This is a genomic window from Actinoplanes oryzae (assembly GCF_030757795.1).
In the GTDB taxonomy this organism is placed as follows: Bacteria; Actinomycetota; Actinomycetes; order Mycobacteriales; family Micromonosporaceae; genus Actinoplanes.
This window is the reverse complement of sequence record NZ_JAUQWH010000026.1, coordinates 1-57,671: the sequence shown is the minus strand read 5'-3', so window position 1 is coordinate 57,671 and position 57,671 is coordinate 1. Positions and strand designations below refer to the sequence as shown.

General features: G+C 72.5%; 46 protein-coding genes and 1 pseudogene (1 of these 47 running past the window's edge). 23 read left to right on the top strand and 24 right to left on the bottom strand.

Translation table 11 applies throughout. The annotated features are described in order from the left end of the window. The 3 genes in view from RBH18_RS11950 to RBH18_RS11940 are tightly spaced (each overlapping or abutting the next) and all read left to right on the top strand, a layout consistent with a single transcriptional unit that may run on beyond the window. On the top strand, positions 1–322 hold the 3' portion of the coding sequence (locus RBH18_RS11950; RefSeq protein WP_306206910.1) for an amylo-alpha-1,6-glucosidase. It extends 1,619 nt beyond the left edge of the window; only the last 322 of its 1,941 coding nucleotides appear in the window; its start codon lies beyond the left edge, outside the window; it ends in the stop codon at positions 320–322. Beyond that, the gene (locus tag RBH18_RS11945; RefSeq protein ID WP_306206908.1) at positions 310–1,527 is read left to right on the top strand and encodes a glycosyltransferase family 4 protein; all 1,218 of its coding nucleotides are present in this window, start codon (positions 310–312) and stop codon (positions 1,525–1,527) included. Before RBH18_RS11950 ends, RBH18_RS11945 begins: the two co-directional genes overlap by 13 nt. Further along, positions 1,524–2,339 (top strand): patatin-like phospholipase family protein, encoded by an 816-nt coding sequence (locus RBH18_RS11940; RefSeq protein ID WP_306206906.1) that lies wholly within the window; start codon positions 1,524–1,526, stop codon positions 2,337–2,339. Before RBH18_RS11945 ends, RBH18_RS11940 begins: the two co-directional genes overlap by 4 nt. A gap of 164 nt (positions 2,340–2,503) precedes the next feature. Here the strand turns inward: RBH18_RS11940 and RBH18_RS11935 are convergent, their stop codons facing one another. The 4 genes from RBH18_RS11935 to RBH18_RS11920 all read right to left on the bottom strand — a co-directional run bounded on the left by RBH18_RS11935 (position 2,504) and on the right by RBH18_RS11920 (position 5,781). Further along, positions 2,504–2,770, bottom strand: coding sequence for a UBP-type zinc finger domain-containing protein (locus tag RBH18_RS11935; RefSeq protein WP_306206904.1), 267 nt, complete (start codon positions 2,768–2,770; stop codon positions 2,504–2,506). Next, on the bottom strand, positions 2,767–4,341 hold the full coding sequence (locus RBH18_RS11930; protein ID WP_306206902.1) for a Na+/H+ antiporter: 1,575 nt from the start codon (positions 4,339–4,341) through the stop codon (positions 2,767–2,769). Before RBH18_RS11930 ends, RBH18_RS11935 begins: the two co-directional genes overlap by 4 nt. A gap of 86 nt (positions 4,342–4,427) precedes the next feature. Beyond that, the gene (locus tag RBH18_RS11925; protein WP_306206900.1) at positions 4,428–5,069 is read right to left on the bottom strand and encodes a hypothetical protein; all 642 of its coding nucleotides are present in this window, start codon (positions 5,067–5,069) and stop codon (positions 4,428–4,430) included. A gap of 31 nt (positions 5,070–5,100) precedes the next feature. Beyond that, positions 5,101–5,781, bottom strand: a complete 681-nt coding sequence (locus RBH18_RS11920; RefSeq protein ID WP_306206898.1) for an EcsC family protein — start codon at positions 5,779–5,781, stop codon at positions 5,101–5,103. Positions 5,782–6,030: 249 nt separating this feature from the next. On the opposite strand from RBH18_RS11920, the gene RBH18_RS11915 reads away from it, so the two are divergent. Then, the gene (locus tag RBH18_RS11915) at positions 6,031–6,936 is read left to right on the top strand and encodes a proteasome assembly chaperone family protein (protein WP_306206896.1); all 906 of its coding nucleotides are present in this window, start codon (positions 6,031–6,033) and stop codon (positions 6,934–6,936) included. Positions 6,937–6,941: 5 nt separating this feature from the next. On the opposite strand, the gene RBH18_RS11910 is transcribed toward RBH18_RS11915, so the two are convergent. Then, on the bottom strand, positions 6,942–9,152 hold the full coding sequence (locus RBH18_RS11910; RefSeq protein WP_306206894.1) for an IPT/TIG domain-containing protein: 2,211 nt from the start codon (positions 9,150–9,152) through the stop codon (positions 6,942–6,944). A gap of 168 nt (positions 9,153–9,320) precedes the next feature. Between RBH18_RS11910 and RBH18_RS11905 the strand changes: the two genes are divergently transcribed. Further along, entirely contained in the window at positions 9,321–10,871 is a 1,551-nt protein-coding gene (locus RBH18_RS11905) for a GAF domain-containing protein (RefSeq protein ID WP_306206892.1), read from the top strand. Here RBH18_RS11905 and RBH18_RS11900 read toward each other — a convergent pair. Further along, a complete protein-coding gene (locus tag RBH18_RS11900; RefSeq protein WP_306206890.1) occupies positions 10,868–11,716 on the bottom strand; it encodes an alpha/beta hydrolase in 849 nt (282 codons plus the stop codon). The genes RBH18_RS11905 and RBH18_RS11900 overlap by 4 nt on opposite strands. Positions 11,717–11,853: 137 nt before the next feature. On the opposite strand from RBH18_RS11900, the gene RBH18_RS11895 reads away from it, so the two are divergent. The 7 genes from RBH18_RS11895 (at position 11,854) to RBH18_RS11865 (ending at position 18,593) form a co-directional block, all read left to right on the top strand. Then, positions 11,854–12,498, top strand: coding sequence for a hypothetical protein (locus RBH18_RS11895; RefSeq protein ID WP_306206928.1), 645 nt, complete (start codon positions 11,854–11,856; stop codon positions 12,496–12,498). Between the two features lie 850 nt (positions 12,499–13,348). After that, on the top strand, positions 13,349–14,374 hold the full coding sequence (locus RBH18_RS11890; protein ID WP_306206888.1) for a TolB family protein: 1,026 nt from the start codon (positions 13,349–13,351) through the stop codon (positions 14,372–14,374). 534 nt (positions 14,375–14,908) lie between these two features. Beyond that, entirely contained in the window at positions 14,909–16,666 is a 1,758-nt protein-coding gene (locus RBH18_RS11885; RefSeq protein WP_306206887.1) for a sensor histidine kinase, read from the top strand. A 14-nt stretch (positions 16,667–16,680) separates the two neighbouring features. Beyond that, a complete protein-coding gene (locus RBH18_RS11880; RefSeq protein ID WP_306206885.1) occupies positions 16,681–17,094 on the top strand; it encodes a roadblock/LC7 domain-containing protein in 414 nt (137 codons plus the stop codon). 5 nt (positions 17,095–17,099) lie between these two features. Beyond that, a complete protein-coding gene (locus RBH18_RS11875; protein ID WP_306206883.1) occupies positions 17,100–17,468 on the top strand; it encodes a DUF742 domain-containing protein in 369 nt (122 codons plus the stop codon). Beyond that, positions 17,446–18,057 (top strand): GTP-binding protein, encoded by a 612-nt coding sequence (locus tag RBH18_RS11870; protein ID WP_306206881.1) that lies wholly within the window; start codon positions 17,446–17,448, stop codon positions 18,055–18,057. Before RBH18_RS11875 ends, RBH18_RS11870 begins: the two co-directional genes overlap by 23 nt. Beyond that, positions 18,054–18,593 (top strand): GAF domain-containing protein, encoded by a 540-nt coding sequence (locus RBH18_RS11865; protein WP_306206878.1) that lies wholly within the window; start codon positions 18,054–18,056, stop codon positions 18,591–18,593. The genes RBH18_RS11870 and RBH18_RS11865 overlap by 4 nt, the downstream gene beginning before the upstream one ends. Before the next feature lie 38 nt (positions 18,594–18,631). Here RBH18_RS11865 and RBH18_RS11860 read toward each other — a convergent pair whose 3' ends face one another. The 6 genes from RBH18_RS11860 to trmB form a co-directional block, all read right to left on the bottom strand. After that, positions 18,632–19,831, bottom strand: coding sequence for an acyl-CoA dehydrogenase family protein (locus RBH18_RS11860; RefSeq protein WP_306206876.1), 1,200 nt, complete (start codon positions 19,829–19,831; stop codon positions 18,632–18,634). 411 nt (positions 19,832–20,242) lie between these two features. Further along, on the bottom strand, positions 20,243–21,238 hold the full coding sequence (locus RBH18_RS11855; protein WP_306206874.1) for an NAD(P)-dependent alcohol dehydrogenase: 996 nt from the start codon (positions 21,236–21,238) through the stop codon (positions 20,243–20,245). 92 nt (positions 21,239–21,330) lie between these two features. Continuing rightward, positions 21,331–21,819 (bottom strand): hypothetical protein, encoded by a 489-nt coding sequence (locus RBH18_RS11850; RefSeq protein WP_306206872.1) that lies wholly within the window; start codon positions 21,817–21,819, stop codon positions 21,331–21,333. Positions 21,820–21,883: 64 nt separating this feature from the next. Continuing rightward, positions 21,884–23,677: a gamma-glutamyltransferase gene (gene ggt / locus RBH18_RS11845; RefSeq protein ID WP_306206869.1), complete on the bottom strand. Its 1,794-nt coding sequence runs from the start codon at positions 23,675–23,677 to the stop codon at positions 21,884–21,886. A gap of 74 nt (positions 23,678–23,751) precedes the next feature. Continuing rightward, entirely contained in the window at positions 23,752–25,791 is a 2,040-nt protein-coding gene (locus RBH18_RS11840; RefSeq protein ID WP_306206867.1) for a sensor histidine kinase, read from the bottom strand. Positions 25,792–25,839: 48 nt separating this feature from the next. Next, entirely contained in the window at positions 25,840–26,523 is a 684-nt protein-coding gene (gene trmB, locus RBH18_RS11835; RefSeq protein WP_306206865.1) for a tRNA (guanosine(46)-N7)-methyltransferase TrmB, read from the bottom strand. Between the two features lie 347 nt (positions 26,524–26,870). Between trmB and RBH18_RS11830 the strand changes: the two genes are divergently transcribed. From RBH18_RS11830 to RBH18_RS11815, 4 genes are all read left to right on the top strand, one after another. Continuing rightward, positions 26,871–30,080 (top strand): BTAD domain-containing putative transcriptional regulator, encoded by a 3,210-nt coding sequence (locus tag RBH18_RS11830; protein WP_306206863.1) that lies wholly within the window; start codon positions 26,871–26,873, stop codon positions 30,078–30,080. Positions 30,081–30,236: 156 nt separating this feature from the next. Then, positions 30,237–31,418 (top strand): SGNH/GDSL hydrolase family protein, encoded by a 1,182-nt coding sequence (locus tag RBH18_RS11825; RefSeq protein WP_306206861.1) that lies wholly within the window; start codon positions 30,237–30,239, stop codon positions 31,416–31,418. Between the two features lie 26 nt (positions 31,419–31,444). Further along, the gene (locus RBH18_RS11820; protein WP_306206859.1) at positions 31,445–32,986 is read left to right on the top strand and encodes an FAD-dependent oxidoreductase; all 1,542 of its coding nucleotides are present in this window, start codon (positions 31,445–31,447) and stop codon (positions 32,984–32,986) included. Beyond that, positions 32,983–33,675, top strand: coding sequence for a DUF998 domain-containing protein (locus RBH18_RS11815; RefSeq protein WP_306206857.1), 693 nt, complete (start codon positions 32,983–32,985; stop codon positions 33,673–33,675). The genes RBH18_RS11820 and RBH18_RS11815 overlap by 4 nt, the downstream gene beginning before the upstream one ends. A 46-nt stretch (positions 33,676–33,721) precedes the next feature. Here the strand turns inward: RBH18_RS11815 and RBH18_RS11810 are convergent, their stop codons facing one another. The 4 genes from RBH18_RS11810 to RBH18_RS11795 form a co-directional block, all read right to left on the bottom strand. Next, positions 33,722–35,659 (bottom strand): ABC transporter ATP-binding protein, encoded by a 1,938-nt coding sequence (locus RBH18_RS11810; protein WP_306206855.1) that lies wholly within the window; start codon positions 35,657–35,659, stop codon positions 33,722–33,724. Beyond that, on the bottom strand, positions 35,656–37,419 hold the full coding sequence (locus RBH18_RS11805; protein ID WP_306206853.1) for an ABC transporter ATP-binding protein: 1,764 nt from the start codon (positions 37,417–37,419) through the stop codon (positions 35,656–35,658). The genes RBH18_RS11810 and RBH18_RS11805 overlap by 4 nt, the downstream gene beginning before the upstream one ends. A gap of 34 nt (positions 37,420–37,453) precedes the next feature. Next, positions 37,454–38,947: an alpha/beta hydrolase gene (locus RBH18_RS11800; protein WP_306206851.1), complete on the bottom strand. Its 1,494-nt coding sequence runs from the start codon at positions 38,945–38,947 to the stop codon at positions 37,454–37,456. A gap of 147 nt (positions 38,948–39,094) precedes the next feature. Beyond that, positions 39,095–42,139 carry a M14 family metallopeptidase gene (locus RBH18_RS11795; protein ID WP_306206850.1) on the bottom strand — a complete coding sequence of 1,015 codons (3,045 nt, stop codon included), beginning with the start codon at positions 42,137–42,139 and terminating at the stop codon, positions 39,095–39,097. Between the two features lie 120 nt (positions 42,140–42,259). Here RBH18_RS11795 and RBH18_RS11790 point away from each other — a divergent pair, with 120 nt between their 5' ends. Beyond that, the gene (locus RBH18_RS11790; RefSeq protein WP_372338904.1) at positions 42,260–43,372 is read left to right on the top strand and encodes a PQQ-dependent sugar dehydrogenase; all 1,113 of its coding nucleotides are present in this window, start codon (positions 42,260–42,262) and stop codon (positions 43,370–43,372) included. 30 nt (positions 43,373–43,402) lie between these two features. Here the strand turns inward: RBH18_RS11790 and RBH18_RS11785 are convergent, their stop codons facing one another. The 3 genes from RBH18_RS11785 to RBH18_RS11775 all read right to left on the bottom strand — a co-directional run bounded on the left by RBH18_RS11785 (position 43,403) and on the right by RBH18_RS11775 (position 45,754). After that, positions 43,403–43,654, bottom strand: coding sequence for a hypothetical protein (locus tag RBH18_RS11785; protein WP_305786886.1), 252 nt, complete (start codon positions 43,652–43,654; stop codon positions 43,403–43,405). Between the two features lie 114 nt (positions 43,655–43,768). Further along, positions 43,769–44,053 carry a hypothetical protein gene (locus RBH18_RS11780; protein ID WP_306206845.1) on the bottom strand — a complete coding sequence of 95 codons (285 nt, stop codon included), beginning with the start codon at positions 44,051–44,053 and terminating at the stop codon, positions 43,769–43,771. Positions 44,054–44,077: 24 nt separating this feature from the next. Continuing rightward, positions 44,078–45,754 carry a sodium:solute symporter family protein gene (locus RBH18_RS11775; protein ID WP_306206843.1) on the bottom strand — a complete coding sequence of 559 codons (1,677 nt, stop codon included), beginning with the start codon at positions 45,752–45,754 and terminating at the stop codon, positions 44,078–44,080. A 125-nt stretch (positions 45,755–45,879) separates the two neighbouring features. Between RBH18_RS11775 and RBH18_RS11770 the strand changes: the two genes are divergently transcribed. Next, a complete protein-coding gene (locus tag RBH18_RS11770; RefSeq protein WP_306206841.1) occupies positions 45,880–47,751 on the top strand; it encodes a Xaa-Pro dipeptidyl-peptidase in 1,872 nt (623 codons plus the stop codon). Positions 47,752–47,782: 31 nt separating this feature from the next. After that, positions 47,783–49,513: a glycoside hydrolase family 97 protein gene (locus RBH18_RS11765; protein WP_306206839.1), complete on the top strand. Its 1,731-nt coding sequence runs from the start codon at positions 47,783–47,785 to the stop codon at positions 49,511–49,513. A 61-nt stretch (positions 49,514–49,574) separates the two neighbouring features. Here RBH18_RS11765 and RBH18_RS11760 read toward each other — a convergent pair whose 3' ends face one another. Both RBH18_RS11760 and RBH18_RS11755 read right to left on the bottom strand, forming a co-directional pair. Further along, a complete protein-coding gene (locus tag RBH18_RS11760) occupies positions 49,575–49,769 on the bottom strand; it encodes a hypothetical protein (RefSeq protein WP_306206837.1) in 195 nt (64 codons plus the stop codon). Continuing rightward, on the bottom strand, positions 49,766–50,443 hold the full coding sequence (locus RBH18_RS11755) for an NADPH-dependent F420 reductase (RefSeq protein WP_306206835.1): 678 nt from the start codon (positions 50,441–50,443) through the stop codon (positions 49,766–49,768). Before RBH18_RS11755 ends, RBH18_RS11760 begins: the two co-directional genes overlap by 4 nt. 78 nt (positions 50,444–50,521) lie before the next feature. Here RBH18_RS11755 and RBH18_RS11750 point away from each other — a divergent pair, with 78 nt between their 5' ends. After that, on the top strand, positions 50,522–51,469 hold the full coding sequence (locus RBH18_RS11750) for an AraC family transcriptional regulator (protein ID WP_456237626.1): 948 nt from the start codon (positions 50,522–50,524) through the stop codon (positions 51,467–51,469). Here the strand turns inward: RBH18_RS11750 and RBH18_RS11745 are convergent. Further along, the gene (locus tag RBH18_RS11745; protein WP_306206831.1) at positions 51,436–52,152 is read right to left on the bottom strand and encodes a TetR/AcrR family transcriptional regulator; all 717 of its coding nucleotides are present in this window, start codon (positions 52,150–52,152) and stop codon (positions 51,436–51,438) included. The genes RBH18_RS11750 and RBH18_RS11745 overlap by 34 nt on opposite strands. 85 nt (positions 52,153–52,237) lie before the next feature. Here RBH18_RS11745 and RBH18_RS11740 point away from each other — a divergent pair, with 85 nt between their 5' ends. Next, positions 52,238–53,419 carry an FAD-dependent monooxygenase gene (locus RBH18_RS11740; protein ID WP_306206829.1) on the top strand — a complete coding sequence of 394 codons (1,182 nt, stop codon included), beginning with the start codon at positions 52,238–52,240 and terminating at the stop codon, positions 53,417–53,419. Between the two features lie 1,496 nt (positions 53,420–54,915). Further along, positions 54,916–55,223, top strand: a pseudogene (locus RBH18_RS44245) (transposase); the annotation flags it as partial. Between the two features lie 55 nt (positions 55,224–55,278). Here the strand turns inward: RBH18_RS44245 and RBH18_RS11730 are convergent. Then, positions 55,279–55,935, bottom strand: coding sequence for an HAD family hydrolase (locus RBH18_RS11730; RefSeq protein ID WP_306206827.1), 657 nt, complete (start codon positions 55,933–55,935; stop codon positions 55,279–55,281). Next, on the bottom strand, positions 55,932–56,804 hold the full coding sequence (locus RBH18_RS11725) for an LLM class F420-dependent oxidoreductase (RefSeq protein WP_306206826.1): 873 nt from the start codon (positions 56,802–56,804) through the stop codon (positions 55,932–55,934). The genes RBH18_RS11730 and RBH18_RS11725 overlap by 4 nt, the downstream gene beginning before the upstream one ends. A 256-nt stretch (positions 56,805–57,060) precedes the next feature. Here RBH18_RS11725 and RBH18_RS11720 point away from each other — a divergent pair. Then, positions 57,061–57,671: glycosyltransferase family 2 protein (locus RBH18_RS11720; RefSeq protein ID WP_306206824.1), on the top strand; the 611-nt coding region annotated here is incomplete at its 3' end.

Below are 57,671 nucleotides of genomic sequence, written 5' to 3'. Positions count from 1 at the left end.
CGGGCTGCGCACGCTCGCCCCGAACGAGTACGGCTACCAGGGCGAGCACCGCGGCGGGCGCGACGAGCGGGACATCGCCTACCACCAGGGCACGGTGTGGCCCTGGCTGATCGGCCCGTACGCGGACGCCCGCACCGCGGCCGGCCTGCGGGTGACAGGACTGCTGACCGGCCTGGACGCGCACCTGCGCGAGGCCGGCCTGGGGTCGCTGAGCGAGACGGCGGACGGCGACCCGCCGCACCGGCCGACGGGGAGCCCGTTCTCCGCCCGGTCCGTCGCCGAGGTGCTGCGAGTGAGGGGAAGTGCCGGATGCGAGTCCTGATGCTGAGCTGGGAGTACCCGCCGCTGCTGGTCGGCGGGCTGGGCCGGCACGTGCACGCGCTGGCGACCGCCCTGGTCGCGGGCGGGCACGAGGTCACGGTGGTCACCCGGCACGCGCCCGGGTCGCTGCGCGAGGAGTACGCGGAGGGCGTCCACATCGTCCGCGCCCCCGAGGACCCGGTGGACTACCCGCACCTCGTCGGCGAGGCGACCGCTTTCAACCACACCTTCACCCGGGCGGCGCTGCGGGCGGCGCGCACCGGCCGCTACGACGTGGTCCACGCCCACGACTGGCTGGTGGCCCACGCCGCGGTGACCCTGCGTGAACACCTCGACGTGCCGCTGGTCGCCACGATCCACGCGACCGAGGCGGGGCGGCACCAGGGCTATCTGCCCGAGGCGCACAACCGCACGATCGACGACGTCGAGCGCTGGCTGGCCTCCGAGGCGGCGCGCGTGATCGTCTGCTCCGACTACATGCGCCGGGAGGTGCAGCGCCAGTTCGCGGTCCCCGCCGCCCGGACGGCCGTGGTGCGCAACGGCGTCGACGTCCTGCGCTGGTACGCCCGCCCGCGCGCGATCGCCGCCGCCCGGTCCGCCTACGCCGGGGACGCCCCGCTGGTCTCCTTCGCGGGCCGGCTGGTCTACGAGAAGGGCGTGCAGCATCTGCTCGCCGCGGTGCCACGGCTGCAGTCGTCGATCCCCGACCTGCGCGTGGTGATCGCCGGCGACGGCCCGTACCGCGCCGAACTGGAGGCCATGGCCCCGCCCGGCGTGACGTTCGCCGGCTTCCTCACCGGGCACTCGCTGACCGCGCTGATGGGCGCCTCGGACTGCTACGTCGTGCCGAGCATCTACGAGCCGTTCGGCATGGTCGCCCTCGAGGCCGCCGCCGCGGGCACCCCGGTCGCCGTCGCCGCGACCGGCGGCCTGGCCGAGATCATCGACCCGGGCGTCACCGGCGTCACCTTCGCCCCGCGGGACCCGGACTCGCTGGCGGCGTCCGTCGCCTCGGTCCTCACCGACCGCGACTACGCCCGGACGCTGGCCCGCCGCGGCCGCCGCCGGGTCCGCGAGGACTTCGCGTGGCCCGCGATCGCCGCCCGCACGGTCGGCGTCTACGAGGCCGCGGCCCGGCAGACGGGCGCCGTCGCCCGCGAGGCCGAGATCGTGCTGGCCCGCCAGGACGGGCTGACCGCCGCATGAGAGCCCTCGTCCTCGGCGGAGGGGGCATCACCGGGATCGCGTGGGAGCTGGGGCTGCTCACCGGCCTCGGGCTCACCCTCGCCCCGGACGACCTGGTCGTCGGCACCTCCGCCGGCGCCTACGTGGGAGCGCTGCTCGCCACCGGCACGGACCTCGCCGCCGCGGCCCGCTCGGCCGCGGCCGTCGACATCGAGCTGTCGCCGCGCATCGACGCCGGCCTGCTCGCCCAGGGCTTCGCGCTGCTCGGGGACCGCTCGCTGTCCCCCGCCCAGCTGCGGGCCCGGCTCGGCGGGCTGGCACTGGCCGCCCCGGTCGGCCCCGCCGCCGCGCACGTCGACCGCTTCGCCGCCCAGCTGCCCGTGCACGAATGGCCCGCCGCCCCGCGCCTCGTCATCACGGCCGTCGACACCGGCACGGGCGAGCTCGCCGCCTGGGATGCCTCCGCCGGGGTGCCGCTGCCCGCGGCCGTCGCCGCGAGCTGTGCCCTGCCGGGCATCTTCCCGCCCGTCGCGATCGGCGACGGCCACTACATGGACGGCGGCGTCCACTCGGTGACCCACGCGGCGCTCGCGGCCGGCGCGTCGTCGGTGCTCGTGATCGCGCCCAGCGGCGGCGGGATGCTGCGCGCCTCGCCGGAGGCCGAACTCGCGGCCCTGGCCCCGCCCCGCAGCCTGCTGATCACCCCGGACGCGGCCGCCCGCGCGGCCATCGGCGGCAACATCCTCGACCCGGGCCGCCGCGGCCCCGCCCTGGCCGCGGGCGCCGCCCAGGCCCGTGAGGCGGCCGCCGCCGTCGCCTCGGTCTGGCAGTGAGCGCGCCCGCTCGCGCCGGGCGTGCTGAAGGGCGCGGGCCGCGGAACTAGCTGCCCTTCGGCCCGGGGGCTACGCAGGGATCGCCGGCGAGCGGCTCGTGCCGGGCAAGGCGCCGCGGGCGGTGTGCGGCCGGCCGGGCTCAGCGGCCCGGCCGGCGTGGCGGGTCAGGCGCCGAGCAGGTCGTCGACGTAGCACCACTTCCAGGTCTCGCCCGGCTCGTACGAGCGCATCACCGGGTGGCCGCTCTCCTCGTGGTGGGCGGACATGTGCCGCCGCGGCGAGGAGTCGCAGCAGCCCACGTATCCGCACTCCAGGCAGACACGCAGGTGCACCCAGTCGTGGTGGCCGTCGTGCACGCACTCGGGACAGCCGCCCTCGTACGGCGCCTGCGGGGTCGGCTCGGTGGCTTCCTTCAGGTGCTGGCAGGTCAATCGTCGCTCCGGTGTAGCTGGGACTCTTCCAGGTCGAGCTCGCGCTGCGCGCGGGTCAGCACCTCCTCGGAGATGCGCCCCTCGTTGCGGGCGATCTTGAAGACGTGCCGTTCCGCGGTAATCATCTCCCGCCGCAGTCTGCCGTACGCGGCGGACGGGGTCTCCTGCTGCTGATTGCCCAGCCGCTCCCAGGCGCCGTTGGCCCGGCTGTCGGTCAGCGCGCGCAGCCGCTCGACGACGGACGCGGGCGCCCCGTCGGCGTGCTCCTCGAGCCGCTCGCGGGCGGCCCGGCTGGCGGCGTGCTGCACGTTGGCCTCGGCGAGGGCGTCGGCGCTGCTGGTGTCCTCGCGGACGCCCAGCCGGCGGGCCATCCACGGCAGCGTCGTGCCCTGGATGAGCAGGGTCAGCACGATGGTCGCGAAGGCGACGAAGACGAACAGCTCGCGCGGGTAGTCGTTGCCCAGGAACGTGTCGTTGGGCGGCAGGGTCAGCGCGGCCGCGAGCGTGACCACGCCGCGCATGCCCGCCCAGGCGATGACCGTGGGCACCGCGGCCGGCGGGCGCTCCTCGCGGGCGCGGACCCGGGGCATGAGCCGGGCCAGGTAGGTCGCCGGGTACATCCACACGAACCGGACGACCACCAGCGTCAGGAACACCATGATCGTGATCCGGACCGTGGTGGCCAGGCCGACCTCGATGTTCTCGATGAGCTCGCGCAGCTGGAGGCCGACGAGCAGGAACACCACGCCCTCGAGCAGGAAGTTGACCAGCCGCCAGACGGCGTCCATCTGCAGGCGGGAGGTCGCCGACAACAGGTACGGGATCCGGTGGCCCAGATAGAGCCCGGTGACCACCACGGCGACGACGCTCGACGAGTGCAGCTCCTCGGCGACGATCACGACGACGAACGGGGTCAGCAGCGACACCGCGTCGTCGAGCAGCGGATCGGTGATCTTCCGGTGCAGCCACGCGGCGCCCACCGCGAAGAGCAGGCCGAGCAGCACGCCGCCGCCCGCCTTGAGCGCCACCTCGCCGGCGATCTCCCAGAAGCCGACCGCGGACCCGAGCAGGGCGGCCACGGCGATCCGCACGGTGACGAGGGCGGTGGCGTCGTTGAGCAGGCTCTCGCCCTCGAGAATGGTGACCACCCGCCGGGGCAGGCCGATGCGGCGGGCGATGGCGGTGGCGGACACCGCGTCGGGCGGGGCGACGACCGCGCCCAGCGCCACGCAGGCCGCCAGCGGCACGTCGGGCAGCAGCATGTGCACCACGAACCCGACGGCGAAGGCGGACAGCAGCACCAGCCCGACGGCCAGCAGCAGGATCGGGCGCAGCGCGCGGCGGAAGGCGACCAGGTTGGTGTTGAGGGCGGCGACGTAGAGCAGGGGCGGCAGGATGCCGATGAGGACGAGTTCGGGCTCGAGGTGGATCTCCGGCATGCCCGGCAGGTAGGACAGGGCGAGGCCGGCGACGAGCAGGACCAGGGGTGCGACGAATCCGAGGCGCCGGGCCAGCGCGGCGCCGAGCACCGAGATGGCCACGAGCACGACCGTCTCGACGATGCTTTCCATGCGCAGAGCTTAGAGAAAACCGGCCGCCCCGGCCTGTGGCGCCTCCCACGGTGCGGCCGGTCCGGCCCACCGCGACGAGGCAAGTCCTATTTTGTCCGTACGACCGCCGAGCGCAGGAGCGTCCCCGCCATCGTCCCGTCGCCGCTGCGCCGGGTGATGACCGCGTCGAGGGAGAAGATGTATCCGGTCGCCCGGTCGAGGCCGGAGATCGTCGCGCTCATCTGCCCGCACGCCGCCGCGGGCTTGATCGTGACCCAGCCGACGTCGCGCTGCTTGCCGAAGCGCAGGTCCTGGCTGATCGCGGTGAGCCGGTACTCGACGAGGTTGTAGCCGCCGACGTTGTACCAGCTGGCGACCGCGCTGGTGGTGCCCGGCACGACGTCGAGCGCGCGGATCTGCGAGAAGTGCACCGTGTTGGGCGAGCACGTGGGCGTGGGCGTCGCCCGGGTGGCCGCGGGCAGCGGCAGGAAGCCCGTCGTCGGTCCCGCGCTCGGATAGGGCGGGATCCCGCTGCTGTACGTGGGCGTGGGCGTGGCGCTGCCCCGGACCACGACCTGCCACGGCTGGGCGGCGTTGGTCTGGCCGTCCGCAGTCGCGGCGCCGCCCGCGGTCGTCGCCGAGGAGCCGGTCAGCACGCCGCAGCCGGCCAGCAGCACAGGCACGAGCAGCAGCAACGCCCAGCGCGCGCCGCGCATCGGGCCGGCGGTCCGGCTCGCAGTGATGGTCACGCGCTCCCGATCGCCCGGACCGGCCCCGACATTAGGCGGGTGAGTACTGCTCCCGGGTGCGTCTTGCGAGATCTTTGGTTGCCGCCGAGTTGGCCCAGGTGCCCAGCAGGACCGCCGCGCCCGGGACGACCTTGGCGAACATCCGCTTGGCGGCGCGCACGCCCGCCATCTGCGCGAGCTTGACGCCCAGCTTGACCATCACGCCGGTCAGCGGGCGGTCGGCGGCCCCGGCGAAGAGCCGGCTGGCCCGCTCGCGCCCGGCCGCGACGCCCAGGGCCAGGCGGGCCGACTCGGCGATCTTGTGCACCCGCTGCAGCACGAGCAGGTCGGTGGCGCGCTCCGGGTCGGTGGGGTCGAGCCCGTAGGCCGCGGCGACGTGCAGCACCATCCGCGCCTGCGTCCAGGCCAGGACGCCCACGTCGACGACGGCCCCGGGCAGGCCGGTCGCGCCGGAGACGGCCCCGGAGAGCCGGGCGTGGTTGGTGAAGCGGCGCACCGCCTGCTGGGCCAGCGCGTCCGGGGTGACGCCGGGCTGCTCCTCGCGGGCCCGCCCGGCCCACTCGCGGGCCTCGGGGCCCAGGCGGCGGACCGCCTCGAGGGCCAGGTGCTCGGGGGCATATTGCGGATCGGCCTTCATCCGGGCCCACAGGCTGCCCGGCGGGGTGGCTTCGTCGGACGTGGTCGGGGGCGGGGGCACGGCGGAATCACTCACCAGATCGCTCCGAGGGGACGAGGGGATCCTGATCCCATTGTGCCTTGCAGATGCACGTGCACGCCAAACCGAGACGGAAAACACTTTCCGCACGTACGCGGTGACGCACGGCGGCCCTCCGAGTCCCCGGCCGGGGGCGGCGGGCCGTACGGGATGATCATGCACGTAGCCGGAATGAATCCGCGCGCGCGGGCGTTGACGTCTCAATGCCCGCCGTGCCGCGGGCATCGTGATGAGGAGGTCCGCAGCGTGCTCGACCCACAGGGGCTCTACGAGTTGGCCGACGACCTGCCCGAGCTGGACGGCGTGGTGCTGATCCAGGCGCTGACGGGGTTCGTCGACGCGGGGAGCGCGATCCAGCTGTCCCGCGAACACCTGCTGGAGGAGTTCGAGAGCCGCGTGCTCGCGACCTTCGACCTCGACCAGCTGCTGGACTACCGGTCCCGGCGCCCGCCCATGATCTTCGTCGAGGACCACTGGGAGAGCTACGAGCGGCCCAGCCTCGCCCTGCACCTCGTCAAGGACCTCACCGGCACCCCCTTCCTGCTGCTCGCCGGCCCCGAGCCGGATCTGCAGTGGGAGCGCTTCATCGCCGCCGTCCGCGAGCTCATCGGCCGCTTCGGCGTGAGCGTCACCGTGGGCCTCAACGCGATCCCGATGGCCGTGCCGCACACCCGCCCGGTCAGCATGACCGCGCACGCCACCGAGCAGCGCCTCCTCGGCGAGCACGAGTCCTGGCTGCAGAAGGTGCAGGTGCCGGCCAGCGTCGGCAACCTCCTCGAGTTCCGCCTCGGCGAGGCCGGCCTGGACGCCATGGGCTACGCCGCCCACGTCCCGCACTACCTGGCGCAGACGTCCTACCCTGCCGCGGCCGAGCTGCTCATCGAGTCGGTCGCCAACAGCACCGGCCTGGTCCTGCCCACCCTGCAGCTGCACGAGGCCGCCGCCGAGGTGCGCGAGGAGGTCGACAAGCAGGTCGCCGACGACGAGCAGGCCGGGCGCCTGGTCACCTCGCTGGAGGCGCAGTACGACGCCTTCGTCCGCGGCCGCGAGGGCAACCTGCTCGCCGAGCCGGGGCGCAACCTGCCCAGCGCCGACGAGCTCGGCGCCGAGCTGGAGCGGTTCCTGGCCGAGCAGTCCCGCGACGGCGACTGAGGTCACTACTTGACGTAGGTGAAGGTCGCCTTGCCGCTGTAACCGGCCGCCGAGCGCAGCTGCACCGACACCTTGCCCGCGGCGTGGCGTACGAGGGTCAGCGTCAGCCGCGTGTCGCTGACCCGCTTGAAGCTGGCCCGCTTGCCGCCCGAGTACGCGAGCGTCACCTTGCTCAGGTACTTGCCGGTCACGGTCACCTTGGTCATCTTCGCGGTGCTGCCCTGCGCCGGGGCCAGCGAGCTGATGACCGGCGGGACCGTCGCGGAGTAGGTGAACGTCCGGCCGGCGCTGACGCCGCCCGGCCCGGTCACCACGACCGAGACCTTGCCGGCCCGGCGCGCCGGTGCCGTGAACTTGAGCTGCGAGTCGGACACCCGGGTGAACGAGACCGCCCGGCCGCCGATGGACACGCGGGTCGCCCCGGTGAAGCCGGCACCGTTGACGACCACCGCGGTGGCCTTGGTCGTCAGCCCGATCGCGGGGCTCAGCGACGTGATCGCCGGCTTGGCGGGCGCCTTCGCGGTGTAGGTGAGCGCGTTGCTCGTACCCCCGGCGGTCGTGACCACCAGCGACGCCGAGCCGGTGGCGCGCTTCTTGACGAAGACCTTCAGCGTGGTCGCGTTGACCACGGTGTAGCCCAGTGCCGTCGTGCCGAGCTTGACCGAGCGGATGTTGACGAGGTTGGTGCCCGTGACGACCACGGTCGTCTGGACGGTGCTGACGCCCGAGGCGGGCGTGAGCTTGCTGAGCGTCGGGACGCCCGACGCCACGTACAGCAGGTAGCGGTAGCCGCTCGTCCCGCCGCCCGTGGTGACCGTCACCGGCACGTTCCCGGTGGTGTGCGCGGGCGCCACGAACGTCACGGTCGTCGGCGAGACCGACGCCGGGGCGACGATCGAGGTGCCCACCTTCACCGAGGTCGTGCCGGCCAGGTCGGTGCCGGTCACGGTGACCGTCGTGCCGCCGTCGCGGCTCACGCTCGACGGGCTGATCGCCGTGAGCGCCGGGGGCGACTGGGTGAACGAGAAGTCGTCGGCCGTACCGCTGCCGTCGCTCGTGCCCGCCGCGTTGGTGACCGTCACGTCGGCCACGCCGAGCACGCCCGCCGGGGCGGACGCGACCAGACGCGTGACGCCGTTGGTGACCGACTTGCTGAAGGTCGCGCTCGTGCCGCCGAAGCGGACCGCGGTCGCCTTGGCCAGCCCGGCGCCGGTGACGGTGACCGACGTGCCCGCCGGCCCCTTCGTCGTCGAGAGGGCCGTCACCTGCGGCGGCACGGTGACCGAGGACGACGGCGTCGAGATGCCGCTGATGGTGTACGCCCCGGAGACCACCGTCTCGACGAAGCTCCACGACAGGTGCGCGTCGCCGTCGTTGCCCCAGCCCGTACCCCACTGGTTGCGCACGTAGATGCCGTCGGCGTCGTACCCGAAGGCGGTGATCATGTGGCCGCCGAGGCTGGTGCCGCTGGTGGTGGTGTAGAGGCTGTGCGGCCCGAGGTCCATGAAGTCCTGGAACACGTTGAAGCCGATCGCGACCGGCTGGTTGTTCGCGAGCGCCTGCTTGATCGCCGTCTCGGCGTTGTCGCCCTGGTTGGCGCCGCTCCACAGCCGGGTCCAGCCGGTGATCTTGTAGTTGGCGGCGTTCGCGATCTCGGCGGCCGTCGGCGCCACCTTGTAGTTGCTGGTGCCCTGGAAGTAGTCGTCCTGGCTGTCGACGCCGTTGTTCTGCACGTTGGCGAGCACGGTGTCGGGGTTGAGGCCCCGGCTCGGCGCACCGCCCGCGACGACGTTGCGCATGTAGAGGAAGAGCGGCGCGTACGGGGAGTCGACCCCGCCGGACTTGTTGGCGTACCAGCCCATGAGGTTGCGCGAGATCGTCCACGCCACGCACTGGCCGATCGAGCCCTGGTCGCCGACCGCGGGAGCGTACGGGCGCAGGTCCACGGCCGCGGGAATCCCGGTCGTCACCGCGCTCGGATTCGCCACGTACCGCTCGGTGTTCGCGACGTACCCGCCGACGTGCGGCTGGGTGCCCGCGATCGTCGCCGAGTCGTCCCACGGGTCGTAGTCGGGCGCTCCGGCCGTACCGTCGGCGGGAATGCCCGCTCCGGGCGGGGGCGGGACCGCGCTCCCGGTGGCGGCGAAGGCGGCCTCTGTCCCGGTCACCAGCGCGAGCGCGGTGACCAGAGAGACCACCAGGGCGGCGCGGGGCATCCTGCTCTCCGTTCGTCGGGCGTTCGCTGACATCGCGCTCCTGATCGGTACGCCGCCGGAGCGGATGAGGAACGGGAACCACCCCGCAACCGGGTTCTCCCGTTCAGCCGCCCGACCGGTCCGCCTTGTCCGATGATGAGGGGGTTCGCGAGTGACAGGAGTTCCGCGGTGGTCTCATTCCGGTCGCGCTCGGCGGAACGGCAGGGCCTGTCCTCGGCCATGCCGATCCCCCGGGACGTCGAGAGCCTCGAGAAGCTGATCGTCGACCTGACCGGCGCCAAGGACGAGGAGTCCACCTGGCGCATCACGGTCGACAGCACGGTGAGCTCGCACAACTTCAGCTACGGGGCCGTGTGGCTGCCGACCGGCTCCGGGCAGGTCGCCGTCGCGTACGAGACCGGGACGATCGTGCGCGAGATGCAGGCCGTGGTGCAGGGCCGTCCCGTGCCCGCCGACGCCGGCCTGGTCGGCAAGGCGATCCGGACAAAACAGCCCGTGTACGTCGGCCAGATGGAGCAGTGCGGCGACTGCCTGCGCTGCCAGGCCGCCGGGCGCACCGGCATGCACGCGGCGATCATCACCCCGGTGATCCGGGACAACCAGGTGATCGCGGCGCTGGAGTACTACTCGTCGGAGCCGCTCTACATCGACGGCCCGCGCAGCGAGAAGTGGGCGTCGATCGCGCGCATCGCCGAGCAGGCCCGGTTCAACGCCCTCGCCGCGGCCGAGCTGCGCCAGGTCGCCGACGACCGGCTCGCCGTCACGAACGTCGTCACCGCCCTCGGCGAGGCCACCGACCCGATGTCGACGCTGCGGATCGCACTCGACTCGGTGCGGTCGGCGTTCGGGTGGGCGTACGGGTCGTTCTGGGAGCTCGACGAGCAGCAGAACGTGCTCAAGTTCAAGATCGAATCGGGCTCGGCCGGCGACGAGTTCCGCAAGGTGACCCTCGCCGCGACGTTCGCCGAGGGCGTCGGCCTCTCCGGGCGCGCCTGGCGCGCCCGGGACCTGGTCTTCGTGCGGGACATCGGCGAGCTGACCGATTGCGTACGCGCCCCCGCGGCGCAGCGGGCCGGCGTGCGCTCGGGCGTGTGCTTCCCGATCCTGAGCCACGGCCGGATCATCGGCACGATGGACTTCTTCACGTCGGAGTACATCGAGCTGTCGGACTCCCGGGCCTCGGCGCTGCGCAACGTGCAGCAGCTGGTCTCGCAGCGGCTCGACATCGTGCGCGCCAACGAGACGTCGACCGAGAACTCGCGCAACCTGCTCGACACGATCTCCCGCCTGCGCGCGGCCAGCGACGACGCCACCCGGGTCGCCCAGGACGCCGTGGCCCGCGCCTCGGAGATGACCCAGGAGGTCGAGGCGCTGGGCCGGGCCTCGACCGCCATCGGCGACGTCATCAAGATCATTTCGGCGATCGCGGACCAGACCAACCTGCTGGCCCTCAACGCGACCATCGAGGCCGCCCGCGCGGGCGAGGTCGGCCGCGGCTTCGCCGTCGTCGCCGGCGAGGTCAAGGACCTGGCGCGCGAGACGGCGGAGGCGACCCAGCGCGTGTCCGAGCAGATCAACGGCATCCAGAACAGCGCGCGTACGGTCTCCAGCGGCATCCTCACGACCAGCGACACCATCGGCCAGATCAGCGCCGTGCAGGAGCGGATGAACGAGGTGCTCGAGGAGCAGGCGCGGATGGCCTCGGCCCTGCAGCTCTAACGCTCCAGCGGCAACCAGTCCAGCACCGCCTGCACGTGCTCGTCCCAGTAGTCCCAGTCGTGCCCGCCGGGGCCGAAGTCGACCTCCAGGCCGACACCCTCCTTGCGAGCCGCCTCGACGAACCGCTCGCTGTGCGGCAACAGGTGGTCGCCGGTGCCGCACCGCACCATCAGCCGCGGCAGCCGGTCGCCCGCCCTCGTCAGCAGGTGCAGCAGATCGTCGTCGGTGCCGGCCGGCGAGACGCCCCCGAACACGCGGCCGATCACCTCGGCGACGTGCGGCCGCTTGTCGTACTCGACCATGTAGGCGAGATCGAGGGCGCCGGAGAGGCTGGCCGCCGCGGCGAAGCGCTCGGGCCGGCGGAGCGCCCACTTCAGCGCGCCGTAGCCGCCCATCGACAGCCCGGCGACGAACGTGTCCTCGCGGCGGGTCGAGACGCGGAACATGCTCTCGACGATCGCGGGAAGCTCCTCGGACAGGAATGTCCAGTGCTTGAGGCCGTACTTCTCGTCGGCGTAGAAGCTGCGATGCACCTGGGGCATGACGACGGCGAGGCCCTGGGCGGCGGCGTAGCGCTCGATCGAGCTGTACCGCGTCCAGGCGGTGTCGTCGTCGGTGAGCCCGTGCAGAAGATAGAGCACCGGCGGCGCGGCCTGCTCTCCTCCCGCCCGGCCTTCCCGCCCTCCTCCCGCCCGGTCCTCGCCCGCCCTTACCTCGCCGGCCTCCTGGTCACCGGGCCGCTGGGGCAGGCCGATCTGCGCGGTGGACCGCTGCGGGAGCACGACGGTCATGGACGTGGCCAGCTCGAGCGCCTCGGACATGAAGTTGCACCGGATCAATGCCATGACCCGAGTGTTCAACAAGATCACGGAACGTGTCGAGCCCCTCACCTGCGCGTTGGGAAATGTCGTACCCGTCGATTAGAATGTATGTACGAAAACGGCCGCTGAGCTGCGGGGAGATCCACGTGACAACGCCTGTGATGCCCACCTCGATCCCGACGATTCCGCCCTACGCGACGATGCTCGCCTTCACCCGCTACGTCGCCCGGACCGGCCCGGCCAAGGCGACCTTCGTGGGTGGCCTGCGCCGCCAGCGCGAGCGCCGCAGCGGCTTCAACCCGCACGGTCAGCTGGTCAAGGCCCTCAAGGCCGACATCGCCTTCCGCACCGGCGGCAGCTACCTGGAGGGCGTCACCGAGCTGGTCAAGCCCCGGTGGAAGCCGCTCTACGAGGCCGTGAGCACCGGCGCCCTGACCTACCTGCGCTCGCTCGGCGACCCGGGTGAGGTCGGCCTGGCACAGACCCGCGAGGCGCTGACCTCGGTCGGCCCGCTCGCCGTGAAGATCAACCCGCACTTCGGCCTGCGCTACGAGGACGGGCGCCGCGAGGCCGTCCGCCTGCACTTCGACGAGCAGCCCCCGACCCCCGAGGCGGTGACGGCCACCCTCCACCTCATGGCCCGCCACATGGACCAGATCCTGCCCAACGCCGAGCCGGTCCTGGTCGACCTGCGCCGCGGCGTGACCCACCGCCCCGACCCGGCCACGAGGACGGCCGACGTGGAGCGCTGGCTGGCCGGCGAGGCCGCGGCCTTCACGGCGATGTGGAGCACCGACGCCGCCTGACACCCCGACGCGCGACCGCCGGGCGGCCGTGCCGCCGCGTGACAGGCGGGCGGCCATGACGCCGCGTGACAGCCGAGCGGCCATGACGCCGCCCGCCGCCACGCGACAGCGGGTGGTCGCAACGCCGCTCGGGGCACGCCCGCCGCCACGCCGCAGATGCGCCCACCGCCACGACCGCCGACGCGCACGGCCGGCGCGCACGGCCGACTACCCGGATGCCCGCCGCCTGGCGCGATGCCGTGCGGCGGGCATTCCGCGTCCGGGTCGCCCGGGTCCCGCGGGGCGCTCGGTCCTGCGAGTCGTCGTCCGGTTCCAGCGGGGCGCTCGGTCCTGCGGCTCGTCCGGTTCCCGCGGGGCGCCCGGTCGCTCGGGTCCCGCGGGGTGCCCGGTCGCGTGGGTGGCTCAGGTTCCGCAGAGCACTGGGCCCACCCGGGGGGGCTGCGGCGCGTGGCCGTGGTGATGTCCGTTCGGGCGATCGCTGCAGCCGGGCGGCCTTTCGCTTGCCGACTCGCGAGGTTCGGTTCTCGCCGGGGAGGCAGTCCCTGCCGGGCGTTGGGGCGGCGCGGGTCGGCCGAGCCGCCGTGCGATCCGGCCTTCGTCCGGGGCGGCACCGGTTCCGGTGTGGGGCGTCACCGGGCGGGGCAGGGCCGGCTTCGGTCGGCGGGGCGGGCGGCTCGTCCGGTTCGGGGGTTTTGTCCGGGCGGGGGAGCGTCCAGGAGCGGGCGGGCGGAGGTTGATCATCCGTTCGGTCCGGATTTGCTGGGGTTTCGGAGTGGGAACCGCTTAGGTGCGGGCCGGTTGCGACGATGACTGCGGTGTAGGCGGAAGACGACGTCGGGGGGCGTTGATCATGCAGGTCCGGATTGCGGCACGGGTGGCGGTGGCGGTGGCGGGCGTCGTCGGGGCGGGGCTGCTCGCCCCGGCGGCGGCCGGGGCAGCGGGGACCACGGCGGCCGCAGCCAAGGCGGGGACCACGGCGGCGGCCAAGGCTGCCCGGGCTTCGGTGCCGGCTTCGGTCGCCTACGTGCGGTCCGGCGACGTGTACGTCAGCCGGGGCGCGGCGGAGTCGCGGGTGACGACCGGCGGCGGCTGGTCGCGGCCGCGGTGGTCGCCCGACGGGCAGTCGATCGCCGTGCTCCGGGCCGGGCAGCTGTGGATCATGAGGGCCGACGGCACCGCGAAGCGCCGGGTCACCACCCGGGCGGCGGCCGGGCCGAGCTGGTCGCCGGACGGGCAGTCGATCGCGTTCGCCTCGCTCTCCTGCTCGGGCGGGCCCGGCGTCTACCGGATCTCGGCGACGACCGTGAACGCGACGCCCGAGGTCGTCTTCCCGGCGTACTGCCGCGGGGAGGAGCTGCCAGCCGAGCCCGCCGCCCAGGCCGCCGCGACCGGATCGCTCAGCGAGCGGCTGCGTACCGACGATGCCGTGGCCTGGTCCCCCGACGGCACGCGCGTCGCCTTCCGCGGCGGGGACTGCGAGTCGGTCTACGACGCCTGCCTGACCGTGGGCACGCTCGCCACGGGGGGCGAGAAGACGGTCGCGGCCTACGGGGGCGGCAGCCGGCAGAACTCGGGCTTCGCGGTCGTGCCCAGCTGGCGTGCCGACGGGGCGAAGCTGGCCTGGACCGCGTACGAGCAGGGGGAGACCCCGGCGGCGAGCCGGCCGGTGCACGTGGTCGAGTACGACACCGCCACCGGCGCCAAGCGCACGATCGGCGCCAGCCAGGACCGCGAGCTCGCGTACATCGACGCCGGCCGCGCCGTGGCGACGGGCACGTACAGGAACGGGTCCTGGGTCATGCTGGTGGACCTGGCGACCGGGGCGCGGACGCCGTTCCAGCAGGGATCGCAGCCGAGCGTCCAGCCCGTGCAGTGATCGTTCAGCCGTGACGCGCGGCGGCGGCCGCGCGTAGCCGGGGCCGGTCCGGAGATCCGGGCCGGCCTTTCCGCGTCTCCCGCACCACACCCCATGGCAGCGCGTCGCGGGCGGCGGGCAGGTGACCGGGCACGCCGGCTTTTCCCCGCGCATTGCCGGCGGACATGGACGGGCGGTCATCGAGAAGAATCTCCCATCCAGAAAAGATGCGTCGAGCAGGCGGCGGGAGTGACGGCGGCGGCCGGGACACCGCCGGAGCGGCCCGGATCACGCTTTCGGATCAGCGGAAGTGCCCGGAAATTTCGGGGCTGTGCCCTTTTGACGCAAGACCGTTACCGGTTCGTCCCAGCGCCCAGGTGAGGGCCCCGGCCTCGCATCCGGGCAGGTCGCGCGGGAGTGATCGGGCTCGATGCGCGGCCGGGTGATTCTTCGTCCCCGCTGGACAAGACGGCCGGGCGCACTAGAGTGGGCGTCGCTTCCACAGTGGATAACCACTGGTCATCCCCCGACGCCTCTCGCCGCTCGAGGATGCTCATGCCCGACAGAGTCATTACCGCCCCGTCCGCTTCGGACGATGCCGTGCTGCGGGGGCGCCTGGTGCGGCTCGGCGTCCTGCCCGCCGCCGCGGCCGCGGTCCTCTTCGCCGTCGCGATCGGCTACCTGTGGTCGGGCGGGGTGGACTCCGCCGACATCGCGCTGATCGCCGCGTTCGTGGCCGGCCTTCTCGTGATCGCGGTGACGGCGGCGCGGGCGGGGCGGGCGGCCCGGCAGGCCGACGAGCGCATCGTCGTGCTGCACGCCGAGGCCGCCGAGGCCCGGGCGTGGGCCGCTGATGCGCGTACCGAGGCGAACCGTGCCCAGAGCGAGGCCGCGCGGGCGCAGGCCGAGGCGAACAGGTCGCGCGCCGACGCCGGGGCCGGGCGCGCCGATCTGGAGGCCACGCGCGCCGAGCTGGCCAAGCAGATGGCCGAGGCGTCGGCGGCCCGGGCCGAGATCGCCACCGCCCGCGCCGTCGTCGCGCAGGCACAGGCCGTCGCCGCCGACGCGCAGACCGCCGCCGCGCATGCCCGGGTCACCCTTGATCTCGTACGCGAGGAGGCCGACCAGGCCCGCGCGGAGGCCGACCAGGCCAGAGCCGCGGCGGCCGAGGCCGTGGTGCTCAAGGAGCGGCTGCGGGAGGCCGAGTCGCGTCCGGTCGCCGTGCGCACGCAGGCCGGCCGGCAGGTGGAAGTCTTCGTGAACCTGTCGCGGCGGCTGCAGTCGCTGGTGCACCGCGAGATCATGCTGCTCGACGCGCTGGAGAACGAGGTCGAGGACCCCGACCTGCTCAAGGGCCTGTTCCAGGTCGATCACCTGGCGACCCGGATCCGGCGCCACGCCGAGAACCTCGCGGTGCTCGGCGGCACGGTCTCGCGCCGGCAGTGGAGCCGGCCGGTCGTGCTGACCGAGGTGCTGCGGTCGGCGATTGCCGAGGTGGAGCACTACTCGCGGGTCAAGCTGGTGCCGCCGATCGAGGGCACCGTGCCCGGCCACGCCGTCGCGAGCATCATCCACCTGGTCGCCGAGCTCATCGAGAACGCCACGATGTTCGCGCCGCCGCAGACGCAGGTGCTGCTGCGGGCGCAGGCGGTGGCCGCGGGCATGGTCGTCGAGGTGGAGGACCGCGGGCTGGGCATCCCCTCCCCCGACCGCGAGCGGGTCAACCGGCTGCTCGCCGACCCCGACGACGTGGACCTCGACGAGCTGCTGCAGGACGGCCGGATCGGCCTCTTCGTGGTGTCGATGATCGCCCGTCAGCACGGCATCACCGTGCAGCTGCAGAGCAACATCTACGGCGGGACGCAGGCCGTGGTCGTCCTGCCGCGCCAGCTTCTCGGCCCGGTCTCCGAGGAGGGCGGGACGGCGGTGGTCCAGGCCGCCGCGCCCGTCTCGCCGGCCCCGACGGTACGGGCGACAGCCCGCGCCCAGCTCACCGCACCACCGCCCGTGTGGCCCGCCCCGGCCGCTCCCACCCCCGAGGAAGGCAGTGCCCCCGGCAGCGGCGAGGAGTCCGACACCGACGTCATGCTCCTGGCCGGCGACGCCGAGACCGACCCCGCCGACTCCCCGCCCCCGCTCCCCCGCCGGCACAGCCAGACCCACCTGGCGCCGCAGCTGCAGGCGGGCCCCCCGGAGCGGGCCGCCGACCCCGACGAGGACACCGAGGTGCACGACCCCGGCCTGATGGCGTCCTTCCTGCGGGGTGTCTCGCGAGGCGAGGCAGGCGAGCCGGCCGGCACCGAGCCCCGCTGAGAAAGGTCCCCCCCATGCTCACCAACGATCAGGTCCGCCCCGCCCAGAACCTCGTCTGGCTGCTGTCCGGCCTCGCCGACCGCGTCCCGCACACCCGCAGCGTGCTGCTGCTCTCCTCGGACGGGCTGCGCAAGGCCGCGCACGGACTCGACGACGACAGCGCGGACCACCTCGCGGCGATCGCCTCCGGGCTGTTCTCCCTGGCGCGCAGCGCGGGCATCCGGTTCGACGGCGGCGACGACGTGCGCCAGGTGGTGGCCGAGCTGGACGGCTCGCTGCTCTTCGTGACCGCGGCGGGCTCCGGCGCGGTGCTCGCCGTCCTCGCCGGCAAGGCCGCCGACCCGGGCGTGCTCGGTTACGAGATGGCCCAGCTGGTCAAGAGCGTCAGGCCCTATCTGGGTACGCCCGCCCGGCCCCCGGTGCGGTGACGTCCGTGGGTGCTGAGCACGAGCAGTGGCTCGACGAGGCGGCGGGGCGGCTCGTCCGGCCGTACACGGTGAGCAACGGACGCACCGAGCCCAGCACCCGCATGGAACTGCTGTCCATGGTCATCGCGACCGGCCGGCAGCCGCACGGCCACCTCGAGCCGGATCACGCCCAGGCGCTCGGCCTCTGCCGCAGCCCGACAACCGTCGCCGAGGTGGCCGCGCGCCTGCGCCTGCCGGCCGTCGTCACCAAGATCCTGCTCTCGGACCTCGTCGACGCCGGCGCCGTGCACACCCGGTCGCCCGGCAAGCCCGACGAACCCACCACCACGGCGGTACTGGAGACCATTCTCGATGCGCTACAACGACGGCTCTGAGCCCTCGATCCCCCTTCCCACGGCGCTCAAGCTGCTCATCGCGGGCGGGTTCGGCGTCGGCAAGACCACCTTCGTGGGCGCGGTCAGCGAGATCGAGCCGCTGCGCACGGAGGAGCTCATCACGTCCGCCAGCATCGGCACGGACAACCTGGCCGGCGTGGAACAGAAGGCGACCACGACGGTGGCCCTCGACTTCGGCCGCATCACGGTCGACCGGGACCACATCCTCTACCTGTTCGGCACGCCCGGTCAGGAGCGCTTCTGGTTCATGTGGGACGAGCTGTCCGCGGGCGCGCTCGGCGCGGTGGTGCTCGCCGACACGCGCCGGCTGCAGGACTGCTTCGCCGCCGTGGACTTCTTCGAGTCGCGCGGCATCCGGTTCGTCGTCGCGGTCAACGAGTTCGACGGCGCGTACAAGTATCAGGCGCGGGATCTGCGCGCGGCGCTCGACCTGGACCCCGCGATCCCGATCGTCACCTGCGACGCCCGGGACACCCGCTCCGCCACGGGCGTACTGATCCGCCTCGTGCGGCACCTGCTCGGCAACGCCCCCACCCCCTTCCCGACGCCCGTAGGGAGCCCGGCATGATCTACGACTCCGTCCCGCACCAGCCGCTGACCCCGGTCGACCCCGAGGTGCCCCTGCGCATGCGCCGCCTCGCCGACCTGGGCCTGGGCGACCAGCCGGTGCCCGAGTTCGACGAGTTCGCGCGGCGGCTGACGGAGGTGACCGGCGCCCCGTACGCGATGGTCAACTTCATCAGCGCCGACCGCCAGTACTTCGCCGGCCTGCACACCGTCTCCCGCGGCGACGACAGCGCGACGCCCGGCCGGGTCATGGACCGCGACCACGGCTACTGCCCGCACGTGGTGGTCCGCCGCAAGGCGCTGGTCCTCGACGACGTGTGCGACTACCCGCGGTTCGCCGGCAATCCGGTGGTCGACGAGATCGGCATCCGCTCGTACCTGGGGGCGCCGCTCATCGACCGCACGGGCACGACGCTGGGCACGATCTGCGTGGTCGACGTGGAGCCGCGGCCGTGGGGCCGGCCGGGCCTGGAGACGATCAAGTCGATGGCCGCCGAGCTGATCGAGCAGATCCACCGCCGCGAGGACGGCCGCTGACACGCTGCGCACGACCCGCCAGCGACACCGGCGCGGGGTCAGCTGGTGACGGCCTCGGGCGACGGGTGGGCGGCGAGGCGCTCGGACCACTGGCCCTTCGCCGTGCCGAGGGCGAACTCGGCGAGGCGCAGCAGCTGGACGTCGGAGGTGCCGGCCGGGGCGTAGATGTGGTGGGCGTCGCGCAGGTAGCGTTCCACGGGGCGGTCGGGGAAGAGGCCGGCCGCCGCGTGGATCTCCATGGCGTTGCGGGCACTGTCCAGAGCGGACTCGACGTTGACGAACTTCGCGTTCATCAGCTCGGCGTCGCACGGCAGGCCCTGGTCCAGCGTGTGCACGGCGTGGTAGGCCGCCAGCCGGGCCGTCATGAGCCGGGACTGCATCTGGCCCAGCTTGAGCTTGATCGGCAGCAGGTCCCCGAGCGGCTTGCCGTAGCGGTGCCGGTCGGTGACGAAGGCGGTCGTCTCCTCCACGAGCGCCTGGTGGATGCCGAGGGCGACCGCGGTCAGGTTCGCCCGGCCGTACAGGATGCTGGAGGAGTAGGCCACCGGCAGGCCGTCGCCCTCGGCACCCAGCCGGTTGGCCGCCGGGATCCGGCAGTTGTCGAAGATGAGCTCGCCGAAGCTGAAGCCGTGCAGCCCCAGCGCGGGCCGGTGCTCGCCGAGCGAGAAGCCGGGCCGGTCCGCCTCGACGAGGAACGCCGACAGCCCCTTGGACCCCGGCCCGGTCCGGACGACCACGCCGTGCAGGTCGCCGACGTGGCTGTTGCCGACGTACACCTTGCCGCCGTTGAGGATGTAGTCGTCGCCGTCGCGTACGGCCGTCGTGGTCATGCCGAGCACGTGGCCGCCGGACTCCTCCTCGGTGACGGCGATCGTGGGCAGGCAGTCGCCGGCGGCGATGCGCGGCAGCCAGGTGGCCCGCTGCTCGTCGTCGCCGAAGTGCAGGATCTTCGCGACGCCGAGCTGGGACGCCTGGACCATCGCGCCCATCGCCCCGCTGACCCGGGCCAGCTCCTCGATGATGATTGTCTTGGCGAGGTGACCGAGGCCCATGCCGCCGTACTCCGGGCCGATGGTGACCCCGATCCAGCCCTGCCGGGCGATGAGGCGGGCGAGGTCGTGCTGGACGCCGCGTGCGGCCTCCATCTCACCGACGCGCAGGCGCACCTCGGTCTCGGCGAACGCCCGCACCTCCTTGCGCAGCCGATCATGGCGTTCGGTCAAGAAATAGGCGTCCACTGCAACTCCTCGGGGGGTCGGCAAGCGGCGGGGGAAGCCGGGAGGGGGAAGGGGCGCGTACACCGATGGGCACGCCACAGTTCTCGCCGCTGATCGTATCCAGACGAACACTCATAGTGATAGATCAAGGTTTCCGAAACGTCACACGAATCCCCGCGCGGCACGGGCGGACCCGGGCGAATCCGTCCACAATAGAGGCGCCGGGGCGCCTTCATCGGGAATCAGCATGATCGACTGATAATCGGCCGATTTGCGGCCATGATCCGCACCGGCCCGGCCGCCCGCGCCACGCCGCCCGGCCCCGCTAATCGAAGTCGGCCAGGGCCCGGGCGGCGCTCATCAAAGTCGACCAGGCCCGGGCGGCGCTCATCAAAGTCGGCCAAAGCCCGGGCGGCGCGGCGCCCGACCGGATCAGACGGGCTGCTCGTCGCGCTCGTCGACGGCGATGACGACCGCCCCGAGCCGCTGCTCGGTCTCGACCCGGCGATGCGCGACGGCGGCCTCCGCCATCGGGTAGATCCGGTCGACGATCGGCCGCACCACACCCGCCTCGATCAGCTTGGTCAGCGTGGCCAGGGCCTCGCTCGTCTCCGGGGCGAAGGCCACGGTGACGGTCTTGTCGGTGAACCGGGTGGCCGGCACCGAGCGGACGAGCACCGACAGGCGGGGATTGCCGTGCAGATAGCGCCCGCCCGGCCGCAGCATGCCGACGAGCCGCCGGTACGGGCTCGCGGCGACCATGTCGAAGATGACATCGAACGTCCGGCCCGTGGTCGTCACGTCGACTGTGGAGTAGTCGACGAAGTCGCCGGCCCCGAGACGCCGGACGAAGTCCTCTTTGGTCCCGTGGTCGACCGCGGTGACGTCCGCCCCCATCGAGCGCGCGATCTGGACGGCGTGGGCGCCGATGCTGCCACCGGCCCCGTTGATCAGCACCTGCTCCCCCGGCCTGATCCGCGCGCGACGCATGAAGTGCAGGGCGTTGAGGCCGCCCAGCGGGACGGCGGCCGCCTCGGCGAACGTCATCGTGCGGGGCTTGGGCGCGAGGGCGGCGCGGTCCGGCAGGACGACGAATTCGCCGTACGCACCCAGTCGCAGGCCGGTGCAGCCGTACACCTGATCGCCCGGGGCGAAGCGGGTGACCCGCCCGCCGGCCGACACCACCTCACCCGCGAAGTACATGCCCAGGACGGGACGCCGCGGCCGCGTGACCCCGAGCACGAGGCGCAGCGGGAGCCAGGTCGCCTTCACCGGGAACCGGAAGCTCCGGAACTCGCAGTCGGACTTGGTCGCCTCGGCCGCCCGTACCCTGATCAGGATCTCCCGATCGCCGGGGACCGGCGCGGGCACGTCGGCCAGGCGCAGGACGTCCGGCCCTCCATAGCGGGTGTACGTGACGGCCCTCACGCGGTCATCGGATCCGGTCGCGGGCCGGCTGTCAACCCCGCGACGGACAGCGTGCCGACATGCGGCAGAACCGGACGTCGCAATTCCCCGGGCTACGGCCGCCGGCTCAGGGCCCGGGTCAGCCGGTCGCGGAGGTCGCGGCTGAAGGGGCTCCCCTCGTCGGGGGTCACCATCGTGATCAGCGACAGGCCGGCGGTGACCAACACTGCCGGGTGCGGGGAGAAGCGGAAACCCCGGTCCTCGTACGGCTCCTCGTCGACGCGGATGGCCGTCGTGGACCGCGGCGACGGCCGGTACAGCACCGCGAACGGGCCCTCGCCGTCGTCCCTGAGGTCGTAGCCGTAGTCGTCCCAGTCCTTCTCCATGCCCTTGTCCCGGGCGACATACAGCTCGCCGGTCCCGGCCGGGACGTGGTCGCGCGTCCGGAGCCAGGGCAGGAACGGCCCGATCGCGGTCTCCTCCGCCTCGCTCCGCCCGACCAGCATGTGCGGCCATCGGTTGTGCAGGCCGTCCAGCATCGCCCGGACGGCGGGGCCGGCCGGCGACCGGGCGATCATGACGCTGTCGTAACCGGTGATCATCCCGCCGCCTTCGGTGGACATGGGCCCGGGACGGCTCGGGGGAGCCGTCCCGGGTTTCGGGCGGTCAGCGGGACGGCTTGACGACCGCTGCCGCCCCGCCGCCGCGCCGGGCGGGCTCGGCGGTGGCGATCAGGCCGCCGTGCCTGGTGAACTCGATCGCCGTCGCCGCGCCCAGCTCGGCGACGTCGGGGCCGAACGTGTGGCCGAGGGCTTCGAGCTGCGGGCCGTACCGGGCGTGGAAGGCGGGCTCGGCCTGGATGCCGGCGGTGTTGCGCTGCGACGCGCGCGGGGCGGCCATCGCCTGCGGCAGGGTCATGCCGAGGTCGACCCGGTTGAGCAGGATCTGCAGCACCGTCGTGATGATGGTGGCGCCGCCCGGCGAGCCGAGCGCGAGGAACGGCTTGCCGTCCTTCAGCACGACGGTCGGCGACATCGAGCTGCGGGGACGCTTGTTCGGGCCAGGCAGGTTCGGGTCGGGCGCGGTGCCCTGCGTGCCGGTGAAGTTGAAGTCGGTCAGCTCGTTGTTGAGCAGGAAGCCCCGGCCGGGCACGACCATCGCGTTGCCGCCGGTCTGCTCGATCGTGAGCGTGTACTCGACGACGTTGCCCCACTTGTCGCTGACGGTCAGGTTGGTGGTGCTCTGCCCCTGCTCGACGGGGCCACCGACGGCGGCGGGCGAGCAGCCGGTCGCGTTGATGTCGCCGGGGGCGACCGGCTTGGTCAGGGCGCGCGACGGGTTGATCTGGCAGGCGCGCTGACCGGCCCAGGAGTCGCTGACCAGCTTCTTCAGGATGCTGTCCGGCGTGTACGCGCCGACGTAGCGGTTGCGGTCGGCGAAGGACAGGGCGGAGGCTTCGGCGTACCAGTGCAGGGCTTTGATGGTGTCTGCCTGGGACAGCTTGGTCCGCTCCAGGATGTTGAGCGCCTCGCTGACGGCGACACCACCGCTGGACGGCGTCGACATGCCGTAGACGGTCAGCCCGCGGTAGTCCGACTTCGTGGGCGCCGGGTAGCGCACCTGGTAGTTCCTGAGGTCGGAGAGCCGCAGGTCGCCGGGGCGGATCGGGTAGGCCCACGGCTGCGCCGGGTCGGTGGCCACGGGCGGATTCTGCACCGTACGCACGATGTCCGCACCGACCGCGCCGCGGTAGAAGACGCCGGTGCCCTTGCGCGCGATCAGCCGGTAGGTGTCGGCCAGATCCGGATTGCGCTGGACGCTGCCGACCGCGGGCGGCGCGCCACCGGGCAGGTACAGGTCACGGGTCGAGCTGAACTGCGCGAACGCGGCCAGGTTGTCGGTGACCTGCTGGTTGAAGGTGGCGTCGACGGCGAAGCCCCGATCGGCCACGGCGGCGGCCGGCTGCAACAGGCTGCCCAGCGAGCGGCTGCCCCACTTGCGCGTCGCGGCCTCCCACGTGGCGAGCGTACCGGGCGTGCCGGCGGAAAGACCGCTGACCCGGGCCTCCGGGAAGTCGTACGGCAACCCGTCCGCCGGATCGATGAAGGTACGCTCGGTCATCGTCGCCGGCCCGGACTCCCGCCCGTCGATCGTGCTGACCGTCCGGCGCTTGGCGTCGTAGTAGACGAAGAAGCCGCCGCCGCCGATCCCCGCGGAGAACGGCTCGGTGACGCCGAGGGTGGCAGCCGCGGCCACGGCGGCGTCGACCGCGTTGCCGCCACGGCGCAGCACGTCGAGGCCGACAGCGGTGGCGGTCGCGTCCACGGTGGTGACGGCGCCTCCGTACCCGATCGCCGTGGGGGTTGCCTTCGTGCCGTGCGCGCTCGCCCCGGTGGGCACGAGCGCCGTCGTGGCGATCGCCACGACCGCCGTGATCGGCAGGGCCAAAGTGGATCTCATCGTGCCTCCGGAACGAGAAGGGACCCCTCCTCCCTACCGGCCCCGGCCCACCGGCACAACTCGGAGCGCCGATGTCAGCGGGCGTCGAGCGGCAGGCGGACGCGGATGGTGGTGCCCGGGCCGTCGTCGTCGATGAGCTCGATGCTGCCGTGGTGCCGCTGGACGACCGCGCGGCTCAGGGTGAGGCCCAGGCCCGTACCCGGAATGGCTCTGTCCCTTGCCCGGCTCGTCCGGTAGAGGCCGGTGAACATCTTCTCGCGCTCGTCCGGGGAGACGCCGATGCCGGTGTCCGAGACGGACAGTTCCGCCGCCCGGCCCTCCTCGCGCAGCGTGACGGTGACGCGGCCGCCGTCCGGGCTGTAGCGGACCGCGTTGCCGAGCAGGTTGTCGAGGACCTGGCGCAGGCGCTTGCGGTCCCCGGGCAACACCAGCTGCGGGGGCAGGTCGGCGTCGATGGTGAGCGGTTCCCCGTCGACTGCTTCCCGCGTACGGGCGACGGCCTCGCGCACCACCTCGGCCAGGTCGATGGGCGTGAGCTGCACCTCGGCGTGCCCGGTGTCGAGAGCGGACAGTTCCAGCAGCTCGCCGATGATGTGCCGCAGCTGCGTGGTGTTCCGGTCGACGACCTCCAGCATCGCCGGCCCGTCCTCGGTGAGCGTCTTCGCGTCGGCCTCGCGCAACAGCTCCGTGTACGCCGCGATGGACGTCAGCGGCGTCCGCAGCTCGTGCCCGATCAGCGCCAGGTACTCGTTCTTGGTCCGGATCAGCTGGCGTTGCAGGTCCTCCACCAGCCGCGCCTCGAGGAACTGCCCGATGTGCGCGGCGATGCCGGACATCAGGGCGACGAGCTCGTCCTCGTGGTTCTCCGCGCTGTCGGCGAAGACCGAGAGCACGCCCAGCGCCTCGAGCCCGTGCCGCACCGGGATGGCCAGCGCGGCGTGCAGCCGGGACTCGGCGGCGGTCTCCGGCGAGATGAGGCTCTGCGGGCGGCCGACGTCGCGGATCCACAGCGGCTTGCCGGCCTGCCACGCGCGGCCGGCGAGCCCGACGCCGTACGGCAGCTCGTCCGGGACCTCGATGCCCCCGTCCCAGGTCGGGGCGCTCCACTGCGCCGCCGAGCGGATCGTCTGCGCCGCGTCGTCGACCAGCCACAGCTCGGCGTGGGTCCAGCCCAGGGTCCGGACGATGGCCTCCAGCACGCGGGGCCCGGCCGCCTCGACGGTACGGGCCTCCGCCAGCGCCGTGATCACCTCGATCTCGCACGTCCGGAACCGCTCGGCCCGTTTGCGCCGGGTCACGTCCTGCATCGCCTGGACGGCGCCGATCGTGTCGCCGGCCGGCCCGGTGATCGGCTGCGCGTCCACGACGTAGTGGCGCGTGGGGCGCCCGCGGCCCTGCAGCTCGACCTCGTGGTTGCGGACGGGCTCCCCGCGCAGTGCCCGCAGGATCGCGATGTCCGCGCGCCGGACCGGCTCCCCTGTCCCGTCGGTGAAGCCGGCGATCACGTCGATGTCCGCCATCGTGCGCGGCAGCGGGCGGTCGCCCCAGAGCTGCTGCATCCGCTTGTTGAGCAGCACCACGTTGCCGTCGGCGTCGCAGGCCGTGACGCCGTCGTGCAGGCTGTCGAGCACGGCGTCGAGGAACCGGCGCTGCCGGTCGATCTCCTGCCGGGCCCGGTGCTCGGTGATGAGCAGCGTGCCGACCCGGGCGCCCTCGGCGACGGCGGCCACGTCGGCGTCCTCCCACTTCCGGGGCTCCGGCTCCACCACGCAGCACATGCCGAGGATGTCGCCGTGCTCGCCCCGGATCGGGAACGCCAGGAACGCCCCGGGCCGCCGTCCCGGCGCCTCGACGGGCCACTCCCCGGTGGTGAGGTCGTCGATGACCAGCTCCTTGCCGGTGGACACGACGATGCCCGCGAGGCCCTCGTCCATGGGCAGGTCACTGATCCGCTCGCGCGGGGTCTCCAGGCCGTAGCCGCCCCAGAGCCGCAGCCGGCCGTCCTCGGCGAAGTGCACGAGGGCGCACGGCGCGCGGGTCGCCCGGGCCACGAGCGCGGCGAGGTGATCCGCGGCGCCACTGTTCAGCGCGCCGGCGTCTTCGCTGAGTGGCATGCGCGACCTCCGCCTCTCAGCGTACGGTCCGCAGCCCCCCGAAACAGGTCAAATGCGGCGAAACACCAGGTCGACGATGGCCCGCCCGGCCCGGACCCCCCGCTGCTCGAACTTCGTCAGCGGCCGCTCCTCCGGCCGCGGGGCGAAGCCGTCGTACGCGTTGACCAGCCCCGGATCAGCGTCCAGCGTCTCCAGCATCGCCTCGCCGTAGTGCGCCCAGTCGGTGGCGCAGTGCAGGGTCCCGCCCGGCCTGAGCCGCTCCCGCAGCAGCGCCACGTTGGCCGGCTGGATGAGGCGCCGCTTGTGATGCCGCGCCTTCGGCCACGGGTCGGGAAAGAACGCGTGCACGGCGTCGAGACTCCCCGGCGACAGCCGCCGGACCAGCTCCATCGCGTCGCCATGGGCCACCCGGACGTTGCCGAGGCCCCGCTCCCCGACCAGCGCCAGCAGATTCGCGATGCCGGGCGTGTGCACCTCGATCCCCAGATAGCTCCGCCCGGGATCGGCCGCCGCCATCGCCGCGGTGCTGTCCCCCATGCCGAAGCCGATCTCGAGCAGGACCGGCGCCTCCCGCCCGAACAGCTCGGCGAGGTCCAGTGGGCTGCGGTCGCCGTCCTCGATCGTGATCCCGAACCGGGGCCACAACTCCGCGAAGGCCTCGGCATGCCGGTTGCCCATGCGCCCCCGGCGCGGGTGAAAGGTCCGGATCGGTCGCGCGTCGGTGTCGTCCATCAGACGCCAAGTCTAGGGAACGCCCCGTTCCGGCCCGGCGCCGCGGCGCCGCTTTCAGCCGGTGGCGTGCCCGCGCGGGCGGCGACGGGGGTACGGGTCGGCACCGCTGAGTGCCGCCAGGTGCGTCCTGGGCCCGCAGTACCGCCCCGACGATGCCCTTCGCTGCCTCGGCCACGGGCGGGACCCGATCGTCGTCATGGTCGAGGCGCCAGGCCGCAGGGCTCGGATCGACGGCTTCGACGTGGATCCCGTCCGGCCGGAGCTAGGGTGCGGGGACAACCGGAGTTGCGCCCGCGGGCACACGACGGCGTGGTTCGCGCCGTGATCATCAGAGGGAAGGGGGTGCGATGCTGCGCGTCACCCTGCTCGGCGCTTTCCGGACCGCTCGCGGCGAGGCAACCGTCGCGGTTCCGGGTGCCAGGTTACGGGCGCTGGTCGTACGGCTGGCGCTGGCCGGTGGCCGATCCGTCGAGCAGGACGTGCTGGTGGACGCGATCTGGGCCGACGACCCACCGGCCGGCCCCGCCCATGCGCTGCAGTCCCTCGTCTCCCGGCTGCGCCGCATTCTCGGCTCGCCCGGCAGCGTCGAGCAGGCCGCCGGTGGCTACCTCCTGGACATCGACGCGGACGACGTCGACGCGCTGCGCTTCGAGCAGCTCGCCACGGCCGGCCGCGATCGCTTGCGCGCCGGTGACCCGATCACGGCGGCGGCCCTGCTGACCGAGGCGGTGACGTTGTGGGGCGCGTATCCGGGCGCGGAGCCGGCCGTCGTCGCCGGGGTGGCGCCCACAACCGCGATGCGGCTGGCGCACCTGTCGGTCGAGACGGTCGTCGATCTGGCCGGCGCCGAACTGGCCCTGGGTCAGCCCGCAGCGGCCGAGGCTCGCCTGGCTGCTCTGCTCACCGGGCAGCCCGTTCACGAGCGAGCGACCGGACTGCTCATGGACGCCCTCGCCGCACAGGGCCGCCAAGCCGAGGCCCTGGGCCGGTACGAGCGGCTCCGCGAGGCCCTTGCCGAGGACCTTGGCGCCGATCCGGGCACCGCCCTGCGAGACCGGCATGTGGATCTGCTGCGGACCCCCGCCGCCGCGGAGAGACCGAAACCGGGCAATCTGCCGACCCCGTTGACGAGCCTCATCGGACGTGACGCCGACCTCGAACGCATCGGAACATTGCTCGCCGCCGGGCGGCTGGTCACCGTGGTGGGCCCGGGTGGCGCCGGCAAGACCCGGCTCGCGGTCGAGGCCGCCCGGTACCACCGCCACGAGTATCACGACGGCGCGTGGATGATCGATCTGGCTTCGGTGACCGAGCCGGCCAAGGTCGCCGCCGCGGTGCTCGCGGCGATCGGGCTGCGCGGCGGCGCGCTCTTCGACGCGCGGAAAGACGGACGTAAACCCGCGGACGGCGACGAACTGGAGGTCCTGGTCGAGCAACTCGACGGCCGAGAGTGCCTGCTGTTGCTCGACAACTGCGAGCACCTGATCGAAGCGGTGGCGCTGCTGTGCGCGGCGCTGCTGTCGCGTAGCCCGGGGCTGCACGTGCTGACCACCAGCCGCGAGCCCCTCGCCGTCCACGGCGAAGCACTGGTGCCGCTGGGGCCACTCGCCCTGCCCGGCCCGGACGACGGCATCGAGCAGATCCTGCGCGCACCGTCGGTGCGGCTGTTCCGGGAGCGCGCAGCCGCCGTGCGCCCCGGCCTCGACCTGGAGGCCGCGCTGCCGGAGGTGCTGCGCCTGGTCCGCGGACTGGACGGGCTCCCGCTGGCCCTCGAGCTGGCGGCAGCCCGGTTGCGGACCCTGTCACTACCCGAACTGGCCGACGGGCTGTCGGACCGGTTCCGGCTGCTCTCCACCGGAAACCGGACCTCGCTGTCACGACACCGCACACTACGGTCGGTCATCGCCTGGAGCTGGGACCTGCTCAGCGACGAGGAGCGCACGGTCGCCGAGCGCGTCTCGATCCTGCCCGGCGGTGTCACCTCCGCCTGTGCCGTGGCGGTCTGCGCGGGCACCACGGTGCCGCCCGGCGACGTCCCCGAGCTGCTCGCAGGGCTGGTCGACCGGTCGCTGCTGCAGCTCGCGGCCGAACCGGGCCGTTACCGGATGCTCGAGACGATCCGCGAGTTCGGCACCCAGCGCCTGGCCGAGACCGGCCGGCTCGAGACCACCCGTGACCTGGCCGCGGCGTACCTCGCCGGGTTGCTCGCCGAGCACGACCCCCAGCTGCGCGGACCGGCCCAGCTGCGCGCGATCCACGTCATCCGCGCCGAGTACGACAACGCCCTGGCCGCCCTGCGCTGGCGATGCGACGCCGGCGACGCTTCCGGCGCCGTCGCCCTCGCGCTGAGTCTGACCTGGTTCTGGCAGCTGTTCGGGCGCAACCCGGAAGCGGCCTACTGGCTCGGTGAGGCACTCGCGGTACCCGGGGGCGAGCCGACGCCCGAACGCGCCTGCGCCGAAGCCGTGCTCCTGCTCAATCGCGCCGACACCCACGTCGAGCACAGCGCCGAGCAGGTCGTGGACGATCGCACCCGCATGCGTGAGGTCGCCGACCGGCTGCTCAGCTCCGCGCGGCTGCCGAGCCCCTACGCGGTCTTCGCCCCGGTACTGCTGACCTTCCTGCAGGAGGATCATGCCGCGTTGCTCGGGTTCGCCGAGCTGACCGACTCCGGTGACGCGTGGCTGACCGGACTCGCCCACCTGTTTCAGGCGCAGATCGCGGAGGGCGCGGGCGAACTCGGCCGCGCGCGGACCGAGGTGCAGGCGGCCCTGACGTGCTTCCGGGGCGTCGGCGACCGGTGGGGGCAGGCCGCCGCGCTACCCCTGCGATCCCAGCTCCGGCAGTACGACGATCTCGACGGGGCGCTGGCCGACCTGCGGGAGGCCCGATCCCTGGCCCGCGAGTTCGGTGCGCTCAGCATCGGCGACCAGATCGACAGCGATCTGCGCTGGATCCACCTGCACCTCCGCAAGGGCGACACCGCCCCCGCCATCGCCATGATCGAATCGGTGCGGCAACGGGCACTGCACACGAACTCGGCCGACCTGCAACTGCTGGTCAACGCCCGGGAGGCCGAGTCGTGGCTGCGGCTGGGCGACCCGGGTCGCGCCGCCCGCCTGCTCGACGAGACCGAACAGCCGGTACGTAGCGGCGCGGCCCACCCCGGCGACCACCTCCGGGCGCTGCTCGCCGGCCTGCGTGCCGCGCTGCTCGTCCGGGCTGGTGATCTCGCCGGGGCGCGGCAGGCGCTGGACCAGGCGTACGCGGCGGCGTGCCGGACCCAGGACCTGCCGATTCTGGCGGTCGTGGCGGTACACGCCGCCGAGCTCGCCGCAGCGTGCGGAAAGCCGCTCGAATCGGCTGTCCTGCTCGGCGCCGCGTCCCGGTTGCGCGGCACCCACGACAACACCGATCCCTGGATACGTGAACTCGCCGACCGCGGGCGCGCGACGCTGGGCGACGAAGCCTACGGGCGGGCGTACCGCCGGGGCTGGGGACTCGAGGCAAGCCAAGCGGCGGCGGCCGCGGCCGGCCCCGCCACCTTGATGGCCTGACTCTCCCCGATCTGACCGTGTGAGCCGGCGATCGCCGGTGTGCCAGCGCCGTGAGAGCGCCGTGTGAGCGGCATCCGTCAGCTTTGACACGCCGCCGCGGACAGCCCCGGCATCGGGCGGCTCCGCACACGACCTGACGTATCACGGAGGCACAGGGTGACTCAGACCACCGCCGCAACCACCCACGGATGGGTCCGGACCTGGAGCGCTGCGCCGCAGGCGCCGGACGCCGGGCTCGGGTCCCTGGACGACGTACCACCGTTCGCCGATGTGACCCTGCGACAGGTGGTGCGCCTCAGCGGCGGCGGAGCCCGCGTCCGCGTCCGCCTGACCAACGAATACGGCACCACCCCGCTGGCCATCGGCGCGGCGGCGATCGGCCTCGCAGCCGTCAGCGGCGCGATCGAGGCCGGCACCGCCCGCGTGCTGACCTTCGCCGGCCGGCCGGACGTCACCGTCCCGGCCGGGGCGCCGATCCTCAGCGACCCGATCGACCTGCCGCTGCCCGCGCTCACCACGCTGTCGATCAGCCTCTACCTGCCGGAACTGGTGCAGACCCGCACCTACCACGACTCGTCGCTGGAACCCGGCTGGATCATCGCGGGCAACGCCGTCGAGGCAGCCACCGTGCCCGAGAAGGCCGAGTCACTGCCGGCGCGGGCCCTGATCTCCGCCGTCGAGGTCGTTCCCGAGGCCCCGGCCACGTCCATCGTCGTCCTCAGCGACTCTCTCGCCGACGGCTTCGGCTCGACCCCGGGGGCGTATCAGACCTGGCCGGAGCTGCTGGCCGAACGCGGCTTCTACGTCTGCAACCAGGGCATCAGCGGCAACCGGATGCTCAACGACGGCCTCGGCACCGCCGGCCTGGCCCGCTTCGATCGCGACGTGCTGGCCACGCCCGGCCTCGGCCACGTCATCGTGTCGCTGGGCCACAACGACATCAGCATCGCCAACGCGCCGCGCGAGGACGAGGACCTGGCCGGGTTCCTGGCCATGTTCCCCGGAGACCCGGTGACCTCCGACGACGTCATCGCCGGTTACCGGCAGCTGATCGCCCGGGCGCGCGACCGCGGCGTGAAGATCTACGCCACCACGGTCACCCCCGACGAAGGCTCCGAGACACACACACCGGCGGGCGAGTCCGCACGTCAGGCGGTCAACGACTGGATCCGCACCAGCGGCGCCTTCGACGGCGTCATCGACTTCGACGCCGCCTGGCGCGACCCGGCCCACCCCGGCCGCATCCGCGACGACCTGCACGCCGGCGATCACCTGCATGGCAACGATGCCGGCTACCGGCTCCTCGCCGACGCCATCGATCCGTCGCTGTTCCACTGATCCACCGCTGACCGAGGGAGATTCTGATGCGTGATGTAGTGATCGTCGGCGGTGGCCCGGTCGGGCTGTTCCTCGCGTGCGAGCTCGGCCTGGCGGGCTGCTCAGTGACGGTGCTGGAACGAGAGGCACAGCCGCACTCGCCGTGGCGGACGTTCCCGCTCGGGCTGCGGGGACTGAACGCCGCCTCGGTCGAGGCGTTCCACCGCCGCGGGATGCTGGCGCGGTTGCTGGCCGCATCGGGCGGCCGTGACGAGGTGGGCGCCGATCCCGACGCGCCGCGGACTCCGGCGCCGCGTTCGGTGAACCACTTCGCCGGCATCATGCTCGACCCGGCGAAGGTCAGCCCGGCCACCCTGTCGCTGCGGCTGCCCGGGCCGGCCATGGACGGCATGCTGACCAGCCTGGACGCAGTCGAGTCGGTGCTCGCCCAGCGGGCGGCCGAACTGGGTGTCGACATCCGGCGCGGCATCGAGGCCACCGGCCTGACCCAGCATGACGAGCACGTGGTGGTGCGGGCCGGCGGGCAGGAATACCCGGCGCGCTGGGTGGTCGGCTGTGACGGCGGGCGCAGCACCGTACGCGGGCTGGCCGGGTTCGACTTCGCCGGCACCGAACCGCAGCTGACCGGCTACCTGTTCACCGGTGGCGTCGAGGGGCGGGACAAGCTGAGCCCCGGCTTCAACGTGACACCGAACGGCATGTACCTGCGAATGCCCGCCGGCGGCTACATCGGCATGATGGACTTCGACGGCGGCGCGTTCGACCGTTCCCAGCCCTTGACGCCGGACCATCTGCAAACCGTCCTGCGTCGCGTGTCCGGCGTCGAGGTCACCGTCGACGAGGTCGAGTTGGCCTCCAGCTTCACCGACCGGGCCATGCAGACCACCACCTACCGGCAGCATCGGGTGCTGCTGGCCGGCGACGCCGCGCACATCCACTCCCCGCTCGGCGGCCAAGGACTCAACCTCGGCATCGGCGATGCCCTGAACCTGGGCTGGAAACTCGCCGCAACCGTGCGCGGCACCGCCCCCGACGGCCTGCTGGACACCTATGCCGAGGAGCGGCACCCGATCGGCGCCCGGGTGCTGGACTGGTCCCGCGCCCAGGTGGCGGTCATGCGGCCGGACCAGTACGCACCGGCCCTGCAAACGCTGATGCGCGACCTGCTCGCCACCGCGGACGCCACCACGTATGTGTGGGAACGGACCTCAGGTGTCGCCAACCGCTACGACGTGGGCGACGAACACCCACTGACCGGCCGCAACGCCCCGGACTTCCGGCTCGGCGACGGCACCATGCTCGGCGACCTGCTGAACGACGGGCGAGGCGTCGTGCTCGATTTCACCGCCGACCGGCACCGACACGATGCGCTCGCCGGCTGGACCGACCGGATCCGGTACGTGACCGGCCCGGCCCGCAACGACCTCGGCTACACCGCCGTACTCGTGCGCCCCGACGGCGTCGTCGCCTGGTCGAGCGACCGGAACGCCGAGCACGACGGCCTCGACCAGGCCGCCCGGCGCTGGTTCGGCAACCCGCAGTCCGCACACGCCCGGAGGGCACCATGAGCCACGACATCGCCATCGCAGCCGGCGAAACACCGCGGGAAACCCTCGCCTCCCCGCGTCGCCGCACGGCGGGAACGGCACTCGTCGCGAGCGGGATCGTCTTTTTCCTCGCCGAGTTCATCGCCGCCTCGGCCTGGACCGACCCGCCCTACAGCTACACCTACCACTTCATCAGCGACCTCGGGGTCCACGGTCCCTCGACGGCCTTCGACCAGTACATGTACTCACCACTCGCCTGGGTGATGAACACCGGCTTCGTCACGTTCGGGGTCGCCGCTCTCGTCGGCGTGCTCCTGTTGAAGGGCCTGCGCGGCGCCCGCCGCTGGACGCTCACCGCCATGGCCGTGCTGCTGGCCGCCGGCGGTGTGCTGGTCGGCCTGTTTCCCGGATCAGGCGAAGCCATCGAGAACGGCACCGCCACCTACCACGGGCTCGGCGCCTTCGGCCTGTTCATCGGCGGCAACGTCCTGGCCATACTGCTCGGCCGCCGGCACCAGGCACTCGGACTGTCCCCCGGGACAGGCCGGATCTGCGTGGTGCTCGGCGCCCTCGGCCTGGTCTCCCTGGTGGCCTTCGGCGGCATCCTCGCCGCCGGGATCAGCGTGCTCATCGGCTTCTTCGAACGCGGCGCCGTCTACCTGTTCCTCGCCGCCTTCATCACCGCCGGATCCGCACTACGCCGGCGATAGTTCTCCTCGGTCACCTGAACACTCTGCCCGCGCCAGTGAGGCGGGGTCAGGAGGTGGCGGTCGGGGTGCTGGTGCTCGCCCAGGTCTCGAACATCGTGGCGTAGCGGCCGCCCGCGGCCAGGAGCTCGGCGTGGGTGCCGGTCTCGACGATCCGGTGGTCGTCGACGACGACGATGCGGTCGGCTCGCATGGCCGTGGAGAGGCGGTGGGCGACCAGGATGGCCGTGCGGCCTTCGAGGAGGCGGTCCAGGGCGGCCTCGACCCTGAGCTCGCTGCGGAGGTCCAGGCTGGAGGTGGCCTCGTCGAGGACGACCACGCGCGGCTCGGCGAGGAAGGCGCGGGCCAGGGCGAGCAGTTGCCGTTCCCCCGACGAGACGGACTGGCCTCGTTCGTGGAGGGGGGTCTGGAGGCCTTCCGGGGTGCGTTCGACGAGGTCGCGCAGGCCGACCGCGTCGACGGCGGCCCAGACTTCGGCGTCGGTGGCGGTGGGGCGGGCGAAGGCGATGTTGTCGCGCAGCGTGCCGGCGAAGAGGAAGGGCTCCTGGGGGACGACGCCGATCTGGCGGCGCAGCGACTCGAGGGTCACGTCGCGCAGGTCGTGGCCGTCGATGCGGATGTGGCCGGCCGTGGGGTCGTAGAGCCTGGTGACCAGCTTGGCGAGGGTGGACTTGCCGGCGCCGGTCGGGCCGACGCAGGCGATGGTCTCCCCCGCGGCGATGGTGAGGCTGACGTGCGCCAGGACGGGCCGGTCGGGAAGGTAGCCGAAGCTCACGTCGTCGAAGACCAGCGAACCCTCGACGCGGGGCAAGGCGACCGCGTCCGGGGACTCGGCGACCGAGGGCGGGGTGGCGAGCAGGCCGTTGAGCTTGCCGACCGCCGCGCGGGCCTGCTGGTACTGGGTGTAGAGCTGGACGAGCTGCTGGACCGGCTGGAAGAAGGCGTTGAGGTAGAGCACGAAGGCGGTCAGCTCGCCGATGGTGAGCGTGCCGCGCAGGACCATGCGGCCGCCGAGGAGGAGCAGCGCCGCCATGCCGAGCATGCCGATGACCGAGGAGCCGGGGCCGTAGAGGGCGTTGATGCGGCCGGTGAAGTCGTTGGCGTCCCGGTAGTCGCCGACGACCTCGCGGTGGCCGACGATGTTGCGTTCCTGGCGGTTGTGGGCGGTGACGACCCGGGCGCCGTTCAGGCTCTCGGAGAGGTCGGCGAACATGGTGGCGATGGCGTCGCGCTGCCGGTTGTAGCCGCGGTCGGCCGCCTTGCGATACCACAGCGACATGGCGGTGAGCGGCGGCACGACCAGCAGCAGCGTGACGAGGGCGAGCCCGGCGTTGTAGTGGAACAGGACCGCCGTGACCACGACCATGGTGAGGGCCTGGATGCCGAACTGGGCGAAGCCGTCGCCGATCAGGGTCTGCAGGCTCTCCACGTCGGAGGTCATCCGGGTCATGGTGACGCCGGCCTTCTCCTTGGTGTAATAGTCCAGCGACATGCGCTGCAGGTGCGCGAAGACGCGGATGCGCAGGTCCCGGGTGGCGGAGGAGGCGAGCCGCCCGCTCTGGCGCATGCGGACCGCGGTGGCCACGCCGGTGAGCAGCACCGCCGCGACGAAGGCGACCGTCGCGCCGATCAGGACGGGCAGGTTCCGGCCCCCGATGCCATGATCGATTCCTATCTGGACGAGCAACGGGCCGGCCTGCAGCAGCAAGGTCTCCACGAGCACGGCCACCACCGCGGCGACCAGCATGCCGGGGCGCCCGGCGACGAGCCGGGTGAAGGACACCCGGCCGCCCCGGTCGGCGACGGGGTCGAAGGCGACGTGCGGGTCGCCGTCGCCGGGCTCGGCGCGTTCGAGGCGGGCGACGCCCTCGGCCAGGTCCGCCGGGATGCCCGCGAAGGGCAGCCCGTTGCCGCTGCGGCCCGCCGCGCCCACCGTCGGCCTGCCGCCGGCGTTGAAGCCGCCGAAGCCACCACCGAACATGCTCATGCGACGGTGTCCAAGGACGCCGCCAGCACCTTCGCATAGCGGGGCTCCGACGCCAGCAGACCCGCATGTGTCCCGTCCGCCACGATCCGGCCTCCTTCCATCAGGACCACCCGCTCGGCCAGCCCGATCGTCGACAGCCGGTGCGCGACGATCAGCGTCGTGCGGCCCGCCATGCGCTCGCGCAGCGACTCGTGGATGGCCTGCTCGACGGTGACGTCGATCGCGCTGGTCGCGTCGTCGAGGACGAGGATCGGCGGGTTGACCAGCAGGGCCCGGGCGATGGCGATGCGCTGCCGCTGGCCGCCCGAGAGGGTGTAGCCGCGCTCGCCCACCACGGTGTCGTAGCCGTCGGGCAGCTCACGGACGAAGCCGTCGGCCCCGGCGGCCCGGGCGGCGTCCTCGACCTCGGCGCGGGTGGCGGACGGCCGCCCGTACGCGATGTTGTCGTGGATCGACAGCGAGAAGAGGAACGGCTCGTCCGGCACGATGCCGACCTGCCGGCGCAGCGCGTCGAGGCGCAGCGAGCGCACGTCGTGCCCGTCGAGGGTGACCCGGCCCTCGGTGACGTCGTAGAACCGGCCGAGCAGGCGGCCGAGCGTGGACTTGCCGCTGCCGGTCGCGCCGACCACGGCGACCGTCTCGCCGGGGCGCAGATGCAGGTCGAGGCCGTCGAGCGCGGGCGTGCCGTTCGGGTAGGAGAAGCGGACGCCCTCGAAGCGCACGTCGCCGGCGAGCGCGACGTCCACGGCGTCCGGGGCGTCGACCACGTCGCTGGGGGTGTCGAGGATCTCGTAGATGCGGCGGGCCGAGGCCGAGGCGCGCTGACCCATCATGATCATCATGCCGAGGAGGCGGAACGGCGGCTGCAGCATCAGCACGTAGGAGTTGAACGCCACGATCGTGCCGACGGTCGTGTGGCCGTCGAGGACCATGAGCCCGCCGATGAGCAGGACCAGGGCGAGGCCAAGCCGGGGCAAGTTGTCGAGCACCGGGTTCCAGCGGCTGCGGATCCGCGCGTCCTGCACGTACGCCCACCGGATGCGGTCGGCGGCCTCGCCCAGCGAGCGCAGCTGACGGCCCTCGGCGGCGAAGGCCTTGACGATGCGGACGCCCTGGATGTTCTCGTCGACGATGGTGGCGAGCCGGGCCAGCCGGGACTGGATGAGCCAGGAGACGGGGAAGACGGCCTTGCGCATGCCGACGCCGAGCAGCCCGATCAGCGGCATGGTGGCCATGGCGACCAGGGCCAGCGGGACGTTGATCGAGAGCATCAGCCCGAAGGCGGCCACGGCGATGAGGCACTGCACGAGGATCGACGGGCCGAAGGACAGGTACATCTGCACGGCCCGGATGTCGGAGCTGGACCGCGACATCAGCTCGCCGGACTGGACCCGGTCGAAGAAGCCGAACGGCATGCGGACCAGGTGGGCGTAGACGATGTTCCGCAGGTCGTACTCGATCTCGTACGCCGTACGCAGCAGGTAGAGCCGCGCCAGATAGTTGATGAGGCCCTGGAGCAGGGCGAGGCCGACGATGCCCCAGACATAGACGGACAGCGGGGCGGCGCGCTCCACCACGGCCTTGTCGATGCCGATGCGCAGCAGGTTGGGGATCTGCACCTGCACGATCAGCCCGGCGAAGGACAGCACCAGCGAGGTGATCAGCATGACCCGGTGCGCCTTGACCAGCGGCATGGCCCGGCGCAGCCAGGTCTTGCGGGAGTCGGGATCGATGGACGCCCTGGGTGCACGGCGACTCAAGGGCGACTCCTTCGGAACCAGGTGCTTAGCCTGGCTAACGATACCCCCGCCGGGCGGCGCCGACACCGCCAGCCGACGGTTCGACGCCGGGGCAGGACGTGCCGGCGGCCGGGGACACCACGGTCAGCAGGTAGCGATCCACCACGCCTCGCACGCAGGGCGTCCGGCCGTACGCGGTGTGGCCCCACCCCTCGTATGTGACCAAGGTCGCCACCGGCCCGAGCTGATCGGCGACCGAGCGGGCCCACGCGTACGGCGTCGCCGGGTCGTGCCGCGAGTTGAGCACCAGGATCGGGCCGGTGCGCGCCGGGCCCAGCGGCCGCTGGGGATTGTCGGTGGTCAGCGGGTCGCCGACGCAGCTGGCGATCGACGTCATGCCCAGCGGCGACACCGGCATCTGCGGGTACGCGCGGCTCAGCCGGGCGAGCCGCAGCCGTAGCCCGGCCCACCCGTCGGCGGGCCCGGCCCAGTCGTCGCAGAAGACCGCCGGAAAGCTGAACTCGGCCACGGTGACCGGGGCGGGAGCCCTCCGGGCCAGGGCTGTCGCCTCCCGCAGATAGACGCCGAAGGAGTGCCACTGCGGGTCGTAGAACGAGCCGAGGGCGACGCCGAGCAGCTCCTGCACGCCGAGCTTCGACGCCGGGTCGAACGGGTCGCGCAGCGTGCCGCGGCGGGCCCGGGACAGCAGCGCCGCCCAGAGGGCACGCACGTCCCGGCCGTGCACCGCGCACTGCGTACTCCGGTCGCACCAGGCCACGAACTCGTCGAAGGAGTCCTGCGCGGCCGCGGTCTCGTCGGCGAGGAAGGCGCCCGCGTTCCGGCTGTGGTCCATCACGCCGTCGAGGACCAGCGCGCGGACCCGCCGGGGATAGCGCTCCGCGTACTGGGCGCCGAGCAGGGTGCCGTAGGAGGCGCCGTAGAAGCTGACGGTCTGCTCGCCGAGCGCGGCGCGGAGGGCGTCCATGTCCTGGGCGACGCTCAGCGAGTCGGTGTGCCCGTAGAGCGGCCCGGTGCGCTTGGCGCAGTCCGCGGCGAGCCGGCGGTTGAACGCGACGTTGGTGGCGTACGACCGGGCGTTGGAGATCATCACGGACGGCCCGGCGGCGAGCAGCGCGGACGAGCAGACGACCGGGTTGCTGCGCGCCACCCCGCGCGGGTCGAAGCCGACGATGTCGAAGCGGCGGCGCACGGCGGCGCCGAACACGTAGGTGCTGTCCAGCGCGAAGTCGACGCCCGAGCCGCCCGGGCCGCCCGGATTGACGAGCAGCGCGCCGATGCGCGCCTTCGGGTCGGCCGCGGGACGCCGGGCCACGGCGACGCCGACCGCCGGGCCGTAGGGGTCCGACCAGTCCACGGGTACGCGCAGCGTGGCGCACTGTGCCGTCCTGTCCTCCGCGCACGGCTGCCACGTGAGCGACGAAGCGGGACGGGCCGCCGCGGCGGACCCCGGGGCGAGCGCCGTGGCCAGCGTGGTCACGACAGCCAGGAACGCGGCCCCCAGCGGCCGGCGGTGTGCTCGCACGCGCATGTCTCCGCCCCTCGAGGCACCCCCGGCCCCCGGAGGCCGGAGGTCCCGCACGCGACCGCGCCGCGCGCTCATGTCTCGGACGCATTGTCGTCGACGGAACGCGCGGCGCGGGGCACTCTTCGGCGGATTGGCGCCGAAAGAGCGGAATTACCGGAGCAGGTGTTTCAGGGAGCGGCGGACCAGATCGTCCCGGGCCGCCGGGGTGAGCGTCTCCAGGCCGAACCCGAGGTACACGGTGTCGGTGGTGGAGATGGCCGCGCCCATGTCGAACGCCGACTGGCTGCGCGCCCAGTCGGACGTGTTGCCCTGGGAGCCGGCGGGCGCCCCGGCGACGGTCCAGCCGCCGAGGTCGGTCTCGAAGCCGGTCTGCGCGGCCGTGGCCCCGCCCACCTCGACGCGCACGTCGTCGAGGAAGACGCCGAGGCCCTGCGTGCCCCAGTCGGACATGTACGTGATGGAGACCTCGACCTGCTTGCCCGCGTACGCGGACAGGTCGGCGTCGAACTGCTTCCAGCCGCCGCTGTTGCCGCTCGCCGCGTTCCAGGTGCCGGTCGTGCCGGTCGGCGAGCAGTCCGCGCCCTGGTAGTGGGCGAGGAACGGGTGCAGCTCGACCACCCCGCCGGCGCAGCTGTCACCGGTCGCCGTGGTGGTCAGGCCGCCGGCGTCGGGCAGCGTCGTCCAGGTGTCCGTGCCGGCCTCGTGCGCCTCGACGAACAGGTAGTCCCAGTTCGCCTCGGTGTCGAAGGACGTCGCGAACTTCAGGTGCCCGGCGGTCGCGCCGGTCAGGTCGACCGTGCGGGTGAGCCGCTTGTACGACGCGTCGGCCTGGCCGCTCCACAGGTACCAGCTGCCTTCGAACGGGTCGTACGGCTGCGCGCCCGGCAGCTGCCAGTCCAGTGCGCCCTTCGAGCTCGCGAACTGCGGGAACCGCGCCGGCGGCAGCGAGCTGGACGTGGCCAGGAACGCGGCCGTGTGCCCGGCGCCCGGTTGGGCCGTGAAGCCCTGGAACTTTCCGGCCGTACCAGTGACGGGGTAGGGGCTGCCGTCGGGTCCGGCGCCGCCGCCGTCGATGTACGAGTACGCCCCGAGGTAGTACTGCTCGAAGTCGTTCACCATCGGCAGGCACGCCGCGTCCGCCCGGTCGAGGCACTCCCCCGGGCCCTCGGGCTTGTAGGAGAACGTCCCGGCCGCGCCGCTCGCGGCCAGCCCGGCGTTCTTGCCGGCGTAGAGCAGCTTGCCGCCCTCGTTGAGGTAGTCGCGCACGGCGAGCTCGGTCTGGACAGCCACCCGGGCGGCCGTGCCGGCGGGCTGGCCGGTGACGCGCGGGATGACGTCGTCGCCGGTCTCCCAGACGACCGCCCGGTAGTGCGACAGCACGCCGAGCGGGTGCGGGGCCACGCCGCCGCGGGCGTCGATGTCGTACACGTCGGCGCGGTAGCCGGCCTTGCGCAGCGAGGCGACGTGCTCGTCGGCGTAGCGGGCGGTGACGGCGCCGTCGGTCGCGGCCGGGGAGACGCCGGTGACGTCCTCGGCGGCCAGCACCAGCACGTCGCCGCCGATCTTCGACGCCACGGTGTACGTGAAGGACGCGGAGGTCTTGCGGCCCGCGGTGAACCACACCTTCACCTTGTCGCCGGAGCGTTGCCTGGGCACGGTGCCCCGGACCTCGGCGAAGTACTTGTCCAGCTCACCGCCGTAGCGCTCGCCGCCCTTCCACTCCCGGGCCCGGACGGTCCGCGCGCGGGACCCGTTCACGGAGTAGTGCAGCGTCACCGGCCCCAGCTCCCGCTTCGCGGTGACTGCCACCTGCTGGCTGGTCCCGTACGAGAGGGTGAAGGGGTCGGTCCTGAGGTCCGGCGTCGTGCGCCCGACCGTGGAGACGGGGTCGGCGGGGTCCTTGGCCGACTGCGCGACCGAGAGCGCGAACGGGACGTTCTTGGCGAACTCCTGCTGGATGAGCTTCTCGTCGTCCGGGAACGTGAAGATGCTCTCGCACGCCGCGGGGTCCCACTGGTCGGCGGGGTCGAGCGCGGACGCCGTCTGGCAGGTGCTCATCTCGGGCGTGAAGCCGATGGTGCCGTACCGGACCTGGGCGTGGCCGTCGGTCTCGCCGTTGGTCGGGTAGAGCTCGGCGGACAGGTCGGGGTCGTAGCCGGGGACCGCGGGCTTCGCGTCGTCACCGGCCAGGGCCACGGCGATCTCGTCGTCGGGGCTCGGGGTGTCCACCTGCCAGCCGACGCCGTAGAGCAGCAGCTCGGCCGCCGAGTGATAGTTGATCATGAACTCGAAGCCGACCTTGCGGAACAGCCCGTCGAGCGCCTTGGTCTCCGGCTCGGAGGCGGGCTTGGGGCCGCGGTAGGTCTCGCTCGCCGGGTCGGACGACGAGCCCTCGTCGTCGTAGCCCCAGCGCTCGGGGAAGTTGCGGTTGATGTCCACGCCGTCGCCCGCGGTGATCTGGCCGTCGCCGTTGTTGTCCCGCAGGTTCTTGCGCCACTGCCGGTGGCCCTCGGTGAACGTGTAGTCGTAGCCGTCGACGTTGATGACCGGCAGGAACCACAGCTCGGTCGTGTCGACGAGCCGGGTGACCGTGGCGTCCTTGCCGTAGTTGTCGAGGAAGTAGTGCATCAGCCGGCGGGTCATCTCCGGCGTGATCCACTCGCGCGCGTGCTGCGTGCCGAGGTAGAGGACGGCCGGGCGGCGGCCGTCGGCGAGGCTGCGCGCGCCCTTGGTCACCTTGACGGCCTGGATCGGGACGCCGCGGGTGGACTTGCCGACGGTCTCCAGCTCGGCGATGCGCGGGTGGGCCGCGGCGGCCTGCGCGAGCTCGTCGCGGATGCCGCCGGCGGTGTTGTACGGACGGAAGACGGCCGGTGCGGCGGCCGCGCGCTTCCTCGCCGTGGCGGGCTTGGCGGCGAGGGGCACCCCGGCCGCGATCAACGACTCGGCCTGACGCGGGCCGAGGATGGTTTCGACGCTCAGCTTGCCGCCCCCGGCGTCGGTGACCGCCGCCTCGGCGGGGTCGATGCCGGCGGCGCGGAGTTTCTCGAACTGGGCCGCGTCCAGCGTGCCGGTGTACACGCCGAGCGTGTCGTCGGCAGGGGCCGCGGCGGCCGGCGCGATCCCGGGCAGGACGGCAGCGGCTGCCGTCACCAGGGAGAGCGCGCAGGCGGTCGCCCAGCGGGCTGGTCTCATCAGGGATCCTCCAGGTAGGGAAGGTCGTGTGTGGACCTTCCGGCAGTGACGGAGGAGTGTCAAGATCTTACGCGCTGTAACCTTCAGTTTTCTTTCAGCCGACCCGGGCACCGTGGAGCGATGACCTCGACCACACGCTGGGCACTGGCTGCGGCGACGGCGGGCGCGGCCCTGCTCACCGCGTGTTCCGACTCTTCCGCCCCAACCGCACCGGCTGCCGCATCCAGCACGCCCGTGGCATCACCGGCAAATCCGGCTTCCTCGCCCGCGACAACCCTCGATCTGGGCCACCCGGAGACGGTGGCGACGGGTCTGGAGACGCCGTGGGGACTGGCCTTTCTGCCGGACGGCAGCGCGCTGGTCGCCGAGCGGGACTCCGGCGAGGTGCTGCAGGTCCGGCCGGGGACAGATCAACCCCGGCGGGTGTACGAGGTCCCGGGCGTGAGCGCGCAGGGCGAGGGCGGCCTGCTCGGGCTCGCCGTGGCGCGCGACTTCGCCGCGACGCGGTTCGTGTACGCGTACTTGACGGCGCAGTCGGACAACCGGATCGTGCGCTGGGAGCTGGGCAGCGACGCCGGGCCGGAAGTGATCTTCGACGGCATCGGCAAGGCGGGCATCCACAACGGCGGGCGCATCGCGTTCGGGCCGGACGGCATGCTCTACGCGGGCACCGGCGACGCGGGCGAGGGAGGCGCCGCCCAGGACGCCGGCGACAGCAACGGCAAGATCCTGCGGCTGACCCCGGAGGGCGACCCGGCGCCGGGCAACCCGCGGGAGGGCTCGCCGGTGTGGAGCCTGGGCCACCGCAACGTGCAGGGGCTGGCGTGGGCCGCCGACGGCACGATGTACGCGGCGGAGTTCGGGCAGAACCGCTTCGACGAGATCAACAAGATCACGCCCGGCGGCAATTACGGCTGGCCCGAGGTCGAGGGCACCGCCGACGACAGCCGGTACGTGAACCCGATCGCCACGTGGGGCACCGACGAGGCCTCCCCGAGCGGGGCGGCGATCGCCGGCGACACGCTCTATGTCGCGGCGCTGCGGGGCGAGCGGCTGTGGACCGTCCCGCTGTCCGGTGGTGAGCCGCAGGCCGAGCTGTCCGGACGCTACGGGCGGCTACGAACCGTAGCCGTCGCGCCGGACGGGGCGCTGTGGCTCACCACCTCGAACACCGACGGTCGCGGCGACGCGAGGGACGGCGACGACCGGATTCTGCGGTTCCCGGCCGGCTGAGCGGCGTTGCTCGCCGGACGGCCCGTTGAGTCACCCGTTGTTGGGCGGCAGCAGTGGGAGCTGACTGATCGCGGTGGCGTACTGGGAGATCTGCCGGCCGTTCGGCACGACGCCGAAGCTCCGGAGCTGATCCTGAATGGCCTGCTTGACAGCATCCTCGGACTGCCCGCGATGTGTCTGCATGACCCTGTTGACGACATAGTCAACACGTAGCTGCATCTGCCAGCCCGGGGAGCGCTGCGAGGCTCCCGTGGCGAGGCTCACTGAGGCGAGGGGTTCCATGCCCCAAAGTATCGGAACCCCGCTTCCGCACTGGAAGGTTCGGGGAGGGGGTGCAACCGACCTGCACCCGGCTCGCACCGTCTTCTCCATCAAACGGGCGAGCCGGGTTGCCGTTCAGTTCTCGCGCTGCCCCTCGGTGGGCACCTTCGTGGGCCGCCACCAGGTCCAGAGCAGGAAGAGCAGCCCGAGGCCGAGCATCACCAGGCCCATCCACAGGTTGATGCGCACCCCCTGCGCCTTGTCGATCTCGGCCGGCGAGTCGAACGCGCCGAGCAGCGCCACGATCACCCCGTAGATCACGAAGAGGCCGCCGATCACCACCCGCACGTCGAAGAGCCGCGCGGCGGAGGACTTGCCCTCGAGCTTCTCGGTCTTGTCGATCAGTTCGTCGTCAGCCATGACAACTCCTTCCCGGTTCCCCGGTCACCAGACCGGGATGTAGAGCACGAAGGCGAGCACGACGGCGATGCCGCCGAGCAGGGCGGGGTTGCGCCACCAGACCTTGTCCGCGGCGAGGATCACGTCGCCGGAGGTGGAGCTGCCGGCCAGGCCGTAGACCAGGCCGCGCAGGTCGTTCTCGGGCTTCGGCTTGGTCACGAGGGTGACCAGCACGGCGACCACGACGGCGGTGACGAAGGCGAGGCCCGCGCCCCAGAAGCTCTCCTCCAGGTCGGAGTTGAACGTCACGACGTCGCCCAGGTAGAGCAGGTAGAGCGTCAGGGACGACAGCGTGCCGAGCAGCAGGGACCAGAAGCCCGCCGGGGCGGTCATCCGCTTCCAGAACATGCCGACGATGAAGGTCGCGAACAACGGTGCGTTGATCAGCGAGAACAGCGCCTGGATGTAGTTCATGATGTTGTCGTAGCCGGAGGCGATGAACGCCGTGCCGATGCTGATGATGATGCCGGCGATGGTCGCGATCCGGCCGACGCGCAGGTAGTACTCGTCCGAGCGGTCCTTGCGGACGTAGGTCTGCCACAGGTCGTAGGTGAAGACGGTGTTGAAGCCGCTGACGTTCGCCGCCATGCCGGCCATGAACGAGGCGACCAGGCCGGTGACCGCGACGCCCAGCACGCCGTTCGGGAGCAGGTCGCGCATCAGCAGCGGGATCGAGTTGTTGTACGTCAGATCGCCGGACGCGGCACCGAGACCCTTGACGGTCACGATGGCGATCAGGCCGGGGATGACGGTGACGATCGGGATGAGCAGCTTCGGGAAGGCGCCGATGATGGGCGTACGCCGGGCGGCGTTCATGTCCTTCGCGGAGAGCGCGCGCTGCACCTCGGCGAAGTTCGTCGTCCAGTAGCCGAAGGACAGCACGAAGCCGAGGCCGAACACGATGCCGATCCAGTTGGCGCCCAGCGGGTTGCCGGAGTTCGCGGTGCCCTGCCACGTGTGCAGCGCCGCGTCGCCCAGGTCGCTGTTGCGGACCGCGTCGAACAGGCCGTCGATGCCGCCGACCTTGACCAGGCCGACGATGGTCACCGGGAGCAGGCCCGCGAGGATCACGAAGAACTGCAGCACCTCGTTGTAGATCGCCGAGGAGAGCCCGCCGATGGTGATGTAGGAGAGCACGATCGCGGCGCCGACGACGATCGACACCCACAGCGGCCAGCCGAGCAGCGCGTCCAGGATCAGGGCGAGGGCGTAGAGGTTGACGCCCGCGATGAGGACCTGGGCGACGGCGAAGATGATCGCGTTGAGCAGGTGCGTCGGGGTGTTGAACCGGCGGCGCAGGAACTCGGGGACCGAGCGGACCTTCGAGCCGTAGTAGAACGGCATCATCACGATGCCCAGGAAGACCATCGCCGGGACGGCGCCGATCCAGTAGTAGTGCAGGGTCATGAGGCCGTACTGGGCGCCGTTGGCCGCCATGCCGATGATCTCGAGCGCGCCCAGGTTGGCCGACACGAACGCCAGGCCGGTGACCCAGGCCGGCATCGCCCGCCCCGACAGGAAGAAGTCGGCGCTGGTGCTGATGGCTCTTCGGGCGGCGAGGCCGATGCCCAGGACCGTCGCGAAGTAGATCGCGAGGATCAGGTAGTCGAAGACATCGAGGTCGAGTCGTAGCCCGGGGCCCTCGGCGGCGAGCAGGTTCATGGGCACCTCCTGTGCGAGTCGGCCGCGGTCTACCCGACCCGAAGCTTTCTCACACCTGTGAGCCCGGCCTCAGCCATCATCCGATTGAATGGCATGGATCCATCATCCGACCGGAAGGTGAGTTCATGCCCCGTATCACGCCCCTCGTCGCGGCCGGCGCGCTTGTCGCGGCCCTGGCCTGGGCGGCGCCCGCGCACGCCGCCCCCGCCACCCCTCCGCACATCCGCGGCCTGGAGACAGTGCCCGTCTACGACTACGGCACCGCGATCCGCGAGAGCGTCTGGGTGCAGACCCGCGACGACGCCGACCTCGACGGCGTGCCCGACCGCGTCGCCGTCGACCTGGTCCGGCCGCGCACGGCCCCCGGCGTGAAGGTGCCGGTGGTGATGGACGCCTCGCCCTACTACGCCTGCTGCGGCCGCGGCAACGAGAGCGAGCTCAAGGAGTACGACGCGAACGGCGTCATCACCAAGGCACCGCTCTTCTACGACAACTACTTCGTCCCGCGCGGCTACGCGTTCGCCGCCGTGGACCTGCCCGGGACCAACCGGTCCACCGGCTGCGAGGACGTGGGCGGGCCGCACGAGGTCGCCGGGGCCAAGGCGGTCATCGACTGGCTCAACGGGCGCGGAGTCGCCTTCGCCGCCGACGGCAGCCGGGTGTCCGCCCGGGCGTGGACCACGGGCAAGGTCGGCATGATCGGCAAGTCGTGGGACGGCTCGATCGCCAACGGCGTGGCGGCGACCGGGGTCGAGGGCCTGGCGACGATCGTGCCCATCGCGGCGATCTCCAGCTGGTACGACTACATGCGCTACAACGGCGTGCTCCGCTCCACGGACTACCCCGAGTACCTGCAGGGCGTGGTCAGCGACCGGCTCGCCGAGTGCCAGGCCGTGACGGCCGGCCTCGACACGAACAGCGCCGAGGAGACCGGGGACTACAACGGCTTCTGGCGCGTACGGGACTATCGCCCCGCCGCGCGGAAGGTGCGCGCGAGCGTGCTCGTCGTCCACGGGGTCAACGACCTCAACGTCGGCACGCCGCAGTTCGCGAAGTGGTGGGACGCGCTGGCCGAGGCGGGCGTCCCGCGCAAGATCTGGCTGCACCAGACCGGACACGTCGACCCGTTCGACCTCGATCGGGACGCCTGGGTCGAGACGTTGCACCAGTGGTTCGACCGGTGGCTGCAGGGCCTGCCCAACGGCATCGACCGGGAACCGCGGGCGACGATCGAGACCAGCCCGGGCGTGCTGACTCCGTTCGCCGACTGGCCCGTGCCCGGTGCGCGGCCGACGACCGTACGGCTGGGGCAGGGCATCGCGAGCACGACCGACCTGGGTCTGTCCGAGGCGGCGGCGACCGCCGATCCGGCCGCCACGGTGCCCGGGCGCCTGGCGTTCCAGTGGGGTCCGCTCACCGAGCCGCTGCGCCTGTCGGGCACGCCGTCGGTGACCCTGCGCGTCCGGGTCGACCGGCCGACCACGCAACTGACCGCGAAGCTGGTCGACTACGGCACCGCGGCCCGGGTCGACTACGGGCGTGGCGAGGGTGTCACGACGCTGGCGACGGAGTCGTGCTTCGGGGAGTCCACCTCCTTCGACGACGCCTGCTACCGGGACGTGGCCGAGCGCGTGGTGACCAGTGACTACGCCGTGCTCACCCGGGGCTGGCAGGACGCTGCGCACCACGTGTCGCTGCGGTTCACCACGCCGCTGACGCCGGGGCGGTGGTACTCGATCGAGGTGCCGCTGGCGGCGTACGACACGACGGTGGCGGCGGGGCACACGCTCGGCCTGGTGCTGACCCAGAGCGACGCGCGCTTCACCGAGGCGCCGAACACCGGTGCGACGATCGACGTGGATCTCGCCCGCAGCACGCTGACACTGCCGGTCGCCGGTCGCGTGACCCTCACGCCGGCCACCTCCGCCGCCGCCAGGACGGTGCCGGGCACGGGCATCACGGCAGGGGATCGCCCGGAGTACGAGCTGCCGCGCTGATTCACAAGAAGCCGTGTCAGAGTGGGCCCCCATGCGGAGGCGCACCCTGCTCGGACTGACAGCGGCGACCGCCACGCTCGCCGCCGACTCGCCCGCACCCGCGCGGGCGACGGCGGCGAGCTGGCCGGTCACCGGGCCGGACGGGCGCCTGACCGCCCGGCTCGCCCTCGACGCGGACGGCCGGCTCCGCTTCGGCATCGACGGGGTGCTGCCGCCCGCGCCGATCGGCGTCAACGTGCTGAGCGGGCACTCGTACGTGTCGCACAGCAGGCGTACGGTCCGGGAGCGCTACACCCGCACGACCGGCAAGCAGCGGGCGCGGGACGTCACACTCGCCGAGCTGACGGTCCGGTTCGCCGGGCTCGACGTCGTCGTGCGGGTCTCGGCCGAGGGGGCCGCCTACCGCTATGTGCTGCCGGACGGCGGGCCTGTCACGGGCGAGTTCTCGTCGTGGACGCTGCCGCCCGGCTCCCCCGCGTGGCTGCTGCCCTACACCGTCAACTACGAGGCGACCCGCGTGACGACGACCTCGGACGCCGCGGCCACCGGCGAGTACGGGTTCCCGGCCCTGTTCCGGGTCGGGCCGGCCTATGTCCTGCTGACCGAGTCGGATGTGGACGGACGGTACGACGGGGCGCGGCTGACGCATCGGGCGGGCTCGGGGACGTACGGGATCAGGCTGGCCGACCCGGCGATCAGCGCGACCGGCCCGCTGCGCACACCGTGGCGCGTGGCCGTCGTCGGCGACCTGGCGACCGTGACCGGGTCCGGGCTCGTGGACGACCTCGCCCCGCCCTCCCGCGTCGCCGACACCTCGTGGATCCGGCCGGGCATCGTCGCCTGGTCGTGGCTGACCGAACCGGACAGCCCCGCCGACCCGGCCCGCCAGCGGCAGTACGTCGACTTCGCCGCGCGCCACGGCTGGCCGTACGTGCTGGTCGATGCCGGCTGGTCCGCGGACTGGGTGCCCGCCCTGGTGCGCCACGCCCGGGACCGCGGCGTCGGGATCGTGCTGTGGGTGCCGTGGACGGAGCTCGACCCGGCACGGCTGCCACAGTTCCGGGAGTGGGGCGTCGCGGGGCTGAAGATTGACTTCCTGGACTCGGACAGCCAGGCGCGGTTCCGGTTCTACGACGAGATCCTGCCGGCGGCCGCGGCGCACCGGCTGATGGTCAACTTCCACGGGGCGACGGTGCCGCGCGGCATGCAGCGGACGTGGCCGCACGTGATGACGTCCGAGGCCGTCCGCGGCGCCGAGTGGCCGCCGTTGCGGGCCGCGGCGACGACCGTGCTGCCGTACACGCGAAACGTCGTCGGCAGCATGGACTACACGCCGGTGACGTGGAGCGTCGCCGGCCGGGACACCAGCGACGCGCACGAGCTCGCGCTGGCCGTCGTCTTCGAGTCGGGCTGGCAGCATCTCGCCGACGAGCCGGCGGCCTACGAGGCACGGCCCGAGGCCCTGCGGCTGCTCAGCTCGCTGCCGGCGGCGTGGGACGAGACCCGCCTGCTCGGCGGTACGCCCGGCGAGTCCGCGGTGATCGCGCGGCGCACCGGGACGCGGTGGTGTGTGGGCGGCATCGTCGCCGGACAGGCGCGGGCCGTCCGGGTGCCGCTGGACATGCTCGGACCCGGCCGGTTCACCGCCGGGATCTACGCGGAAAACCTGCACCGCGAGCAGCGGATCGTCCGGCGCGGTGACGTCCTGGCGATCCCGGTCGTGCGGAACGGCGGCTTCGTTCTGGACATCGACAAACCCTGATCCACCCGCATGCGAGCCCACCCGGCGGATCCGCGCACCACCTGCCATCCATCCATGTTGGTCAGTGGATGACGATGCGCTTGCTGCTGTCGGCCGGCCGCGACCACGCATGCTCGACGTCGCGCAGCGGGCGCGGTCCGGCCGTCTCGCCCAGGTTCACCCAGGTGAGGGGGCGGGTCGGATCGGGTCGGCGCGACACCGTCGCGGCCATCGTCTCGGCCGCTGCGTCGTACGCAGTGACGACCGCCGCCTTCACCGCCGGTCCGCCCGTTCCAGAAGCGCGGCCAGATCGGCGGCGGAGGCGGGGCGGCCGGGGGCGGCGAACATGCCGTCCGGATCGAGATAGGCCAGGTGCGCGGGGGTGCCCGGCGCGAACCGGCGGCTCTCGGCGAGCGGTCCCACGTCGAAGGCGTCGAAGCCGAGCGAGTCGATCAGGGTGGCGACTGCCGCCTTGGCCACTGTGGAGTCGCCCGCGATGGGCACGGCGCTGCGGTCGGGGGCGCCGGCCGGGCGGGCGAGTTGCGGCAGGTGCCGGAAGAACACGGTGCTGAACGCCTTGACCACGTGAGCGTCCGCCAGGTGCGCCTGCAACAGCAGGTGCGGCGGGATGTCGCCGGCTTCGATCTCGGGAACAGCGCCCTGGCGTACCGGATCGTAGTTGAGGGTGTCGATGACGACCCGGCCGTGCAGCGCCTCGGCCGGCACCTGCCGGTATGCGCGTACCGGGATGGCCACGACGACCAGGTCACCGGCCGCCGCAGCCTCGGTGGTGGTCGCCGCGCGTGCCTGGGAGCCCAGCCGGGCCGCCGTTTCCCGCAGGCTCTGCGGTCCACGGCTGTTGCTCAGCACGATGTCGTGTCCGGCGGCGACGGCCAGCTGCGCGAGCGCGCCGCCGATCCGTCCGCTGCCGATGAAGCCGATCGTTGTCATGATCCGAATCTAGGTCGCCTCGGCCGTACGTCCTATGCTGAAAAGTCCATCGTTTGTACGCGATCGTCCGGAGGCGTGGTGGATCCGCTGAGCGAGGTACTGGCGCTGCTGAGGCCGCGCAGCTACATCACCGCCGGATTCGACGCCGGTGGCGACTGGGCGCTGGAGCTCGACGACCTGGCCGGCCGGATCAAGTGCTACGCGGTCGTCAAGGGCTCCTGCTGGCTGACGATCGACGGCGCCGCGCCGGTGCTTCTCCGGCAAGGCGCCTGTTTCGTGCTGCCGACCGGCCGGACCGCCGTCATCGGCAGCGCAGCGGACGTCGAGCCGGTGCGCTCCTCCGCGGTGCTCGACCCGGACCGCAGCGGGAAGGTTGTCACCTACAACGGCGGCGGGGACGTCTATCTGGTCGGCAGCCGCTTCGAGGCCGGTAGTCCGCACGTCGACCTGCTGCTGCAGGACCTGCCCCCGCTCATGGTGGTCAAGACCTCCGACGACCGGGCCCGGTTGCGCTGGTCGATCGAGCTCATGATGGAGGAGTTCCGCGAGCCCCGCCCCGGCTCGGCCCTGATGGCCCAGCAGCTCGCGCACATGATGCTGGTCCAGGCGCTGCGCCTCTACCTGGCCGCGCCGGGACCGGACGACATCGGCTGGTTCGCCGCGCTCGCCGACCCCCGGATGCATGCCGCCCTCGCCGCGATGCATGCCGACCCGGCCCGCTCCTGGACCGTCCGGGAGCTCGCCACGACCGCCGGCATGTCCCGCTCGACCTTCGCCGAGCGTTTCCGGGCCCGCGCCGGCGAGACCCCGATCGCCTACCTGGCCCGGTGGCGGATGATGCTCGCCGCCGAGCGCCTCCAGCACAGCGACGACACCATCGCCCGGATCGCCGGCTCCCTGGGGTACGAGTCCGAGCACGCCTTCAGCACCGCGTTCAAACGCATCATGGGTACGCCGCCGCGACGCTACGCCGGATCCGTCGGCTGGGACGATCACCCGGACCGGGTCACCTGTCGTTCTTCGTAGCGTCTGCGCACGAGGACCTCGATGCCGTCGAGGATGCGGGCCAGGCCGTAGTCGAAGGCCTGGTTCGCGTCCCCTGGCTCGCTGACCGCTTCCCGGAGACGGGGGAAACGGTCGCCATGGGTGCGCAGGACGGCGCCCATGGCGCTCAGCATCTCGTCCTCGGGGTCCGCCACGGAGGCGGTGCCGGGCATGGCCCCGGCTTGTTGCGCGAGCATGCGGCCGTGGCCGACCAGCACCGCGATCGTGTCCAGGCGCTCGGGGCCGGTGAGCGGCAGCCCGGCCAGGCAGGCCAGCGCGGTCTCCATCCACCCCAGCTCGAACGGCCCCAGCGGCCGGCGCCCCACCGTGGCCTCCACCGCCCAGGGATGCGCGAGATAGCGGGTCAACAGCAGCGCCGACCACTCCTCCAGCCCGGCGCGCCACTCCCCCGGCGTCAGCTCCGGCGGCGCGCCGATCGCCCGCTCCAGCATCAGCGCGACGAGCTCGGCCTTGCCCGGCAGATAGCGGTAGAGCGACATCTTCGTGAAGCCCAGCTCCGCGGCGACGCGCTGCATCGACACCGCGGCCAGGCCCTCCGCGTCGGCCACCGCGACGGCCGCGTCGGCGATGGCGCCGAGGGTCAGCGCCGGTTTGGGACCCCGGGTGGACCGGGGCCGCTCGTGCCAGAAGAAGTCGATCGTCATCAAGCCGCCTTGCGCTCCGCGAGAACTGTCTCTACCGTACACAGAGGAAATTGAGGCCATCGGACACAGTTTCTCGGGGGGCGTCATGAGTCTGCGTGTGCTGATCTCCGGAGCGGGGCTGGCCGGGCCCGCGCTCGCTTGGTGGCTGGGCCACCACGGGTTCCGGCCGACGGTCGTGGAGCTGGCCGCGGCGCTGCGCACGGGGGGCAGCGCCGTCGACTACCGCGGGCCGGTGCATCTCGGGCTGCTCGACCGCATGGGGGTGACCGGCGCGCTGCGGGCGGCGGCCACGAGCGGCACGACGATGCGGTTCGTCGACGAGCGGGGCCGGCGGCTCATGGAGATGCCGCCGGACTTCGCGGGCGGCGACCTGGAGGTGCGGCGCGGCGACCTGTCCCGCATCCTCACCGAGGCGAGCGGCGACCGCACCGAGTGGATCTTCGGCGACACCGTCACGGCGCTCACCGAGACCGCGCGCGGCGTGCGGGCGACGTTCCGCAGCGGCGCCGAGCGCGAGTTCGATCTGGTGGTGGGCGCCGACGGCGTGCACTCCACGGTGCGGCGGCTGACCTTCGGGCCGGAGGCGGCGTTCGTGCGGCACCTCGGCTACTACGTGGCGGGGTGGGACCTGCCGGCCCGGCCCGGGGAGGCGTCGCCGTCACGGGTGACGCTGCACTACAACGTGCCCGGGCGGCTCGCGGCGACCGGCGACGACGGCGCCTTCGTGGCGTTCTCGGCGCCGCAGCCCCTGGCCTACGACCACCGGGACGTCGCCGCGCAGCAGCGGCTGGTGCGGGAGCGGTTCGCCGGGCTGGGCTGGGAGGTGCCGCGGATGCTGGCCGCGCTCGGCACCGCCGGCGACTTCTACTTCGACAGCATCTGCCGGGTCGACGTGCCCACCTGGCACCGCAGCCGCATCGCCCTCGTGGGCGACGCCGCGTGGGGCGCGACGATCGGGGGCATGGGCAACGGCACGGCGCTGGTCGGGGCCTATGTGCTGGCCGGCGAGCTCGCCGCGGCCGGCGGTGACCACGCCGTGGCCCTGCCGCGCTACCAGCGGCGGATGGCGGCCTTCGCCCGGCGCGCGCAGCGGGGCGGCGACACCACGGGCCGCTTCCTCGCCCCACGCACCGCCCGCGGCATCCGCCTGCGCAACGGCCTCTACAACCAACCCTGGGTGATGCGCCTGACCATGGCCATCGCCGACGACCGCGGCGCCCGCATCGACCTGCCCGACTACCCCACCCCAACCCCCGCCGCCGCCTGATCGAAGGCTACGAGTGCAGCCGAGAGCTCGCGACCGAGCTGACTCGACCACGGCCAACTACAGTCCGTCATGTTGGTCGACCCGGCGGCGTCCGGATTTGCCGATGTGCGAGCACTTGACCATGCTGGCGACAATGCCTTGGCGCCTTTCGATCAAGCTACGATCTTGGACGTGGTGGTCTTCGTATGCGGTCGATGCAATCGTCGATTGACGCCGCCACTTGCGACGCTGGACAGTCCCTTGGTTCGTCCCGGCCACGAAGGCCGAGGTCCCGCGCCGTCCACGGTGCCCCGTGGTCACTACGCCGTAGGTCCCGACCCGTTCGGGGCGCCTTTTGTGCCGGCTCCGAACCCGGACGATGTACCCGACGCCATGCCTGGCCTGGTCATGGCAGGTCCCGGCGACGGGTTCCTGGTCTCCGCCGGTTCGGTCGATACCGTAGTGATCCATCCGGATGACGCGTCCGCATTGCGACCGCATCCGGACAGCGAACGCATCGGGACTGGCTGCTGCGGAATGTCCGGCCAGTTCGGTAACAACCTCGTCTGTCCATGCGGCCAGGAGGTCGCGACACTGACGAATGAGTGTTACGGCGCGCACGAACTTCACCTGGACCCGGCCCACGTACGCCGGGTAGACGGCCCGCTGTAAACGGACCGGCGTACGGATTCGCCACTGGTCATGCTCAGCAGTCGGCGGTGAGCCATCACGCCGTATCACATAGGTCGGGGCCGTCCCGCGGCTGACTGGTGTCGATGAGCGCGCGCAGCCTGTCCGATCGCGTGGGAGGCTTGAATCATGTGGTGTCTCGATCCGGTCAACAGCCCTGAGTTGTTCAAGAGGCTGCGGCTGCATGGCCGGGGCGGCGACTTCGAGATTGCGTGGGTTGGCGAGGGATGGCGGGCACTCGTTGAGACCTGCCACGAACGACTCTTGGCCGGCTTCCCCCAGTATGAGCTCCTGGACATCAAACAGAGTCATGGCGAGCTCTCGTACCAGGCGTTTCCGCGCAGGTGGGTCAGAGGGCACACGCAGTGGTCGCTCGAAGAGGCAGCCGAATTGAATAGAGTCACTGCCACGTTCGGAGTTCTTTCCCAAACTGTGTGCGAGTGGTGCGGCGCTCCCGCGAAGCTGCGTGAATGGCGAACCGTTGAGCTCACGTTGTGCGATGGCTGTGATGCGCGTTTCCCGGATCCACCGTTCCCGGTGCACGAGCCTAGCTAGGTGCCGCCGGGGTTGGCGCATCCGGATCTGCCGCGATCCGGGCGGCAGCCCACGCCTACTAGTTACTCATGGTGAGCGGCTGGCGTGTTTCGCCGGAGCGGGCCGGTGCCCCGACTTCCGCGGCGCTACCCGCCCAGCCTGTGCACATTTGGCGTACCTGGCTCTGCGCTGCAACCCGTACGCCGACATTAGCGGTGACGAGGCGGCACGACCTGACCGACGCGCAGTGGGCTGTGCCGGCCCCGTTCCTTTCTCTTGTCAGCACTGCAGGCGGGCACCTGCAGAAGGAACCACCCGGTGGGGTGCATGGTGCCGGGCACCGCGGGGACAGCCCGCAGTTCATCCCCGTGCTGCGCCGCCTTGAGTCAGCAGGCTCGGTGTCGGCCGAGCCCGGTCCGGTGCTGGTGCTGGCCGATAAGGCCTTTACCAGCACCGGCAGCCGCCGATATCTACGCTCACAGGGATCGAAGCGTGCATCCCGAGCAAGAGCGACCAGGACGCCCACCGCAAGGCCAAAGGCTCACGCGGTGGACGTCCACCGACGTTCGGCCCGCAGCTCTACCGGCACCGGCTCGCCGTGGCGGGACCTTCCCGAACGGCACGGCTCGGCCTCAGCGGCCGAGGGCTTGCGGGGGTCAGCGCAGCTTCTCGACGGCTTCGATCGTGAGGTCGTCCAGGCTGTGCAGGACCAGGCTCGCCAGGGCCAGGGCGTCCTCGGCGGGGGGATAGACGCCGTGCGGGACGGCGATCACCGCGAGGCCCGCGGCGGCCGCCGAGCGGAGGCCGTTGCTGGAGTCCTCGACCGCCGCGCAGGTGGCCGGGTCGAGGCCGAGGCGGCGGGTGGCCTCGAGATAGGCGTCCGGGGCGGGCTTGCCGCGGGGGACCTCCTCGGTGGACAGTGTCGTGCGGAAGGCGTCGGTGAGGCCGGCCGTCTCGAGGACCTGGTCGATGAGGATGCGGGCCGACGAGCTGGCGAGGGCCAGCGGGAAGTGTTCCGCGAGCCGGCGCACCGCGGCCACCGAGCCCGGGATCAGCGGCACCGACGCGCGGTAGCGCTCTGCCATGCGGCCCAGCACGTCCTGCGCCACCTGCTCCGGGGTGCGCGGGACGCCGACCTCCTCGCTGAGGTGGGCCGACCACTCGGGGGTGCTCATGCCCATCATGCGGGTCTGGGTGTCGGGCAGGAACTCCCTGCCGTGCTCGGCGACGTAGCCGCGGCGGACCTCCTCCCACACCTCCTCGGTGTCGATGATCACGCCGTCCAGGTCGAAGACGACCGCTGCGATGCTCATAGCGCCTCGATCGCGGGGACGACCTGCGACTGGATGATCTCGAACTTGCGCAGATCGGTCGCGCCCGCGATGCCGCCGTGGGCGACGGTGAAGCCCAGCCCGGCCAGCCGGGTGGCGTCCGCGACGATCTGCTCGACCTTCTCCCCCTCGGCGCCGGGGTCGAGCTGCAGCACGACGGTCTTCTCGATGTCGTCGTAGTCGCGGCCCTCGGTCTCGCAGTGCTGCCGCAGCACGTCGAGCTTGCGCTCCACGTCCGGAGAGTTGAAGAGGTTGCAGGCGTCCGCGTACTTCGCCACGAGGCGCAGCGTCTTCTTCTCGCCCCCGCCGCCGATGAGGATCGGCGGGTGCGGGCGGCTGATCGGCAGCGGGGAGTTGAGCAGGCGGCCGAGCTGGTAGTGCTTGCCCTCGAAGGCCGCCTCCTCGCCGTGGAACATCTTCAGGCAGATCTGCAGCGTTTCCTCCAGCCGCTCGAAGCGCTCGGCCGTCGGCGGGAAGAACAGGCCCAGGCCGCGGGACTCCTCCTCGTTCCACGCGGCGCCGATGCCGAGCATGGCCCGGCCGCCCGAGAGCACGTCGAGCGTGGTCACGGCCTTGGCGAGCAGGCCCGGGTAGCGGTAGGTCACGCCGGTCACCAGGGTGAGCAGCTTGGCCCGGCGGGTGTGGGCGGCGAGGAAGCCGAGCGCGGTGTAGGCCTCGAGCATCTCGTGCTCCGGCGGCCCGTGCACCCCGATCTGCCACACATGGTCCATGACGCTGATCCGGTCGAACCCCGCCTCGTCCGCGGCCGCGGCCACGTCGGCGAGCTGCGGCCCGAGCCGCGACGGCCCACCCGGCCACGTGAAGTTGTTGATGTGCAGACCCAGTTTCACGGGTGTGGTTCCCTTCCGCGACGCGACTCCCGCCGACCCTACCGCCGCTCCGTGTCACCCGCGGAGGTTTCACCGTCCGTAGTGGATCGTGACCTCATCTGAACCGGTTAAGCACAACGTGCCCGCGAGGTTGACCGACCGTAGTCAGTTGATAAGTTGTGAGCCGCCCACCGATCCGACCGCCGCCGAGGAGCCACCGCCCATGCCTCCCTCGTCGCGACGCCCGGCCCCGTCGCACACCATGCAGTCACCGACCGTGACCGTCGTCATCCCGGCCCTCAACGAGGAGCACAACCTGCCCCTCGTGCTCGAGAACCTTCCGCCCGTCGACGAGGTCATCGTCGTGGACGGCCGCTCCGACGACGACACCGTCGCCGTCGCCCGCGAGGTCCGCCCCGGCGCGGTCGTCGTCCGCCAGACCCGATCCGGCAAGGGCAACGCCCTGGCCTGCGGGTTCGCCGCCGCCACCAGCGACATCGTGGTGACGCTCAACGCCGACGGGTCGGCCGACCCCGGCGAGATCCCCCGCTTCGTCGACGCACTGCTGTCCGGCGCCGAGGCGGCCCACGGGTCGCGCTTCCGCCACGGGGGCGCACACCGCGACGCCCTGCCGGCCGAGCGCACGGCGCACGCCCTGCTCAGCCGGGTGGTCAACGTCCTGTTCCGGACCCGGTTCACCGATCTGAGCTGCGGCTACAACGCGTACTGGCGGGAGCTGCTGCCGGTCCTCGATCTGCCCCGCCCGGTCGACGAGCGGCTCAAGCGCGGCCGGCTCGCATGGGGCGACGGGCCCGAGGTGGAGACGCTCATCACAGTGCGCATGGCCACCCGGGGGCTGCGTGTCGTCGGACGAAGCCCTCGACCGGG

What these genes read in the sequence shown, in the direction of transcription:
- RBH18_RS11865 (WP_306206878.1), top strand. Translation starts at nt 18,054, where the DNA reads ATGATCTACGACTCCGTCCCGCACCAGCCGCTGACCCCGGTCGACCCC.
- RBH18_RS11730 (WP_306206827.1), bottom strand. Translation starts at nt 55,935, where the DNA reads ATGAGCATCGCAGCGGTCGTCTTCGACCTGGACGGCGTGATCATCGAC.
- RBH18_RS11830 (WP_306206863.1), top strand. Translation starts at nt 26,871, where the DNA reads ATGCTGCGCGTCACCCTGCTCGGCGCTTTCCGGACCGCTCGCGGCGAG.
- RBH18_RS11885 (WP_306206887.1), top strand. Translation starts at nt 14,909, where the DNA reads ATGCCCGACAGAGTCATTACCGCCCCGTCCGCTTCGGACGATGCCGTG.
- RBH18_RS11945 (WP_306206908.1), top strand. Translation starts at nt 310, where the DNA reads ATGCGAGTCCTGATGCTGAGCTGGGAGTACCCGCCGCTGCTGGTCGGC.
- RBH18_RS11820 (WP_306206859.1), top strand. Translation starts at nt 31,445, where the DNA reads ATGCGTGATGTAGTGATCGTCGGCGGTGGCCCGGTCGGGCTGTTCCTC.
- RBH18_RS11795 (WP_306206850.1), bottom strand. Translation starts at nt 42,139, where the DNA reads ATGAGACCAGCCCGCTGGGCGACCGCCTGCGCGCTCTCCCTGGTGACG.
- RBH18_RS11930 (WP_306206902.1), bottom strand. Translation starts at nt 4,341, where the DNA reads ATGGAAAGCATCGTCGAGACGGTCGTGCTCGTGGCCATCTCGGTGCTC.
- RBH18_RS11870 (WP_306206881.1), top strand. Translation starts at nt 17,446, where the DNA reads ATGCGCTACAACGACGGCTCTGAGCCCTCGATCCCCCTTCCCACGGCG.
- RBH18_RS11745 (WP_306206831.1), bottom strand. Translation starts at nt 52,152, where the DNA reads ATGACGATCGACTTCTTCTGGCACGAGCGGCCCCGGTCCACCCGGGGT.
- RBH18_RS11840 (WP_306206867.1), bottom strand. Translation starts at nt 25,791, where the DNA reads ATGCCACTCAGCGAAGACGCCGGCGCGCTGAACAGTGGCGCCGCGGAT.
- RBH18_RS11890 (WP_306206888.1), top strand. Translation starts at nt 13,349, where the DNA reads ATGCAGGTCCGGATTGCGGCACGGGTGGCGGTGGCGGTGGCGGGCGTC.
- RBH18_RS11900 (WP_306206890.1), bottom strand. Translation starts at nt 11,716, where the DNA reads ATGGCATTGATCCGGTGCAACTTCATGTCCGAGGCGCTCGAGCTGGCC.
- RBH18_RS11940 (WP_306206906.1), top strand. Translation starts at nt 1,524, where the DNA reads ATGAGAGCCCTCGTCCTCGGCGGAGGGGGCATCACCGGGATCGCGTGG.
- RBH18_RS11770 (WP_306206841.1), top strand. Translation starts at nt 45,880, where the DNA reads ATGCCCCGTATCACGCCCCTCGTCGCGGCCGGCGCGCTTGTCGCGGCC.
- RBH18_RS11895 (WP_306206928.1), top strand. Translation starts at nt 11,854, where the DNA reads ATGCCCACCTCGATCCCGACGATTCCGCCCTACGCGACGATGCTCGCC.
- RBH18_RS11785 (WP_305786886.1), bottom strand. Translation starts at nt 43,654, where the DNA reads ATGGAACCCCTCGCCTCAGTGAGCCTCGCCACGGGAGCCTCGCAGCGC.
- RBH18_RS11800 (WP_306206851.1), bottom strand. Translation starts at nt 38,947, where the DNA reads ATGCGCGTGCGAGCACACCGCCGGCCGCTGGGGGCCGCGTTCCTGGCT.
- ggt (WP_306206869.1), bottom strand. Translation starts at nt 23,677, where the DNA reads ATGAGATCCACTTTGGCCCTGCCGATCACGGCGGTCGTGGCGATCGCC.
- RBH18_RS11815 (WP_306206857.1), top strand. Translation starts at nt 32,983, where the DNA reads ATGAGCCACGACATCGCCATCGCAGCCGGCGAAACACCGCGGGAAACC.
- RBH18_RS11765 (WP_306206839.1), top strand. Translation starts at nt 47,783, where the DNA reads ATGCGGAGGCGCACCCTGCTCGGACTGACAGCGGCGACCGCCACGCTC.
- trmB (WP_306206865.1), bottom strand. Translation starts at nt 26,523, where the DNA reads ATGGACGACACCGACGCGCGACCGATCCGGACCTTTCACCCGCGCCGG.
- RBH18_RS11755 (WP_306206835.1), bottom strand. Translation starts at nt 50,443, where the DNA reads ATGACAACGATCGGCTTCATCGGCAGCGGACGGATCGGCGGCGCGCTC.
- RBH18_RS11780 (WP_306206845.1), bottom strand. Translation starts at nt 44,053, where the DNA reads ATGGCTGACGACGAACTGATCGACAAGACCGAGAAGCTCGAGGGCAAG.
- RBH18_RS11910 (WP_306206894.1), bottom strand. Translation starts at nt 9,152, where the DNA reads ATGCCCCGCGCCGCCCTGGTGGTCTCTCTGGTCACCGCGCTCGCGCTG.
- RBH18_RS11880 (WP_306206885.1), top strand. Translation starts at nt 16,681, where the DNA reads ATGCTCACCAACGATCAGGTCCGCCCCGCCCAGAACCTCGTCTGGCTG.
- RBH18_RS11850 (WP_306206872.1), bottom strand. Translation starts at nt 21,819, where the DNA reads ATGATCACCGGTTACGACAGCGTCATGATCGCCCGGTCGCCGGCCGGC.
- RBH18_RS11810 (WP_306206855.1), bottom strand. Translation starts at nt 35,659, where the DNA reads ATGAGCATGTTCGGTGGTGGCTTCGGCGGCTTCAACGCCGGCGGCAGG.
- RBH18_RS11790 (WP_372338904.1), top strand. Translation starts at nt 42,260, where the DNA reads ATGACCTCGACCACACGCTGGGCACTGGCTGCGGCGACGGCGGGCGCG.
- RBH18_RS11740 (WP_306206829.1), top strand. Translation starts at nt 52,238, where the DNA reads ATGAGTCTGCGTGTGCTGATCTCCGGAGCGGGGCTGGCCGGGCCCGCG.
- RBH18_RS11775 (WP_306206843.1), bottom strand. Translation starts at nt 45,754, where the DNA reads ATGAACCTGCTCGCCGCCGAGGGCCCCGGGCTACGACTCGACCTCGAT.